This window comes from Agitococcus lubricus (assembly GCF_003051055.1).
Classification (GTDB): domain Bacteria; phylum Pseudomonadota; class Gammaproteobacteria; order Pseudomonadales; family Moraxellaceae; genus Agitococcus; species Agitococcus lubricus.
This window is the reverse complement of the sequence record NZ_QAON01000017.1, coordinates 1-57,671: the sequence shown is the minus strand read 5'-3', so window position 1 is coordinate 57,671 and position 57,671 is coordinate 1. Positions and strand designations below refer to the sequence as shown.

Sequence of the window (57,671 nt, the reverse complement as noted above, 5' to 3'; positions counted from 1 at the left end):
AAAACAGGCATTCGTCGTCAATTAGTGTGTGAGTTGTGTGTGATGCCAGATGATAATAATCTAGGTCTCAATGGCAGTGGTTTATTGATTGTCAACCCACCTTATCAGTTTTCTGAACACGCCGACAAGGTGCTGCATTGGTTATTACCCCAGTTAAGTCAACATCCAATGGCCAAAGCCTCGGTAAAATGGTTGGTTGGTGAGTAAATCGTTGCATCTCATTTCTACGTCAGTTAGTCTTGGCCAAAACAACAATGAGTCTTTGTATTTGTCATCAGTGTTAAACATAGGTCGATAAAGATAAAGGCTCTTAGAACGTGGATAATAAAAGATGTTACTAGCCCCAGAAATCACCCCCAATGCCTATACCACTCCTTTACGCCGTTTATTAGGGCCAGGCCCCTCAGATATTTCAACACGCGTATTGCAAGCATTAGCCAAGCCGACCATCGGTTACTTAGACCCCAGTTTTGTTGGGATGATGGAAGAGCTAAAAGCCTTATTACGTTATGCCTTTCAAACCAAAAATGCCTTAACGTTTCCCGTTTCGGGGCCAGGTTCGGCGGGTATGGAAATGTGTTTTGTGAATATGGTTGACCGTGGCGATAAAGTGATTGTTTGTCGTAATGGTGTGTTTGGCAATCGTATGGTCGAAAATGTCGAGCGTTGCGGCGGTCAAGCGATTATTGTCGATGATGTGTGGGGGCAGGCTGTTGACTTAAACAAAGTCGAAGAAGCATTTAAGCAATACCCTGATGCTAAGGTATTAGCCTTTGTTCATGCCGAAACCTCAACAGGCGCATTATCGGATGCCCGTGCTTTGTGCGCGCTTGCCCAGCGTTATGGGGCATTAACGATTGTGGATGCCGTGACCTCTTTGGGAGGAGTGCCCGTTTTAGCAGATGAGTGGGGGGCAGATGCCATTTATTCAGGCAGTCAAAAATGCTTGTCGTGTACACCAGGGTTGTCACCCATTACCTTTAGTGACCGTGTGGTGGCTAAAGTGCAAGCACGCCCGCAAAAGAGCCAAAGTTGGTTTTTGGACTTAAATTTGTTGTTAGGTTATTGGGGCGAAACGACCCGTACCTATCATCATACCGCGCCGACTAATAGCTTATATGCTTTACATGAAGCCTTGTTGGCATTGCAGCAAGAGGGTTTAGAGCAAGCATGGGCGCGTCATAAAAGCAACCATGAAGCACTAAAGGCGGGTTTAGCTGTTCTAGATATCCGTTATGTGGTCGAAGAAACGTCGCGTTTGCCGCAATTGAACTCTATTTATATTCCTCAAGGGTTAGATGATAAACTCGTGCGTACGGCCATGTTACAAGAACATGGCATTGAAATTGGTGCAGGTTTGGGCGCATTAGCAGGGAAAATATGGCGTATTGGTTTGATGGGCTATTCGAGTCGTGTCGAAAATGTTGTTGCCTGTTTAGCCGCCTTGGAGTCTGTACTCATCAGTCAGGGCTATGCTTGTCAAGCAGGGCAGGCCGTAGCAGCCGCTTATCAATCCTACGCTCAGCAGTCGCTGAGTTAAGGCCACTCAACATACCGTCTGTATGCTGAGCGACAGACGGTAAGAGAAAATCGATGGCTAACAATAAAATATTCACCAAGCTCTGTAGCGATATTGAGCAATTCGGTTGGCATGTTTTGTATGTTTGCCCTGAGCAAGATGAAGAAGGGGCTTGTTTTGCCTATACCGTTGGCTTAACAGCAACCTTCTCGCATCCCGAAATCATGATATTTGGTTTGAGCCAGCAAACTGCCCACAGCTTGCTACAAGTGTGTGTCGATAAAATTAAGGCAGGGCAACACTTTCAGGCGCATCAAGGCTATGATGATATTATTGCCAATAATTATCAGGTCATGTTTAAACCCGTCAATCCCGCCTATGTTGCGGATTATATGGGTTTAGCGCTTCGCTATTATCAACAAACATCTTTTAACGCCCTGATTTTGTGTTGGCCAGATAAACATCATGCCTTTCCTTGGCAAGCAGCGCATGCAGGAGGGCAAACGGAGGTGTTAATGCTAATGCAACCAACGACTTAAACGTGCGCATAAATACGAAAACAGTTTTTGCCTTCATGTTTGGCTTGATACAGTGCTAAGTCGGCTTGTTTTAAGCCAACATCAAAGTGCTGTTGTCCGAGTTGGAGTTGGGTAATTCCCATGCTGACAGTGACGTTAAACGGTGTAGTCGCATCGTGCTGATGAGTAGCAATAGCGGTACAGGTTTTTTGTCCCATGACAAAGGCATTATCTACTTGGTCACTACACCAACAGACAATAAATTCTTCACCTCCCCAACGTGCGACTAAATCCAGTGGCCGCTTAAATAAGGTTTGCAGTTGTTGAGCGACTTGGGTAATCACTTTATCGCCCATATCGTGTCCTAAGCTATCGTTAATTTGTTTGAAATTATCAATATCCAAAATCGCTAAATAAATTGCTTTGTGTTCGCGTGTCGCGATTTTAGCCAGTTGCTGATAATGTTGCGTAAAGCCTTTGCGGTTATATAGCTGCGTCAAACTATCGGTAATCGCCTGTTCTTCGCTTTCTTTGAGTAACGTAAATAAATGATATTCATTCGCCCCATTGACTAAGGAATAAAATACGCCAATCGCAAAAGCCATGCCCAAAAAAAGTAATTCTAGGATATGGGTATAATTCAGCTCGGCATGTGCGCTTAAAAAGATAAGGCAATAGACGCCTAGCACAAACAGAGGGGTATTGATAATCCAGCGATAGGGATAATTAAATACCCACAAAAAGACAAGGATACTGAGCTCGATGATTTGGTAGGGATAATAAATATGATTAGCAACCGTAAATGCATATAAGATATTACAGCTAAATAAAGCCATAGAGGCCAAAGCAAACATCTTTTGATAATAGTATTGGTCAGGTGTGGTCGTTTTTAGACTGATCACTAACAAGGCAATTAAGCTGGCATCAGTGCATAAAAAGTTAATCATCAGCACACCCAATAATTGGGTACCTGATAACACACTAAAATATAAAGACACTTTAATAATAATGAGTAGGGTCACAATCGGCGCACTGAGCATAATCCGATGATGTAATTTTTGACCTAAGTAGCATAAGTATTGCTCATGGTCAGTCGGCGTGGGCGTTTTGAATAAATCGAGCCACATACTTAAAAACGAGTGTTTATAGTGCTTGATTAGGTCAGATAATGAAGGCTCAGACATCACTAACAACACTCCGTATGATGAGGCTTTGTTTGGCGCATCGCTATTTTTTATAGTAAAAATTGGCATTTCATACAGGCACATAGGCGGTTATTGCAATGCCTAAGGTTTAGCAAGAGTGGTACGGCAGCGAAGTGGTGGCCTCTGCGTGTTTATTGACACGTATCACACGCTAAACTTGTTGTATAAATGTACAGTATTGCAAATTTAACATGAATACTAGTGGTAGGGATAGTGTAATGCGTTATCAAGGTTTGGGGAGGCAGGTTGCCCAACACACGCTCACAAGGGTGAGTTGGGCATGTATAATACGTTAAGGTCTTATGATAAGGTCTCTAATTCGTCAAGCGCATCTTCGAGATAGCCTAACAGGCGTTGCATGCTCGGTAAGGCTTTTCGGCAAGCAATTAAACCAAATTCTAAGCGGTCTACATAACTGGTCAGGGTAATATTCAGCGCCATGCCATCTAACACGATAGAGACTGGATAAAAACCATCGAGCTGAGCGCCGTTCCAGTACATGGGTTCTTTAGGGCCTGGCACATTAGAAATGACAATATTGAATGCCTGTAGCTTAGGCGCGATACCTGTCATCAAATTGAGTCCTGAGATACTAAATACTAAAGCACTATAGGCCATGATTTCACTTTGACTCATACGGCTAAAACGATTTTTAGCATTTTGTACCGAGCGATGAATAATATCCACACGGTCTTGTGCATTCTCTAGATGTGTCCCAAGATTGGCCAAAATCATGGTAATTTGATTGCCACCATCGCTGTCATCTTTGCGTAATGACATGGGAACCATGGCAATGAGGGGCTTTTTGGGTAAGGCATTTAATTCCAATAAATAGGTGCGTAATGCGCCCGCACACATCGCCATGACGATATCGTTAATCGTGACGCCGAGTTTTTTACTAATCGCTTTGATGCGGGGTAAGTCATAAGATTGCGCAGCAAAACGACGTGAGCCGCTAACACGTTGATTTAATATGCTACGTGGTGCTTGAAATACAGACACATAATCAGGGTCTTTGTCATAAGAGGCTTTAATGGCGTCATACAGCTCTTTGCCTACGCGCGGAATACTCGCTGCTTGATGACGTAAACGAGTTAGTGTATCAGCAAAAGTCGATAAAACGGTGGTTTCTTCTTTAGGACGGCGGTCGCGTTTTACCGCCCAAAGCGGGGTTAAGGCTTTTTCGTTGGGGTCGGTAGATAGCGATTTTTGGGCAATACGCATGCCTGCAATTCCATCAACGACGGCATGGTGCATTTTGAAATATAAGGCAAAACGGTTGCCTTCAATGCCTTCGATAAGATGACATTCCCACAAAGGTTTAGCGCGGTCTAATAACGCACTGTGTTCTTGAGAAACATAGGCCAATAATTCACGAATACGGCCTGGTTCGGGTAGGGCAATATGGCGAAAATGATGTTCTAAATCAAACTCATCATCTTCTTCCCAAAACATGCCTTCTAAGCGTTGATTAAAGGGACGCACAGGTGGCGTGACCGCCTTAAAGCGTGCGCCAACTTCTTGCACAAAACGATGGTCTGCACCCTCAGGAATTTTGAATAATAATAAACCTCCCACATGCATGGGTTGTTGCCGACGTTCTAACCATAAAAAGACTTGGTCAATTGGGCCAAGAGCGCGCATGTGAATCTCCTTTCTAATAAATTTTATCACTATCGGTTTTATTGAGTGCTAGCCTAGAGCGTTTGGACGAGTGTGTCTAACACTTTTCAAGCTGCTTTCTACTATTCAAGTTTTGTTCCAACAAGGCAAGGCGTAGCCCGACACCAGTAGGGTTGTATCTACGAATAGCTTGTCTATGCTTTAGGCCATAACACCTCATCATTATTTTAAGGAAAATGGATATGACAGCTCAACGCCAGCCCAAAATAATCGCCAGCATGACCTTGTCGTTATGTTTAATAGCGTGTAATGGCAATGACCATGATACCCCCAAAACAACATCCGCTGGGGCAATGAAGACACTAACGGTGACCCCATCGCTAGGAAAAATAACTAATGCTCGGGTCATTTTACGCAATGCTGCTACCAATACGGTCATTGGCGAGCAAAATACGGGCACTTCAGGCAAAGTGACATTTAATGTGCCTGCTTCAGTCAATGCGGTCATCACCGAGGTACAAGGTGGCAATGGTGCGCAATATTTTGATGAGGCGACAGGCCAAATGACGGCTTTGCCTACCGGTGTCAGTTTGCGTGCGGGTGCAAGTTTGGTGTCGGCAAATAGTGAGTTGGCTATCACCGTCTTAACCGAAGCGGCCTTGCAGTATGCCCAAACCTTAGCGGCTGGAGGCGATATCATGCCTTTTTTACAGACAGCTAAACAGCGTATTGAGCAGGTATTTGGCGTGACCAATATTTCGCAAGCCCCTACATTAGTGGCTAATTCATCGCAATTAGCCGCATTAGGAAGCTCTTTAGCAGAGCGTTATGCCTTAGTCTTAGCCTCGCTCGCAAAGGTGGCGCATCAACAGTTGGGTGCGACAGAGACCGCCCCTGCACTGAAAATGGCACAAGCCTTAAGCCTTGATTTACAAGACGGCGATATTGATGGCTCAGGCAATACAGGCACATTACCCTATGATGTGACGACATTTGCCAGTCAATATCAAACACAAGTCATTAATTTAGTACAAGATTTTATTGGCTCAGTCAGTGAGACGGGTTTTGATTTACAAAAACTACAAGCCTTATTGGCGTATTTACAAAACAATCCCTTAATCTTAGATACGACACCTGTGATACCGCCAATGACATTGGTCGGTTTATTACCCATGACGGCTAAAGTAGGAGACACAATAAAAATATCAGGCGTAGGATTTGCAGCCGACCCAACCCAAATGAAAGTCACCTTTGCGAATAATGTCATTGCACAAATTAGTCATGCGACCGACATAAGTCTGCATGTGATTGTGCCGCAAGGCGCGGTATCAGGCACGATTACGGTAAGCAATTTACAAAATAATACCTCGGCGACTCAACAAGGATTCATTGTTTCTACCTCGGGTGGCGGTGTGGATAAAGTGACTTTTGGTGAGCTTGAATATCATAAAGTGAGCAAACCTATTAACGCCACATACGCGCCAGACCAACTAGTCTGGGATGGTAGTAAATTTGTTGGTTTAGAACGAAGCCGAGATTTTCACAGTGATACGGCTAAACTCACAGTTTGGTTATCGAGTAACGGCATAGATTGGACAACACAAACGACCAATCTAAAAAATCAGTTTCCTGCGATGGCAGCTATGAATAATCGGGTATTTCAGGTGGCTTCGGCATGGCAAGGGAATGTGAGTGACTTAAGCAAAGGTGTGCGTATTGCTAGCAGTGCCGATGGCATCACATGGCAAAGTACGGATGTCAGTGTCGATGGCTTTTCGACTTCCGTCTTAGCGGGAGGCAAATATCTCAATAATCGTTACTTTTTAAGTACAGATACCGACTGTATGCTGATGACATCAAGTGATGCACTGACGTGGACAGCGATAGACCTCAAAACCATTGATACTAGCACCGTTTCTGTTGCATCCCCCTCCAGCTATTGCAGCTTGCCTAGCTATAAAAACGGTAAATATTTAGTTTATCGTGGCATTGTCCCCGTGGGAGGGACATTTAATAATCCAGACCATTATGAAGGCGCGTATTATCAGTCCACCGATGGTCTAAGTTGGTCATTTGCGACGTATAGCTTGCCCGCAGGTTTTAATATCATGGCACAAGGTGGTCGTAGCTTTGAGATTGCCGACCTTGATGGGACGTTAGTGATTCGTTCGCTGTCTAAAGTAGAGTATGTGCGCGACCCTGTGTTGGGTTTCTTATCGGCAGTCACAAAAGAGCAAAAGCTCGCAACTAGCCAAGATGGGGTTAACTGGACATTTGCCGACGCGACAGGAGTGACTTATGCGGCAACGGAGGTGGGTAAGCCTGCACCCATTGGCTTCTTTGGAGTAAAAACAGATACAGGGTATTTGACCTATCATCAGGTATTTAGTGCGGGCGTACCGACACCAAGCGTGACTTACTATACGACAACGGATGGGGTCAGCTATCAAACAGCACCCAATTATGGCTTATTAGCGAGTGGTTTTCCCACGCAGTCGTATAAGCCAATTTATGCCTATTCTCCGACATTAAAACGTTTAGTCGTGATAGACGGTGGTGCACAGGGAAATACTATTCGTATAGGGACTCTGGATTTTTAACCGATGATTGCAAACCCCTAGATAAAGCCTAGACGCTTAGAAGTCTATCTTCTAAGCGTCGTTTTGGCTCACTTACACTTCATGCACAAACAGTTTTCTATCAAACCGCACTTGTGGCCAAAACACGCCATCATCCGCACGTTCGCCTGCACCAATCACCATAATCGGAAACGCACCGTCTTTGAGATGTAATAATTTACTCACGCGTGCTGCATCAAACCCTTCCATCATACAGGTGTCAAAGCCATGCGCTCTAAAGGCTAAAACCAAATTTTCACAGGCAAGGGCGGTACTTTTGGCTGCCCATAATTCGACTTCGCTTTTGGTGTAAGGGCCTCTAGGTACGGCTGCTACTAAGCCGCCCAAGGCAAAAGCGGCTTTTTTGGCATAAGCAAAACTGTTTAAGGGACCTGATGAATAGTTATAAGGAATGAGTTGATAATAACGCTTGACTAAAGGCGGGACATCAGGCATTGGCCATTCACGCAACATTTGTTTGGCAAAGTCATCGATACGGTCGGTACGCGCGACACAGACAATTAATTCCGCAGCCGTTTTGGCGGCCAATTGGCTCATGCAGGCTTTGACTAATTTGGCTTTTTTGTCCGCCGAACGTACCACATAAAACTCCCATTGTTGCAAGCCCGATGAACACGGTGCAAGCAATGCCATGTCTAAACAATCATCTAATACCGCTTGAGGGATGGGTTTCTGGGTGAACTTACGTACGGAACGGCGGCTGGTAATGACTTTACGGAAATTTTCAACGTCAATATCGTGGGGGGCGGGTTCGTAATAACGCTCTTTACCGTTGATAGTGATGGTATTTGTTGACATGGTATAACCCTCATAGATTTATAGTTTGAAATATATCGAACTGTTCGACAGGTGTCAAATTATTATGGTTATGCCCCTAAGACTTTGCTCAGGGGCATCTCAATGTGGCTTGAGTGGAGTCGGATAGCTGAGCGGAGTCGAAGTCTAGGCTTGCGTTAACAAAGGCTTCAAAAAACGACCTGTATGCGATTTTTCGTCTGCAGCGACTTGTTCGGGTGTGCCGATTGCAATCACTTCACCGCCGCCATCACCGCCTTCATAACCCATATCAATCAACCAGTCTGCGGTTTTAATCACATCTAAATTGTGTTCAATAATGACGATGGTGTTTCCATGTTCACGGAGTTGCTGTAGTACAGATAACAACTGTGCAATGTCGTGGAAGTGCAGACCTGTGGTTGGCTCGTCTAAAATATAGAGTGTTTTGCCCGTATCACGTTTTGCTAGTTCACGTGCCAATTTCACTCGCTGTGCTTCACCGCCCGATAAGGTCGTGGCCGATTGACCCAGTGTGATATAGCTCAAGCCAACCGCCATTAAGGTGTGTAGTTTACGGGCAAGGCTAGGCACACTTTCAAAAAAGTGATGTGCATCTTCAACCGTCATATTCAATATTTGCGAGATATTTTTGCCCTTATAACGAATCTCTAGGGTTTCGCGGTTATAACGCTGACCGTGGCACACATCACAGGGGACATACACATCGGGTAAAAAGTGCATGGCGACTTTAATCACGCCATCGCCTTCACAAGCCTCACAACGACCGCCTTTGACATTAAACGAAAAACGACCCGCTGTGTAGCCACGTGAACGGGCTTCTTGGGTGGCGGCAAATAACTCACGAATCGGGGTAAATAAGCCCGTATAAGTGGCAGGATTGGAGCGGGGTGTACGACCAATAGGGCTTTGGTCAATATCAACCACTTTATCTAAATGCTCTAAGCCATGAATACTCTCATAAGGCTCAGGACTTAAGGTGAGAGCACCATTCAGCGCCTTAGCGGTAATGGGATACAGTGTGCCGTTAATGAGGGTTGATTTACCAGAGCCTGATACACCAGTAATACAGGTCATCAGCCCCAAGGGTAGGGTAATACTGACGTTTTTCAGGTTGTTACCTGACGCACCTTTGAGGGTTAATACTTTGTCAGGGTTAAATGCCAAACGCTCGCTCGGGACAGCAATTTTGCTATAACCTGATAAATATTGCCCCGTCAGCGACTCTTTGACTTGCGCGATTTGTGCGGCAGTGCCTTGGGCAATCACGTGACCACCGTGTACCCCCGCTTTAGGGCCAATATCAATGATATGGTCAGCCGCCCGAATGGCATCTTCATCATGTTCAACGACTAAAACCGTATTGCCGAGGTCACGCAGCTTTAGGAGTGTTTGTAATAGACGTTCATTATCACGTTGATGTAAGCCAATGGATGGTTCATCTAACACGTACATCACCCCCATCAACCCTGCACCAATTTGTGACGCTAAGCGAATACGTTGCGCTTCACCGCCTGAGAGTGTCTCGGCTGAGCGTTCTAGAGACAGATAATCTAAGCCCACACTCACCAAAAAGAATAAGCGTTCTCGAATTTCTTTGAGAATTTTTTCGGCGATATCGGCTTTAATCCCACTCAGTTGTAATTGCTCAAAATAATGATGGGCTTGTTTAATAGGTAGTTTAGTCAAACTGGGTAATGATTTGTCGGCGACTAAGACACTACGCGCTTCGGGACGTAAACGCGAACCCTGACAACTTTGACAGGTACTACTCACCAAATATTGTGCTAAGTCTTCACGCACAGCAGGCGATTCGGTTTCCCGATAGCGTCGCTCTAAATGGGGGAGTACCCCTTCAAAGGGCTGTTCTTTGAGTCGCTTATGGCCACGCTCATCGACATAAACAAAAGCAATTTTTTCTTTGCCTGAGCCGTGTAAAAAGAGCTGTTGTATCTTGCTATCTAAGGTTTGCCATGGTGTTTCTAAGCTGATGCCGTAATGTTTGGCAACGGCGGTAATCAGGGCAAAATAGTAGGGGTGTTGTTTGTCCCAACCGCGAATCACGCCTTCATTCAAACTGAGTTCGGGGTGTAAAATTAAATGTGTTGCTGAAAAATGGGAGGTAATCCCTAAACCATCACAACTGGGACACGCTCCCGCAGGATTATTAAAAGAAAATAAACGCGGTTCGAGTTCACTGACCGCATAACCACAATGGGGGCAACTGTGTCGTGAAGAAAATAATAACGGTGCGCCACTGTCGTCCATATAAGCAATCACGGCAATACCATCCGCTAAACGTAAGGCGGTCTCAAACGACTCGGCCAAACGTAATTGCAAATCGGCACGTACCTTAAAGCGGTCAACCACCACTTCAATGCTATGTTTTTTATTTTTTTCTAAAGCGGGACTGTCATCAAGGTCAACCACCAAACCATCAATACGCGCACGGACAAAACCCTGCGATTTTAAGCCTTCAAGCACATGTAAATGTTCCCCTTTACGGTCGCGTACAACGGGGGCAAGCAACATGAGGGCAGTGCCTTCGGGTAGGGCGAGCACCGTGTCCACCATTTGGCTAATGGTTTGTGCTTCTAAAGGAATGTTATGGTCTAAACAATAAGGCGTTCCTACCCGCGCATACAATAAACGTAGGTAGTCGTAAATCTCGGTAATCGTTCCTACCGTTGAGCGCGGATTATGTGATGTTGATTTTTGTTCAATGGCAATCGCAGGCGACAGGCCATCAATGCTGTCGACATCGGGCTTTTGCATCAAGGATAAAAATTGTCGTGCATAAGCAGATAACGACTCTACATAACGGCGCTGACCTTCGGCATATAGGGTGTCAAAGGCTAATGAGGATTTTCCTGAGCCAGATAAGCCCGTAATCACCACCAATTTATCGCGGGGAATATCTAAAGAGATATTTTTTAGATTGTGCGTGCGAGCACCACGAATACGAATAAGATGATTGTTCATAACAAAATAGCTCAAGCAAAAAAGAGAAAATCGTGGCTCGCAAAACAACAGATAGCCTCAATAGAACGACGGAGTATAAGCAAACTTTAGATTAAACGGCAGTCAACAGAAGACAAACAAGGACAATAATTGTCGTGTGTATCGCTGAGGTTTGCTTTTGTGGATGTCAACAAGCGTATAATAGCGCGCCGCTTTTTAGCGAGGATGCATCGAGATGCGTAGTCATCATCGTATTGCGTGTGAAAAAAGCGATTTTGTACCCGCGCCCATATAGACATAGGTAAACTGCATGAAAGGTATGACTCAAGGTGAACGTAAAGCCACACTGGCACTGTCGAGTATTTTTGCCTTAAGAATGCTAGGTTTATTTATGATTATGCCCGTCTTTGCGTTATACGGGCATCAACTACGTGATGCCACGCCCGCATTAATTGGTTTAGCCATCGGGGTTTATGGTCTAGCACAGGCCGTATTACAAATTCCTATTGGTTTATTAGCTGACCGTATGAATCGTAAAGTGTTAATTGTTCAAGGGCTGATGTTGTTTGCGGTGGGCGGAGCAGTGGCCGCTCTGTCAGACTCCATTTGGGGCGTGATTATTGGTCGCACGATTCAAGGGGCAGGTGCAATTTCGGCAGTGGTGATGGCTTTATTAGCCGATTTAACCCGCGAAGAGCAGCGAACCAAAGCCATGTCCACGATTGGCATGAGCATCGGTTTATCGTTTGCCGTTGCTTTTGTGATTGGCCCATTTGTCGCCGCACACTTTGGTTTAAGTGGTTTGTTTTGGGCAACATCTCTGTTAGCAGTCATGGGTTTAGGCTTAATGATGACCGTTCCTACACCAACCATCACCCTCAAACAAACACATCAAACGTATGGGCAACAATTAAGGCAGAGTGTGGTTCATGGCGAATTAAGCCGACTAAATATAGGGATTTTTGTCTTGCATCTCGTGATGACGGCAAGTTTTGTATTACTCCCGCATTTATTAACCGATTATGCCCATTTGCCTGCGAGTCAACATGGTTGGGTTTATCTACCTATTGTACTTGGTGGCTTTGTGGCGGCGGTACCCGCGATTATTATTGCCGAAAAGAAACGTAAAATTAAGCAGGTTTTTGTGGCAGGTATTGCGTTACTAACGGTTAGTTTAGTGTTGCTTGCACAAGGATACCCGCAAAAATATACCTTACTTATGGGTATCAGTGTATTTTTTATCGCCTTTAATTTACTAGAAGCCTTATTACCTTCTTTACTCAGTAAAATCGCACCCGCAGGGACAAAAGCCACGGCCATGGGGATTTATGCCAGTAGCCAATTTTTAGGGGCATTTTGTGGCGGGGTATTGGGTGGAATATTATATGGTTTACACAGCATTAGTCTCGCCTATATTATTTTGGCATTATGCAGCATATTGTGGTTAGTTGTTGCCCTCACGATGCAGTCTCCTCGTTTCTTACACAGTATGATGCTCAATATTAATCCATGTACTCAGGCAGAAGCAGCCGTATTGCTGGCTAAATTGCAACCTGTCGTCGGGGTAGAAGAAGTTGTCGTATTGGCGCAAGAAGGCGTGGTTTACCTCAAAGTAGACAAAGAACGACTCGATGAGCCTTCTCTGAAAAACCTTGTACTCGCGTAGACATTTGTCGTTCTGATGTTCTGTGCTGTTGAAAAAATACTTGACTAAGATAATAATGCCTATTGCGCCAAACCTTCAGGCTGTTTACTGCTTGCCTACGTCATGCGTATGTGCTTCTTAGACGCCCAGAGCCAATTGGTGCGATATCGTAATTCACTGAAGTGACATGCAAGTCTGGCGTAGTGAGCATTCATCTTGTGTATAAACAGGCTACGTCGAACAACCAATTGTATACAAATAGCTTTGTGATAGAACATCTTAACCGTTTGATATTTTGAACATAGTATTACCATAGAGGGTTGAACATATTATGCGTGGTGTAAATAAAGTTGTGTTATTAGGAACTGTGGGTCGAGATCCAGAAGTGCGTAGTTTAGGGGCATCAGGCAGTACAGTGACCACTGTTTCTGTTGCCACCAGTGAAGCGTGGAAAGATAAAAACACAGGGCAATTAACCGAACAAACCGAATGGCATCGAGTGGTATTTTATGGCCGTCTGGCTGAAATTTCGGGTGAATATTTGCGTAAAGGGAGTAAAGTCTATGTCGAAGGCTCATTACATACCCGTAAATGGCAGGATAAAACCACAGGCCAAGACCGATATTCCACCGAGATTAAAGCCTCCGTTATGCAGTTGATTGATGGACGTTCGTCCAATAATAATCAAAATATGGGTGGCTATGACAACGACTATGGCTATAACAACAATAATAATTATAGCCAGCAAGACGATTATCAATCTTCAGCGCGTAATACAGCGAATAAATCGCCCAGTCGTCCAGCCCCAGCAATGCATAATGACTTAGACGACGATTTGCCGTTCTAAAGACTTTTCTAGGATTATCTATACCTCGTATATAGATAATCCTTTTGCCAGTCTTGTATATTTTTTGCAAAATTAGCCACGTTCTTTATTAAAAATATAAAAAAGTTATTTTCATTATCCTTTTTTTGCTTTATCTTTGGCCTCCATTATTATTGCGTACTTAAGCATATTATATGTTGATTTATTGCGGCATGTTTGTTGTCCCGTAATCAACCAAATTCGTGTGATATACCGTTTGTATAACGACAGATAATCCCTTGTAGTTTTGTGTTGAAACTACAATACCCCTTATATTTGAGATTATTAAACAGAGGAACCGATATGACTATCGACTTAAGCTCATTAAGTGTAGAAGAGTTAAATGCTGTTATTGTTGAGGCACAACAGTTAATTAAAGCAAAAAGAAAATCATCTATCAAACAAGCTCGCGCTAAAGTAGAGCAAATGGCTGCTGAGTTAGGGATTACAGTAGAAGAGTTAATGGCCGTGAAAACCGAAGTCGCTGCTGTTAAAAAAGTAGAACCTCGTTATCGAAATCCTGCAAATGCAGACGAAACATGGACTGGTCGTGGGAAGCAACCTCGTTGGTTAGCAACCGAACTTGCCGCAGGTAAGTCCTTAGACCAATTTTTAATCTAAGACTCGCCTTGACAAAAAAGCCTCTCAAATAGAGGCTTTTTTATTTGACAAATCGCTTCACTGTGCATTAAGAATAGAAAAGCGACGCATCGCTAATAGATATAAAAAAACAACCTTATAGCGTCTAAAAGCAGCGTATGATGTGCTGACTGTCTGAGTTCGCTGATAAATAGAAAAACGACATCATACGTATTGTTAATGACCTCAACGATTTATTATTTGTCATATTCGATAGGTATTCTTAGCGGCTGTTGACGTTTTGGTTGCGGCTCACACCTAAAACATCAACAGAGTCCCTAAGACCCTGATGCTGAACTTGGCAATTTTTGCACCTTTATACAGAAGCCTGTCTTCGGCTTGTTGCGGTGTATGACGCTGGCATGTGAATAAGTTATTGATATATGTTTAAAAAAATTGACCATAGTGACAAAGAAGCACGTGCGTATAATTGGGCATTATTTGCAACCATTTTGTTGCTGTTGGCGTTAATTATCCAAACTCCTGCCCGTGTCGCCGCTAAACTGCTGCCCTTGGCTGTACGTAATATGGTGACTGACTGGGGGGGAAGTGTGTGGCGAGGTCAGGCGAATATTGTTTATCAAGGCTTTGCCGGCCAACTTCGATGGTCTTTATTGCCTGCCAAGTTATTAACCTTAAAATTGGCGGCAGATATTGAGTGGTTGAGCCCGCATAGTCGATTAAAAACACAGGCACAGTGGGGCATGGGACAATGGCAGTTGCTGCAGTTGCAAGGTGATGTGTCGCCGCTTGAACTACAGGCCATATTACCCGATTGGCGATTACCACCCCAGCCTTTAGCCTTAGAGCAAATCACGCTCAAGTATCAACAACACGCATGGACACAGGGTCAGGGGCAGATACAGTGGCAAGGTGGGGCTGTTGATTATGTCTTGAATGGTCAACAACAAAAAATAAATCTCCCTGCCATCACGATGGATGTGACTCATCAAAATAATAATTTAGTATTAACGATGGTAGAGCAACAAACTCGAGCCAAATTAGCCTTATTTACGGTAACAAAAGACCGTTTACAAAGTCAGTTAAGTCAGCGTTTATTGGCGTATTCTCCCAATTATCGTGGGGTCGCTGAGCCTGATGCGATTGTGGTGACGACTTCACAGCCTTGGAATAGTTTCTAAGGTCATTTGTTTATCAGCATGGCTCTATTATCCATGAGTAGATTAGGAGTGGGTGTGAAAACGCCATCTTTGACATCAATCACACAATATAATCGTCAGATTGCACGGCTGATTATGTTGGTAGCGACCTTATACTTTGCTTGGCGTATGTCGAGTTTATTATGGTTATTAGCAGGTCAGGATAAAATGCCCTTAAATCCACCAGCTCAATCCCAGCAAACCAGTACTTCGGCTATGGTTGATAGCAGCCGTTTGGCGAGCTTTACGTTGTTTAAGAGTGCACCTATAGAGTCAAGCCCGAATGCGGCTGCTAATGCACCAGAAACGGCCTTACAACTCAAATTAGATGGTGTATTTGTGAGTGTCGAGAAAACACGTTCCAGTGCAATTATCAGTGAGCAAGGTCAAACCGTCGGTAAATTATACAAAGTAGGGCAGCAAGTCGCAGGTGGTGCAACGTTATCGGCTGTGTTTGTCGATAAGGTGTTACTGCAACGTAATGGGAATGATGAGGTGCTACGCTTTGTCAAAACCAATTTACTCGGTGGCGATGCGCCTGTTACGACGCCCAATGCGCCCGCAAACACAGGTGCGCAGGCGCGGCAAATGTTAGGTCAAGCCATCAATCGCTTAAATACAGACCCCAGTGGCTATTTGGCAGAAATGGGGTTATTGGCGAAAGGCCAAGGTTACGAAATCAGTGATAATGCCCCTGCGCATTTACGTCGCAGTATTGGTTTGCGTACAGGTGATAAAATTTTGAAGTTAAACGGTCAAGTTTTGGGAAATCCTCAAGCAGACAAAGATTTATTACAGCAAGTACAACAGTCAGGGCATGCCCGTATAGAAATTCTGCGTGGCAGCCAAACATTAACTATTGAGCAAACTTTTTAATATGAATCTACGTCAATCTTTTATTGCCTTGTCATTGTTGATGGCGTTAACAGGCACAGCGTCGGCTAAAACATGGAAAGTGAACTTAAAAGAGGCCGATATTTCTGCGCTAGTCACCGAAGTGTCCGAGATTACAGGTAAAAACTTTATTGTCGACCCGCGCGTCAAGGGCAATATCACAGTCATTTCCAGCAAACCCTTATCTTCTGATGCCGTCTATGAATTATTTTTAGGGGTATTGAGTGTGAATGGTTTTGCGGCAGTCCCCGCAGGCGATGCCATTAAATTAGTACCAGATGTTAATGCCAAGCAAAACGCGGTACCCTTTGATTTACGCAATAAAGCCAAAGGTGAGGCGCTAATTACCCGCGTGATTATGCTCGAAAACACCAATGCTAACGAACTCGTGCCTGTCATTAGACCCTTGTTGCCACAATTTGCACATTTGGCGGCAGTCAATGGTTCAAATGCTTTAGTCATCTCCGACCATGCCAATAATATCAGTGAAATCGAAAGTTTAATTAAAACCCTCGACACAGGTGAAGGTGACGAGTTAGAAATTATTTTGCTGAAAGAGGTCCGTGTCGATGACGTCTTGTCGATGTTAGATAGTCTGACCTCCACGACGGCTAACAAAGACATGCGTGGCTCGCGTATTCGTTTAGTGGCGGATAATCGCGGTAATCGGTTATTACTCAAAGGTGATGCGCGTGCGCGCAAACGTATTCGTGATGTGATTGCGCAATTAGATAAACCTGCGGCTGACCGATTAGCAGGCGTGCGTGTCATTCGTTTGCAACATGCCAGCGCAAAACAGGTTGCCGAAGTGTTGCGTTCGTTGGTTGCAGACAGTGGCAGCAGCAGTAAACCTGCGACTGGCTCAGGCACTAATAATAACAATACGAGTAGTGCCGCGAGTGGTAATGGCGTCAATTTAATTGCCGATGAGAGTCAAAACGCGCTCGTGATTAAAGCAGACCCGTCGTTAATGCGAGAGTTAGAGTCTGTCGTACAACAATTAGACCAACGACGTTCTCAAGTATTAATCCAAGCGGCTATTTTAGAAATCTCTGGCGAAAATGCAGCGCAATTGGGTGTGCAATGGGCAGCGGGCGACCCTAACAAAGGCGTAGGCTTAGTCAATTTTAATAATGCGGGTAATAGTTTAACCAGTTTGGCAGCCTTAGCGACACAGACTAATGTCACCAGTTTGCCGACGGTCAACGGTGCATCTTTTGCTTTTGGTCAACAAAATACGGACAGTAATGGAAATAAAAGTTTTTATGGGGCGTTAATTCAAGCGGTTAACACCATGAGTAATGCCAACTTATTATCAACACCCAGTATTATGACGATTGATAATCAAGAAGCAAAAATTGTCGTCGGTCAAAATGTGCCCTTTATTACGGGCTCGAGTACCTCTAGTAGCTCAGGAACGAGTAACCCATTTACGACCATTGAACGGCAAGATGTGGGTATTACCCTAAAAGTTGTCCCGCATATTGGAGAAGGTGGCACCGTCAAGCTAGAAGTAGAACAAGAAGTGTCTTCTGTGGTACCGAGTGTTGCAGGAGTTGATTCGGCGGACTTGATTACTAACAAGCGTTCGATTAAAACTACTATTCTAGCGGATGATGGTCAGACCATCGTACTAGGGGGATTAATTCAGGAGGATAATAGTCAATCTGTGAGCGAAGTCCCACTTTTGAGTAAAATCCCCTTATTAGGGCACTTATTTCGTTCAAAGAGTGATAGCAAAACGAAGCGAAATTTATTAGTGTTTCTACAACCATTAATTTTGCGCGACAGCGCGGGTGCGGCTAAGTTAACATCACAACAATATCAACAAATTCGTGTGTTACAGCTTGATGTTGGTGTAAAGGGGCAGTTAAACCGTTTACCCGAACAAATTAACCAAATTTACCAAGGTGCCACTAAGGTCGCACCTAAATCGCAATAGGGAAGAGAAATAGTCATGTTAAAGTTACAGTTTGTTGATCGGCGCCAGCCTGCATTTTGGTTGGTCGACCCTCGTTTAACGATTGGCCGTGATAAGACCAATAATCTTGTTATCAACGATGAAGGCGTCAGCGTTTTTCATGCTGAGTTACAACAAGAAGAGGGCAAATTGTATTTACGTGATACGGGTAGTGTAAACGGTACCTTCTTAAATGGAGAGCCTGTTTCCAAACGGGTTGAAGTGAAGGTGGGTGACGTCATTCGTTTACATTTAGTTGAATTACAAATCATTGACCCGACTAAAGCCCCTCCAGAGCCTCCACCACAAGCCCTTAAACGGGACTTGCCTAAACCCCCCCCTTTATGGCAAGTCAAAGCCATGACGGGTGTTATTTCGGGGCGTATGTTCCCAATTGAGGGTACTAACGTCATTGGTCGTGACCCACATTGTGATATTGTGGTTGGCGGTGCGCATGTATCTCGTCGTCATGCCGAGTTTTCCATTCGTGCAGGTCAGTTATGGGTGAAAGATTTAGGTTCATCAAACGGTACCTTCGTCAATGGTAAGCGTTCTGACGAAACGACACTGCAAAACGGTGACGAAGTTAAATTTGATGCGATGATTTTTAAAATTATTGGCCCAGCAGAGACCACCCCGCACACTGACTTTGAGGAAGAGGCCGAGCGTACACAGTTCCGTCCTGTCGTGAATATCCCTGCAGCAAAACCTGCGGTCGCGCCTAAACAACCGTCACCCGCCCCTGTGAATCACGCACCTAAGCCAGCCGCTTCGGTATCGCCCATCCCAGCCGCACGCCCAGCGCCAGCGCCTGTGGAGTCAACACCTAGTCAAGTGCCCGCGCCCGCAGAAAGCAAAAATGGCATGGGTATGATTGTGATTATTATCTTGATTGCGATTGCCTTATTTGCGATTTATCAGATGGCCTAGGGGGTGTTGACGTTTTGATTGTGGTTGCGAAAGAGACTATTTTTTAGAGGATATGAGGCGTGAAGCCGATAGTTTGGTTATTCCAACTAAGCGATGAACAACAAAGTAGCCTCAAAAAATAGTTCTTTCCCTGTAGGTTGCGTTAAAAATAGACTCATTTTATGTTACAAAACTTGCCAATAGAACGACTATTAACTGCGTTTTGTGCCTTGCCTGAGTCAATTTTTATCAGCCGCACACCAAACCTCAACAGACCCTAATCTGCTTCGCAAATTGCTTAGCACTAAAAAGCCTCAAGACTCAGACTTGGGGCTTTTTGTTTGAGCGCCGACTAAGGGGTGTTTGTAACTTCTCAATCAGGGTAGCCAAAAATTTAGCAGCCTCACCACCTGTTAGTGCCCGATGGTCAAAGCTGAATGATAAGGGAATCACAAGTCGCGTTTTGATATCACCTTTATTTGTGAGTGTATTGTGGCGATACAGCCGACCTATCCCCAAAATGGCCACTTGTGGTGGCATGACCATGGGCGTTGCAAAACGGCCAGCAAACACCCCAAAATTAGAAACCGTGATTGTCGCACCTTGTAATTGCTCTGCGCGTAATTGGTGTGCCTGTGTTTGTTGTTTGAGCTCTTTTATTTTTTCGCTAATTTGACGCTCAGATAGCGTATCCACCTTAGGAATGACAGGAACAAATAAACCGTGTGGGCTATCTATGGCGATACCTAAATGGATATGTTCATGCACAATGAGACTATTGTCGATAAGCCACGCATTCGTTAATGGCGACTGTCGGCAACTGGCTATTAATCCGTTGATTACCTGCGTTAAGATGCCTTGTGGCGAGGACTGTTTGACATATACCTCATCAAAAATAGTCACTAAGGCCACGGTTTGCTGTGCGTGTGTCATATGTTGCGACATACTGAGGCGTGCGCCCGTTAATTGCTGGGGCTGACGGTCTGACGATATAGAGAGCAGGCGTGTAGAAGCCGACAAATTTTGTTGTGCTTGTCTTTGTTCGTCTGTGTTAAAGCGGTCTTTGCCGAGTATAAAATGCTGTGTACTAGCGGTTGTGTTGGCTTCTACTAATGAACCGACCACACTGACGCTCGTTGTTGCGGATGGAGGATGTCGCTCTATCTTGTCTTCTGTGGTGCGATACGTAAACAGCGCTGCGCCGACTTTGACTAAGGCGTTTGTGGGGCATAAGGCTTCGATAAAAAATAAATCTTCGGGGGCTGGAATGTCAACAATGGCTTTAGCCGTTTCTACAGCCATAATCACTGTACCTTGAGATACGGCCTGTGCGTTGGTAATGTACCATTCAACAACCGTCGCTTCGTGTAGGCCTTCGCCTAAATCGGGTAGGCTAAAGGTTTTCATCTCTTTGCCTCCATGAGTTGTTGCGCAGTGCGGACAATATCCTCAACTTGTGGCAAATACACGGCTTCTAATTTGAAGTAGGGCACAATCACATCGGGAGGACTTAAAATCTTAATGGGGGCGCGTAAGGCATAAAACGCATGTTCGGCAAGTCGTGCGGCAATATCGCTCCCTAGTCCACCCGATTTAACCGCTTCTTGCACAATTAAGCAGCGACCAGTCAGTGCTACTGACTGAATAATGGTTTCCATGTCTAAGGGTTTAAGACAGGCCACATCAATCACTTCGCACGCTATCCCCTGTGTGGCCAAACTATCTGCCGCACGCAAACAGTCCTGTACCCATGAACCCCAACATACGAGCGTCAAGTCATGGCCTTTGCGCCACACCAAACATTGCTCTAAGGGCAGGGCTATACCATTATCGTCAAGTTCTTCTTTGAAGCTGCGATAAATCCGTTCAGGCTCTAAAAAAATCACAGGGTCAGGACTACGAATGGCTGCCAGTAATAAACCATAAGCTGTCCGAGGTGAGGAAGGGGCAACAACGCTTAGCCCTGCACAATGGGTCAGTATGGCTTCTGTACTTTCGGAATGATGCTCGGGCGCATGAATGCCACCCCCAAAAGGGACTCGAATCGTTAATGGGCAGGATAGTCGACCACGCGTACGGTTACGTAAACGTGCGGCATGTGAAATTAAATGCTCCAACGCGGCATAAATAAAGCCCATAAATTGTATTTCTGCAACAGGACGTAAGCCTTGACTACTCATACCTACGGCAAGCCCTGCAATCAAGGTTTCAGCTAATGGGGTATCTAATACCCGTTTGGCACCAAAACGCTCGCGTAAGCCAACTGTTGCTCTAAATACTCCCCCATTTTTGCCGACATCTTCGCCCAAAATAATCACCCGCTCATCTTCACTCATGGCGCGTGCTAGGGCTAAATCGACCGCTTCGACTAAATTGGCTAACATGCTCTTTGTCTCCTCATTGCCAGCAGCAAGCGGTATTAGTGAGATAGACCTTTCAACCGTAAAAAGGCTTGCTGTTGTTGGGCTAGGTCGGTGGGTAAATGACTATAAACATGCGTAAACATATCGCTAATGGCAGGTGAGGCTAACTGTAAATAAGCCGTCACAGCCTCCTCAATCTCATGTTTGAGCCGTGTTTCTAACGCTTGTTGTTGTGCATCTTGCCAATGGCGGGTGTGTTCTAAAAATAGCCTAAACCGTTTTAGAGGCTCTTGTTCTTCTGCGTGTTGCCGTTGTTCTAGACTGGCATAACGGCTCATGTCATCGGCTGTGGTATGGTCGCATAAGCGATAAGTCACCGCTTCAATCAGTGTCGCACCTTTGCCCGAACGCGCCCGTTCTAAGGCTTCTTCTAAGGCCATCATCAAGGCAAAAAAATCGTTACCATCAACACGACAAGCTACAATACCTGCGGCTACGGCTTTTTGTGCAAGTGTCGCACAAGCGGTTTGTTGGCTGAGTGGCACAGAAATTGCCCATTGATTATTGTTGATGACGACGACTAAGGGTAAATGCCATACCCCTGCTAAATTCAAGGCTTCGTAAAAGTCTCCTCGGGAACTGGCACCATCTCCACAAGTGCTAACGACGGCTTGTTTTTTTTGTTGAAGTTTTAGTGCGGTGGCGACGCCTGCTGCATGGGTAATTTGTGTGGCAATCGGAATACACGCGGGTAAATCTTGATTATTGGTATGGTATGAGCCCCATTCGTCACCGCCCCAGAATTGTAGAATAGACGCCATTTTCATGCCGCGACATAATTGTGCCGCTTGGTCACGGTAGTAAGGCACAAAAACATCGTTGGCTTGGAGACTAAAACCAATGGCCGTACTAATGGCTTCCTGACCTAAACAACTGGCGTAAGTGCCGAGCTGGCCTGTCCGTTGTAGGGCAACGGCACGTTGGTCAAATAAACGGGTGCGCCATAAGTGCTCATAAGCGGCTAAGTGGCATTGTGTGTCATTTAATGTGTCCGATAATGGCTGTCCAAGCCTGCCATTGGGTAGTAATACCTGATAGATAGGATAGTTCGGTGCGGCTAGTGAGGCTATATTCATGGCTAATACCGCCATAAAGAAAGTGTTATTTATTTGAGTGTAGAACAAATTAAGCAAAAGATATGAAGCAAAAAGTTTATAATTTTGTGATATAAATCAATAATTGTCGTATTTTGTAGCATTGTAATTTAGATTTTCGTTTTATAGATAAGTGGTAGCTAATTACCGTCAAAAAAGTTTGCACGATTTTTTCAATAGCACACACTTGAATAGTCTAAAAATGAATGAAACATAATCTATGTAGTGGGTTAGTTTAGTGTGTATTTTGTACATAAATATTGTGCAAAAAATAACGGCATACTACTATGGTTAACCTAAAAAGAGTGTATCGGAGAGATGTATGACGATGGCTATTCCAATAGAAAATACGAATCCTTATGGTTTTGGTGCAAATACCCTTGAGCAATTGCAGCGCTATTTACAACGCACCGTGAATAATATCTGCTTTGCTTCAGAAGAAGATTTATATGCAGCCATGGTGATTGAATCCTTGCAGCAACAAATAGAAGCCTTGCAACAAGAAATCAGTACACTTAAACAACAACAAGTGAATATGTCGCAAGTAGTGGATATTCAGCTCTTAAAAGCAAAATATGAGTACGAAAAGGCCTTAGATAGCCAACGCTTAGAATATTGCATGACGCATGAAGTGTTATATGCCGATGGTCAAATATACGCGAATCTTGAAACGGAAGAAGTCATCGATGGGGATTACCGTGCGGCATTAGATAAAATTATGGGTGCACTCAATTTTAGTTAAGTGATGTCAGTCGCTCTCAACACAGATACATGCCGATAAAATCATGCCGCCTCAATGAGTTTGGTGGCTAATATAGGGGGAGTAGATACGCCCCCCCTTGAGCGCAGTTATGCTTGGCTGAGATACCCCATGAGTGGTTTGTTAAGATTGATATTCACGCCTAAATTGACAAAATTCCAATAATGCCCCCCAATCGCCCGATTCACCATCATTGTTTCGGCACTGGGTTGAAAACTATCCCAATATTTCATCAATGATTTAATTTTAGCTAACACTTGGTCATGTACATGGCTATGGGCAAAATCAAACTGTGGGTTTTTGAGTGGCGCAAGTAGAATTTCAATCCATTCTAAATAATATTCAGGCGGGACTTCTCCAATCTGGGTGCGAATACCTAAATCACGTAGTACAACCTCCACCGTTGCATAATCATTAGCCAGTGCAGCCCTGACCAGCCGTTTCATGTCGTTGACTAACAAAGGATTTAAGCGTTTTATACAGCCAAAATCATAAATAATCAGGCTACCATCTGCTCTAAAGGCAAAGTTACCAGGATGCGAATCACAGTGTAGGGCATGTAAGTGATACATCTGCTCACACAACACATGAAATAAACGCTCACCAATTTCGTTGCGTATTGCCGTTGGATAGTGTTTGGCTTGGCTTAAACTATCGCCTGCCTCATAGCTGAGTGTTAATACACGTCGACTTGAATAGTCTGTATAGACTTGCGGAATAATGACTTTGTCATCGTGTACGTGAAAGGCACGAAACTCTGTTAAGTTCGCTGCTTCTTGTACATAATCCAGTTCGGCATGTAAGGAGCTACGGATTTCATCAAACAATTTTTCTTGAAGCTCTTTACTGAGTTTAATCACCCCTGCAAGTTTTAAGGCCATACGCAGATGTTTTAAGTCAGACTCACAGCACTCATCAACGCCAGGGTATTGGATTTTGACAATAACCTGCTCGCCTGTGACGAGTTTTGCTTTGTGCACTTGGCCAATAGAGGCAGCAGCAAAAGGCGTTTCCTCAAATTCAGCAAATTTTTCGTGTGGTTTAGCGCCTAGCTCATGCAAAATTTGTTGCTCGATGATGCTAAATGGCATCGGCGGGGCTTCTTTTTGTAGTTTAGTCATTGCCGCAGCAATTTCGGGCGGAAAGATGTCTTGATATTGGGAGGCTATTTGACCCACCTTCATGACAGCACCTTTCATTTCACCCAAGGTATTGGCTATTTGTTTGCCAATTTCTTGATACATTTCGCTGCGTGCTTCGGCTTTTTGTTCGGCGCTCCCCACAAGGCTTTTGACCGAATTGCTCATGACTTTGCCTGTAATACTGGCCGTCATGCCTGCCAAGCGCATAAACCGTTTGGTCGGGGTGTTGGCATGTTTATTATTATCACTCATTCTCTGAATCCTATGTAATGCCTGACAGGATGGCAACACTATACGGGGCTATTTGTGTATTGTAGAGTTATCTATCGTCTACCGTTGTGTCAATGTGATATCTGTCATTATTTATTCATATTAGCCTTGTAAGCTAGGTTTTAATCAATACAACAAAAGCGCTAAATGCTAAAAGAGTGAGCATTAGCAAGGAGAATAATAATGACGATTGTTCTAATAGCTATCATAGTCTTGGTTTTTTATATAGGTCTTCGCCGTCAACGGTTGAGACATAGACAAGACTTTATTCTAAGCTATGTGTTTGACCCTTCGATAGACCGCCAATTACAACACACATACCCACACTTAAGCCCTCAGCAACGACAACAGGTGCTGGCTACACTCAAAGATTACTTTTTGTTTTGTGTTATGGCGGAATATAAAGGATTGGGCATGTTAAGTATGCCATCGCAGGCGGTCGATGAAGCATGGCATGCCTTTATTTTATCAACCAAAGCCTACGATAGATTTTGTCGGCGTGCCTTTGGTTATTTTTTACATCATCATCCCGCAGAAACCATGTTAAGTCCCACGCAAGCGACTAAGGGGATTAAACGGACATGGAATTTAGCGTGTCAGCACGAAGTGATTAACCCTGATACACCCAATAGGTTACCCAGAATTTTTGCCTTAGACGCACAATTAGCGATTGCGAATGGTTTTATCTATCATCTGGATTGCATGAAAGCCAATCATCAAGAGTCGTACTGTGGTAGTCATATTGGTAGTGGTTGTGGTGGCGGCAGTTGTAGTGGCGATAGCAGTGCAGACAGTGGTTGTAGCGGCGGTTGCGGTGGTGGGGATTAGCTGGGCTTATCATAGATAAGCCCAGCTCTGCGTTAGATAATTTGAGCAGCGTATTCAAACGCTAAACGTGGATGACGTTCATGCAGTTTACGGGCATCGCCATACCCTAAATTGATTAAGAAATTAGATTTAATGGCTGTACCTGCAAAAAAGGTCTCATCAAGTAGGGTGTTATTAAACCCAGACATTGCGCCTGTATCTAAGCCTAATGCCCGAGCAGCCATGATTAAATACGCACCTTGTAAGGAACTATTTCTAAAGGCGGTAGTGTGAATTAAAGCTTCGTTGCCTACAAACCATGCACGCGCATCCGTATGAGGAAACAGTTGGGGCAGTTGCTCATAAAAGGTATAGTCTGCTGCCACAATCACGGTCACAGGTGCGGTCATGGTTTTATCAATATTGCCTTCAGCGAGTGCAGGTTTGAGTTTTGCTTTTGCTTCTGGACTATGAATAAAAACAAAGCGTGCAGGCGAACTATTAGCGGACGTGGGGGCATATTTAGTCAGTTCATACAATTGATGTAAGAGTTCGACGGGCACAGCACGGTCTTGCCACGTTGAAAAGGTTCGGGCTTGCGTAAACAGTTGTGCTAAAGCAGAAGGGTCTAAGGGCTGGTGCATGTTTATCTCCTAACTTAAATCAAACCACAAGGCTTCACCGTCGGCTAAGGCATGAAATACTAAAGAGGCTTCATGCTGTTCAACCTTCAAGGCATCACCTGTAGCTAATTGCCATTGATTCACTGAGCCACCCCCTTGAATAAGGTGTAGGTAGCCGTTGATGTACTGACGAGGCAGTATGATTTGCTGGTCTTGCTTGAATTTTAATCGATAAATGGCCGCATCTTGTTGAATGTGCATAGCATTCGCCATAGGCTCTGGTGCGGCAATTTGCTGTAAAGGCTCATCATTTGTTAAGTGAATTTGTTGATAGCGCGGAGTCGTATTTTTACTATGGGGATATAACCAAATTTGCAGCATGTGTAAGGTGCTACTTTCTCTGTTCATTTCGCTATGACTAATGCCTGTGCCAGCGCTCATCAACTGACATTCGCCTGCGCGGATAGTGGTCTGATTGCCCATACTATCTTCGTGACTGACTGCCCCCGCTAGGACATAGGTTAGAATTTCCATATTATCGTGACTATGCCGCGCGAAGCCTGAATGAGGCTTGACTTTATCTTCGTTAAGTACACGTAAATGGCTAATGCCCATGTGTCTACAGTCGTGCCACGCGGCAAAAGAAAAACTATAGCGGGCGTTGAGCCAGCCATAATGTGCATGACCGCGTTCGTCATGTCGATGTACGCTTAACATGATATTGCTCCAACCAAAACGTTTATCAGCCTCAGACTTAGAGTAGAACGAGACAGTTCAGAGAGCATAAGTAGATTTTTAAGTTGCTGATAGAGTCACTTTGGTGGAATCTTTGTTGCTTATTTGGAAACGTAGCGTATGAGCGATGGGGGTGGTTTGATGATTAAGGTGCGTAGTTGGGGGTAATTTATCATGGCCGTCAACTACGCGGATAACTTAACCTTGATTTTCGTAGACAAGATTTTCGGAGGGGGGCTGTAGATAATAACCTTGTAGATAACGTACCCCCATTGTCCATAATTTAGAGACCGTAGCGGCATTTTCAACGTACGATACAATCAATTGCTTATTGAGCGCATTGATTTCGGTTGCCATTTGTTTGGTCGTATCAAGGTTTTCTTCTTGGCTTAAATCTTGGGTAAATGAGCGGTCGAGCTTAATGTAGTCGGCATCAACGTGTTTGAGTGTATTTAAGGGATTCAGTGTGCAGCCAAAGTTGGTGATTGACACAGAGCAACCCCCTTGTTTGAGTGCAGCAACATGCTCTTTCGCTTGTTTTAAGTAAGTGACGACATCATTTTCGGCAAATTGAATGACTAAGGGCTGACCTTTAGGGTCAATCGCTTTGGTGAGCTTAGTAATTAAATCTGGCAAGCTAGGGTCTTGTAGTGACTCTGCGGTGAGATTTAATAATAAGCGGCTACCTGCATGGCGTGTCAGATGGTCTTTTAAGCGTTTAGAGGCATTAATTAACACCCAACGGTCAATTTTACTCCCCAAGTTATAGCGTTGCGCGACGGTTAAAAACTCATCGGGCGCCATCACTTTCCCATCGGCCAAAGGCAGGCGGACAAACACTTCATAAAACTGCGCGTTTTCATCTTCGACGTCAAACAAGGGTTGGAACAAAATCTTAAATTTATTTTGTTCTAAGGCTTCAACCAATAGCTCACGCAAGGCGGAGTCATTAGCGGCAGCGTTTTCGGCAGGATTATAAATATTAACGCCGTTACCGACTCCTTTATTGAGTAGTTTGACTTTTTCGGCTGCATTGACAGCGCGTGATAATAATTCTTGTGAGTCGGGCGCGGTTTCGCCAATCATCGCCACACCAATACTGAGTGAGGTTTGAATTGTACGGCCATTCGGAATATCAAATAAACGGTCATGTACCATCGGGCAGATTTTTTCTGCTTGAGTGCGGGCTTGTTCGGTGTTGACATCATTAATAATGGCGGTGAATACCGTATCACTAAAGCGGGCAATGGCTGCATTAGGCATCAATTCGCCTAGGAATTTGGCCAAATCAACAATCACAGCATCGGTACCCACAATCCCTGCGCTGGCATTGATTTGCGGTACATTGTCCATACTCATATAAAATAAGGTGCTTTGGATTTTTTCACGGCGAGCTTGAATCAGTGTTTCTTCGAGTTTTTCTTCAAATTGTTGACGGTTAGCTAAGCCTGTTAATTGGTCGATAGACGTCACGGCCTTGAGCTGTTGGGCTAACAATAAGGCTTTACCGCCATCACCTTCATCACGACGAATGATAATCTGGGTACACGGTTCGCCATCGTAACTAGCAGCCGATAATTGCATCATCGCATCAATTTGGTCGCCGTCCGCTTTCATGCCATGAAATTTTAATTCGCTAGAGATTTTTTCGCCTTTACTGTACGAACGTAAAAACTCTTTGAAGCTACTTAAATCTTGTTTAGAGACTAAGTCAATGACGGGCATCCCTTCTAAGTCCTCACCCGATTCATAACCAAACAATTCGACATAGGCTTTGTTGGCATAAATATGCATGCCATCATGGACGTAAGCAATGGCATCTCGTGAGTTTTCGAGTAACAGTTGACAACGCTTTTCGGTTTCTTTTAGGAACGACTCGGCTTTACGCTGCGCACGACGGTGATATAAATTATTTAACTCGCGACGGATACAAAAGACGAGGTGTTGATGTTGATTAAACACAATTGCGTCAACTGCACCTAATTCTAGGGCTTCTACAATAATTTCTTCATCGTAGGTATTCAGTAAGACAATCAGGGGGATATCTTTATCGAGGTTACGAATTGTTTGCAAGGCGTCACTGTAGCCGCCATCCGATAAGGTCTCTGCCGATAAAACTAAATCCCAAGCCTGACTATTGATACTATCTTCAAAATCTTCGATATTAGCGACTAATTGCGGACGGGTGGGTGTGCCTGCGTTTTTGAGAGCCTTGATAATTTCTTCAGTATTATCAGCAGATTGATGCAATACCAATAAACGCAATGTTTCACTTTTGGCGGCCATATTGTCATAAGTCCTAAATGGGATCGGTATACCTTGCTACACGTAAAATTACAGATTAATCCATAAAGAATCAAAGTCATCTTTATTATCAGCTTTCAGCGCTGTGGCAGTAGGTTTACCAGCAACGATGCTTTGAGGTTTATCTTGGGATTGTAACAAGGCAAATTCAAATTGACTAAAACTTTGTGTGGTCAACATCTCTGTGGTTAATTGTACTTTAACTTCTTCATTTCCTAAACGGATTAATACACGATAACCACTACGGAATGAGACATTCGGTGTGATGAGGGTGGCAGGTCGGTGTAACGACTTCATCTCTGGCAGTAATAAGGTACGCATGTATTCGGTACTGTCGCCTGTCTTTTTAATGACGCGTGCTCCACAAGGTTTGGCGCGAGCAGATAAAATTTCTATGCCTGCTTCGGCTCCTTCCGTTGGGAGTTGTTTGACCCAACGAATGACACCAATATTCCAACTGGAGTCGTCGGGTTCGCGCAACGCTAAAATTTCGCCTGTACGCAAGCTAATCGGTGGCTCGCCTTGCCAACGAATACAGTAACCTCCAGGACTAATATTGACGATAGAAACCGCAGTAGGAGGGTATAGGTCGGGCGTACCTTGTTTTTTACGATTATTAGCGACAATTTCGCTTTCGATAGAGTCAACAGAAGATAAGCTAAAGTGCCAAATATCGGGCTGTCCACCTTCTTCGCTTAAACCATTACGCAAAAAGAGATTCGCTTCTTCTTCGGTAAACGTTTGACGGATATTGATAACGCTTTCAAAGTCCAATTCATCCGCTAAATGATAGTGTGTCGCGGTTAAACCTAAACACAAAAATAATTGGCCTTCGTAAGAGCGACGAGCGAATGTACGTTCGGTTGGTGCACTCCAAATCGTAATCAGGTGTTGATATAAGCTCGAGGCTAGGACTTCGCCTTTGGTTAACTGAGCGGGTGGGGTGCTTTGAATCGTTTGTAAATGTTGTACCAGTTTTTGCGCATCAATATACAGTGGATGCGGGACATCAACAGATTTTGACACATAAGACGGTGGAAAATCATTGTCGGTATCAATCAGTAACAGGTCACTGACGCTAAATTTTGTTTTAATTTTTAGGTGGTTAGTCCATAACTCGCTGGCATCATAAATTTGTTTGATTTCGGTTTGGCGTAATTTGTTGGTATGGCTGGCTGCCAAAATCAAACAGCGTAAGTACGACTCGGTGACCGTGAGTGATTGGCTAAAAGGGGCATGCACATCGGGTATTTTGGTTTGTGCCACGCCATAAGCGACGGCAGCACGGTATAAGGTGTGTAAATCTAACCAAAGGCCAACAGGCGAGGGTAAATATAACAAGTGGATTTCTAACAGCAGACCACCCAGTTCACTGATAGCACGTTGAAAACTTTGGGCAGCCAGTTGTTGTTGTTGACGTCGACCAATACCAATAATACTGAGTTTGGTTTGTAGTTTTTCCACACAATCAAAGGCAACGATTTTATAGCCTGTTGCCAGATAGCTGCGTAGCGCCTGTGCCAGTGATGCCACACGGTTAGCGCGGTCTGGTAATAAAATAGACTGATTGAGATAATGTTTGGCAAGCGCTTGTAAAATGAGCTGTACACTGGGGCGCAACACTTCTAAGAGTTCATAACGGTTTTCTTCGGTCGTTTTTAAGCGAGTGAGTTCTTGTAGCGTTTGATATAAACGTTTAGCGGTTTCACCGACATTCATAATCGGCAAGCTGTCTACCCATCCTTGCATCTCAGCTTTAGAATGGCCTACTAGGCTCAGTTGATTCAGGCTTTTTTCAGGCAAACTTTGGCCAATCAGGCTAGTAATTGGTGTTGTCATGGTGTAGACCCATATTTTCCATTATATTGCGTTGATACACGCTTTGTTATGATTACAACTCGCATTGATTATACTAATTACTGGCTGGCGTTCTGCACGTTTGTAGAAAGTCAGTCGTAACAATATTTATTACCTATACTAGGGTAGTTGACATGTTGGCTGCACGCTGAGTCATGGCTTTGAAAGAACAGCACTATAAATGTCAACTGGCCGTATGGTGACGGTTTGCTTCTAAACCGAAGATTTCCGAATGTTAGATGCTATAGTCGAACGCTTGGGTTCAATCATACATCAACAATCCCTAGTATCGTATATATTATGGCTAGCTATTATGCAATATGTAGTTTACATGCTTATATAGCAGAGTGCCTATGCAGATTTTTGTTGAAGCGTATAAAAAGCGCAAGTTAAATCATCGGTTTTAGCTATTTTCTCTACATTTAGAGCAAGAAGCTATCCTTCTTATTAGGCGATTTATGGCATCTACCTTAGCTCCCTTAGAGATTATTCGTTTAAGGGCATACCTATTAGCCCGTATTCGGTCGTTTTTTCAGCAGCGCACTGTGTTAGAAGTGGACAGCATGACCTTGAGCCGATTGCCGTCGGCGCTCAAGGTCGGTGTAGGGCATATCGATGCGTACTTACCCGAGTCTATCGATGCGATTATGCGTGAGCTGGCCAATTTAACGGGGCAATCGGTGTATCAAGTCGGGCATCTCTATAGAGACGAGCCTAAAAGTCGTAAGCATTTAGCCGAGTTTTGTCTAGTAAGCTGGTGGCAACAAGGTAGCTTTACAGCATTAAAACAGCAACTCAGTGAGTTAGTTGCCTACTTGTGTGGCAGTAGTGAGCTGGTATGGCAAGAGCGGCCTTATGTCGACGCGTTTCAACAGCGTCTCAATTTGGATATTCGTCAGGCGTCATTAAAAACATGTAAAGAAGCTGCAAACAGTTTGGGCGTACGGCAGCAGGGCGGTGACCAAGTACAAGCATGGATATCTTTGCTGTATCGTCATTTTATCGAACCTACATTAGGCTACGAGCAGGCCTTGTTATTAACAGAGATTCCTCAGACCTTCATGCCGATGGCACAAATTAAGCAAGAATATGTCGCATTGACCACTACAGAGTCAGCCTATTTGTATATTGATGGCCTCAAATTGGCAACCATTCAGCAGTGTGGCGAGTATGGTGGCGTAAGTTTAGGCTTTGAGCGTTTGGCGATGTTATTAGCCGAACAAATGCGTATTGACCATGTGTGTTGGCAGCCCGCTCATGCGCAAACGAAGGTTGAGCTTAACCCTTGAAAGCAATGTGCCATAAATTGTTCTAAGCCATAAGTGCGGTATTTTTGTCGATGAATCAGGGCAAAAAATTGTCTATTTAAGTTCCAAAATGGGGTTTCTAAGGCGGTGAGTGTGCCGCTAGCAATGGCTTCATCTAAAGATAAACGCGAGGCACAACCAATACCTAAACCACTGGCAACAACCCGTTGTATGGCTTCGGTATGGCCTAGCTCTAATAATACGTGTACATGGGATAAACGACCAATCACCGCATTATCAAAAATCTCTCGTGTACCTGAGCCTGACTCGCGCAAAATCCAGTGTGCCTCTTGAAAGTCCTGCTCTTGTAAGTCCGATTTTTGTGCAAGGGGATGACTGGGTGCAGCAAACACAACTAATTCATCTTTATGCCAAGGAATGACTTCTAGATGTGGTGCATGACAAAAACCTTCAATAAAACCAATATCTAATTCAAATTGTTCTAAGGCATGAATAATGTGACTGGTATTGGCAATATCGAGACTCAACTGGCACTGAGGATAGGTGCGCATAAAACTCGCAATCAACGGGGGCATCATATAGTTACCCACCGTCAGGCTGGCACCAATTTTGAGACTACCTACTTTGTCACCATGACCCCGCGCGATACTTTCTAATTCGTTCGCATGAGCCACAGTGTTGATGGCATGAGGCAGTAATTTACGCCCTAAGTCATTGAGTTGTAAGCGTTTGCCGATACGGTCGAAGAGCACACAATCTAACTGCGTTTCAAAATCCGATAAGGCCATACTCGCAGCACTTTGGGTGAGGTTTAGCTCTTGCGCCGCGCGAGTGACAGTACCGTGTTTGGCCACGGTAACAAATACAGCGAGTTGTTTGAGTGTAATTCGCATATCAGTAAGCCTTATTATGGCCTAGCAATTGATTAGCTAAGCCAATAAATGCTAACAGATATTTTTGATATCGAATAGAGTGTGGATAAAGGACTCAGCCTTATAATGTCACGCCCATTGCTTCGCCCATACGGACAGGGCTAGTGGCTACCAGACGCTTATCCCATGCCATCACATCGGCACCAAACAAGACAATAGCCGTAGAACCTAAATAAAAACGACCGAGCTCATCACCTTTGTTTAAGTGAATCGGCTGTTGGCTGTAATCGGTGCTTATAATTTGTTTACCTTGCGCTTGAATATTGCCAGCCCATGCGGTGGCAATACCCGCTACAATCATCGCCCCGACTAAAACAACCGCCATTGGCCCAAGTGCGGTGTCAAACAGACACACTAAACGCTCATTACGGGCAAACAAATTAGGTACATTTTCGGCTGTTTGTGTGTTCACCGAAAATAAATCGCCAGGTATATAAATCATTTTTTTGAGTTGACCTGTAAACGGCATGTGTACACGGTGATAATCACGCGGCGATAAATATACGGTTGCAAACTGACCCCCAATAAAGGGTTTGGCTAAGGCCTCATCGCCCCCTAACAAGGTGCTCACACGATAATCATGCCCTTTAGCTTGAAAGATTTTGTCTTCGCTAATCTCGCCAATTTGTGAGATGGCACCATCGGCAGGACTGATAATAGCGTTATCGGCGGCAGCAATGGGGCGGGCATTTGCTTTGAGTGCGCGAGTAAAAAAGTCATTAAAACTGGCATAAGCGAGCGGATTTTCTTCTAAGGCTTCGCTCATGTTGATATCGTATTGTGCCGTGAATTGTTTGATAAAGGTATTTTTAATAAACGTATTTTGACTGGCAGCTAAATAACCGACACCACGCGATAAGAGGTGTTGTGGTACGATATGTTGAAAAGCAATAAAGAATGACATAGTAACATCTCGGCAAAAGAAAAAGTGAGCACTGATGTGATTGGTGCAATAGTGGCGAATACGGTTTAATCAAGCGCGATAGGGGTATCTGTTCGGTTGGCCCATTCACTCCATGAGCCAGCGTAGGCTTTGATGTTAAAACCTAACAGTTTGCCCAGCAAATAACTAAACCCCGAACGATGATGTGTTTGACAATAAGTAATAATGGTTTTATCGGTGTTGAGACCGAGTACGGCTAACTCGTCACGAATCACATCAAGCGGGCGTATTTTGAGGGCGTTTTCTTTATCAATCCCTTGAGTCCACTCATAATTAACCGCATGGGGAATGTGCCCACCCCGCATCGCTAAGCGTTGTCGACCCGTATACTCTTCGGGAGAACGTGCATCCCATAACGCATAGTTTGGTGACTGATAGTGGGCGAGTACAAAAGCTAAATCGACTTCGGGAGTGGTTTGCCAATCAAACTGACGCGCGATGAGATTGGCTTTGGCGCTATGCCGTTGATTATCAATCGGTAGACCTGCCGCCAACCAAGCGTGTAAGCCCCCGTTAAGATACGCGTAAGCTGTATGACCGATTAAATCTAACGTCCAAATAAAACGTCCTGCCCACGCCCCCCCTTCGTCATCATAAACAATGACCTGTGTCGTTTCTTGGATACCTAAGTCATTAAAAAGTTGTTCTAACTGGGCGCGGGGTGGTAGCTTACCTGCTGCAGGTAAGTCGCCGCTGACTAATTGTCGTGGATTTACCCAAATGGCATTGGGAATATGCGCTTGTTGATAAACAGATTCTTTGCCTAAATGTACAATTAAATAAGCGGGGTCAGCACAAAGCGGGGCAAACTGTTCTGCTTCAAGTAATAGCGGGAGGGTAGCCATAAGGGACTCAATCAGCAAAATAACAGCGTGATTATACCTAAACTTACACTTGAGTCGATGCTTTGCCCATCAAATCCAACGGTAGAGATGGAAACAATAGCTCATAACGGAGACTGCGACATGCTTGGTTTATATCCAGATATTCAACCCTATCATCAGTTTCATCTACAAGTTGATGATACACATTGTTTATATATTGAAGAAAGTGGTAATCCACAGGGCATTCCTGTGGTCTTTTTGCATGGTGGGCCAGGTGCAGGGACACAGCCTTGGCATCGTCGCTTTTTTGACCCAGCCGTTTATAGAATCGTGTTGTTTGACCAACGTGGTGCAGGACAATCTACGCCACATGCCAGTTTGGAAAATAATACAACCCCCCATTTAATCGCAGATATGGAACAAATTCGCGAGCACTTAGCGATTAGACAATGGTTGATTTTTGGTGGTTCATGGGGTTCAACCTTAGCGATTGCCTATGCAGAGACCTATCCTCAGCGTGTTTTAGGGTTAATTTTGCGTGGTATCTTTTTGTGCCGACGGGAAGACTTATTATGGTTTTATCAGGAGGGCGCAAGCCGTATTTTTCCTGATGCGTGGGAAGATTATCAAAAAGTCATTCCGTTGGAGGAACGGCACGATTTTATGGCAGCCTACCATAAACGACTCACAGGTGATGATGAAATTGCGCAAATGGCAGCGGCAAAAGCATGGTCTGTTTGGGAAGGGATGTGTTCAACGCTGAAGCCCAATCCAAATGTCGTGCATCATTTTGCCGACCCACATACCGCCTTATCACTCGCCCGTATAGAAAGTCACTATTTTGCCCATGACATTTTTTTAGCGCCCAATCAATTGCTGGCACAAGCGCATCGACTCAAACAGATACCAGGTGTCATTGTGCATGGTCGTTACGATGTGGTTTGCCCCTTAGACGGTGCGTTTGCGCTACACAAAGTATGGCCCAGTAGTGAGTTGCATATTATTCGTGATGCAGGGCATTCCGCTGCCGAAATCGGAATTATTGACGCGTTGGTCAGGGCAACGAATGACTTTGCGCGTCGTTTGGGGTAGGACAGTATGAAGGCATTGATTCAACGCGTCTCTGAAGCGAGTGTGACGGTAGATAATCTTTGTATTGGCGCGATTGAGCAAGGCTTATTGGTATTGTTAGGTGTGGAAAAGCACGATACACCTGTCGAAGCCGATAAGCTGTTGCATAAATTGCTCAACTATCGGGTTTTTGCCGATAGCCAAGGCAAAATGAATTTAAGCCTTAAGGATGTTAAAGGTGGTTTGTTATTGGTGTCGCAGTTTACGTTGGCGGCAGAAACACAAAAAGGCTTAAGGCCGAGTTTTTCCTCGGCGGCGGCGCCAATACAAGCACAGGAGTTATATGCCTATATTGTTGCGCAAGCCCGCATACAACACCCGCAGGTGGCAACAGGTCAGTTTGCGGCTGATATGAAAGTGGCGTTAGTCAATGATGGGCCTGTGACGTTTTTATTAGAGACCTAAACGGTAGGGGCTTAGCGCGACAGAGTTTCTCTAAGCCCAGTATGACAAGGAGGGATGTCGTCGACTCAAACGATTAAAAATTGAAGCAAAATCAACGACCTAAAAATAGCGTGAATAACACAAAATAAGCGAATGAATTATTTTTAAGATGATGTTAAAGTAAATAATTAGTTACATTGTTTAAGTGATTGTTTTGTATAGTAAAATTATTTTGTTGCATTTGGTGTTATTGACGAAAAGATAGAAGGCTGCTTAACTAAAAAACAGCATAAATAGCGTAATCAAGACTTAAAACTTGTACAAAAGTTGTCAAGTAAAAGGCAAACCCAATGGGGGGTAAGCTAACACTAAGTCTTAGCAATGATAGAAGGTATAATAATGAAAAACTCGTCTATTTCTTCCAACATACCTGTAATTGAGTTGCCCATCGAGTTATCGAGTAAAAATTTAGAATTGAGATTGCTGCCCTATTGGCAGGGCGTCAAACATTATCGTGCTCAGGCCTTAGAACAATATATCTGCCCGCAAGATTATTATTGGAATATTGTCGCAAGCAGCCACTATCCTACTGTGGCGAATGGCAAAGTGGTGGGCTTACACAGCCGTGCAGATATCTACTTTTCTCGTTTACCCGTAGAAGTAAAAAATAAAATTTGGCGTAATTTTGGTTTGACACAATTACAAATTAAGCGACCGTCATAATGAAATTTAGCTACATAACCTGAGTTCGGGATAAAAAATGTTAATTTCTTGAGTTTTATATAGAAAATATTTAAAGCCTTTATGACAGCCGCCTTCCGCGGGACTGACTTTGGTTTCGGCCAACGTCAGCAAAACCATTTCGTGGTGCAAAACTCGTTGCTTAACAGCAATCCAGCCTTCGCCCTGCATGGCTCAGGCGTTCAGCGGGCAAGCAAGGGTGTTGCTTGAAAGCCCCGCTTCACCCTTGGCTCAAACAGTTGCACCACAACGTCCCAACAGTGCCTTTGACGTTATAAACAGTCATATTTCAACTAAAAAGTCGTAGGCTTATCCCGAACTTAAGTGACATATACAACCCCCAATAACAAAAGACCGCCAATCGGCGGTTTTTATAGTCTTTTATTCAATGGGAGGTGAAAAAACGATGGTTAGCGAATGCCGCTTAGACACAAACCAGACTACTCTTCATTAACGCTTGGTTTTTTCTCAATTAAACGGCCTAAAAGCAAGCCGACTTCAAACAGCATCCACATCAATGTTGCTAAAACGGTCATGGATAGCGCGTCGGGTGGGGTAATAAACATCGAAATAGCAAAACAACCCACAATAATATAGCGGCGTTTATCGGCTAAACTTTCGGTAGAAATGATGCCTGCCATAATTAAAATCAAGACAAAGACAGGAATTTCAAAGGTAAAACCAAATACCAAAAAAAACTTAATACAAAAGTCTAAGTAGGCATTGATGTCAGTCATAAAGTTGACGTGTTCGGGGGCGACACTGACAAAAAATTTGAGTACAGGACCGAGTGTGACAAAATAGGCAAAAGATACACCAATATAAAACAACAGTACACTCGATAGCAGTAGGGGAATGGCTAGCCGCTTTTCGTGTTTATAGAGCGCAGGCGCAATAAAAAGCCAAATTTGATACAGCACATAAGGGATAGCGACAAAAAAAGCGACAAAAAAGGTCAGCTTAAATGGCGCAACAAACGAAGAAGTGATATCGGTTGCGACCATGCTGCTACCCGCAGGCAACAAATGCCGTAATGGGCTAGAGAGCAGGGTATACAGCTCATTTCTAAAAGCCACTAAGGCAAAAAATAATATTAATGTCGACCCAATAATGTGCATGAGTCGGGTTCTTAGCTCAATTAAATGGCCAACAAGTGGCATTTCATCTTGCGGGCTGTCAGGTGGTAGCTCACTACTCATGGCGTTGGGCTTTATCTAAATTGACTTTAGGGGAAGGTGTATCATCAGTAACGGGTGCAGATAATAACAGTTCCTGTTGTACAGGCGGGACTTCAACATAGTCCTGTTTGGCGATATCGGCAAGTGTTTCTGCGGGTATGAGTGTTGACTCACTACGGGCTGCATGGTGGTTGCTGCTGATGCTGTTTTCAAGGTCGCTTAATTCTTGAGTAATAGGTTCTGTGTGACTTTTTAAGCGTTCAATTTCCTTATTCATGCGCTCTTTTAATTCAGCCGCTGCGACTTCTTTTTCAATTTCAATCTGAATGCTCGTGACCGCACGACGAATACGGCCAAGCCATGCGCCTGTCATGCGGGCGGCATGCGGCAGTTTTTCGGGCCCAAGTACCACCAGTGCAATGACAGCTAATAATATAAGCTCGCTAAAACCAACATCAAACATTAGACATTATCTTTTTTGACAGTGTTGACGGGAGTCGCTGTACTATCTATGGTTTGATTTTGACTAATTTGTTGCGTCGTCGGTGGCGGTGTATTAGCCGTGGGTTGCTCGGCATCTTTCATGGAATCTTTGAAACCTTTGATAGCACCACCGAGGTCTTTACCTAAATTTTTCAGTTTAGAAGTACCAAATAATAGTACGACGACAACTAACATAATCAGTAAGTGAGAAAGGGATAAACCTGCCATGATAAAGTACCTCTTAGTGGGGCGTGTGTTGACGAGCTGCTTTTTCGGCGTGGCCAGACGTATGCAAGCGACGAGCCAATTCCTCTAAAACGGCTTGGGAGGGCACATTAAAATGCCCCAACATGACAAGGGTATGAAACCATAGGTCTGCTGTTTCATAAATCACGTCATGCATATCACCTGACTGGGCGGCATCTTTGGCAGCAATAATGGTTTCAGTGGCTTCTTCACCGATTTTCTCTAAAATTTTGTTGATGCCTTTATGGTAGAGACTGGCAACATAAGAGGAATCGGCAGTCGCGTTTTTACGCTCTGCTAAAATTTTATCAAGTTCGGCTAAAATATCAGTGCTCATGTTTTGGCTGCTCATAAATGGCATGTGGGTCTTTTAAGATAGGTTCAACAATTTGCCATTGTTGCTTAGCGTCTAGTTTACGATAAAAGCACGACTGACGTCCTGTATGACAGGCGATGCCACCTAATTGTTCAATTTGTAAAATGATAACATCACCATCACAATCGAGTTGAATTTCTTTGACCAATTGGACATGACCAGACTCTTCGCCTTTATGCCACAGTTTTTGCCGCGAGCGTGACCAGTATACACCGCGTTGGGTGTCGGCAGTTAATTGTAAGGCTTCACGGTTCATCCATGCGACCATCAGCACTCGGCCTGTATGTGCATCTTGTGCAATGGCGGGAATCAGGCCATCGGCATCAAATTTGATGGTATCTAAAAAGCTCGTCATTTACGCTAACCTGTTATAGATAGGAGATAGGCGCGGCATTAAACCAAAATCCGCCATGTAACCGCAAGAATAATTAATGCAATACCGAGTAAGCTCCACAAGCCGTCCGCATTGATGCCTGCACAACCTAATACAACGGCTATCAAGGCCAACCAATCGTAACGACGACTTTGTGCCAGTTCATAGTGCAAGGTTTGTAGCTCGCGCCATTGTTTTTCTTGCCATGCATTATGTTGACGCAGACCCCGTAAACTATCATAGACCAATGCGGGGAGTTCTGCTAAGCCTAACACCATCGCAGGGGTTTGTTGCATTAAAGTCTTAAACGATTCAGCAGGATTTAGGCGGCTGCTCAACCATTGGCCAAGTAAAGGTTTACCTAATGACCAAATATCTAACGCAGGGTAGAGGTCACGGCCTAAGCCTTCAACATGAACTAGCGTTTTGAGTAATAAGACGAGCTGTGGCGGAATTTCTAAATGGTAACGACGAGCAACGTCTAAAATACCGACTAAAATAGGAGCAAAGTCCAGCTCATCAATCGACTTTTGCAGCATGGGCGTTAATAAACGGCGAATTTCACGCGTCAAGGCTTGGGTGTCGGTTGCAGGCGCAATCCAACCCGCTTGTGCCGCAATTTGAATCAGTTGTGTAAAGTCATGTTGCATGACCGCCATCATCAGTCGAGCAACGGTGAGGTGGTCGCTGTCGCTGAGTTCGCCCATAATCGCGCAATCTAAGGCAATATAACGCGGTTGTTCGGGCTTAGACACATCGACATAAATGTTACCAGGGTGCATGTCTGCATGAAAAAAATTGTGATTAAACACCTGTGTAAAAAAGATAGTGAGGCCTTTTTCGGCCAATACTTTGGGGTCAACGCCTAAACGCTGAAAACTCGCTTTATCGGAAATAGGCACACCATAAATACGCTCTGCAATCATCACTTGGCTAGTGCATAAAGCGTGATGTACCTCAGGGACATAAATTAATGGCGAGTTTGGGAAATTGTTACGCATGCGTGTGGTATTCGCTGCTTCTTGTAATAAATCAATTTCACCTAACAAGACTTGTTCGTAGTCGCAAACTATTTGTAATAAATGAAAAGCGGCTAAATCCGCAGAGCGTGACTCTAACCAGCGGGCAGCCATTTTTAGCAGACCAAAGTCTTGTTCAATCGCTGTTTGTAAGTGGGGTCTGACCACTTTAACAATGACTTCCCGACCATCGGGTAAGGCCGCCGTATGTACCTGTGCAATCGACGCGGCGGCTAATGGTTCATCATCAAAGCGGCTAAACAGTTGACTAATATCGCCTTGTAACTCGTTACTGACAATCGCTTTTAATTCCTGACTGGCAAACGGAGGCACACGGTCTTGTAGTTTGCTGAGTTCGGCAATAACATGAGGCGGTAAAAGGTCGGCGCGTGTCGATAAAAGCTGACCCAGTTTGATAAACAATACCCCTAAGTCTTGTAAGGCTAAACGTAAACGCTCACCATCATCATAGGTGCTTAAGACAGGCGTAGACCACCATGCGGGATGAATACGTAATAGCAAGAGTGCTGCACGTATAGGCATCGGAATAGGGGCATCGCGTGGAATCAGGGTGTCTAAACGATAGCTGGCGCAAATACGCCAAATGACTAATAAACGAGGTAGATGTTTGAGCATCATAAATCCTTAGTCGGAGGTGGCGGCAGGCGGTGTACTCAGATACTGTTGCTTAAATAAGGCAATCCGTGCCTCTAAGCGCTCAATGTCAGTTCGTAGCTCTTGCACTTCTTCAATGAAATCGTCAATTTGCCAGCGTGCAGGTAAGAGTTGTGCCTCTTCGCGTAAATACTCACCGCCATTTTGTAAAAAAACAGCGGCTGTTTTTTGAGCAAAATTGAATAAACTGCGTAGGCCTTGTCCGATTTGATGCGCCGTGACATCGCCAAAAATTTGGCTTAATCCCATTTCCCAATCAATATCTAATTGCAAGCCAATGCGTTGTAATTCTTGTAGAAAAAAAACATCACCTTCTAACACTAAGCCACTTTGCATAATTGGCGTGTCGCGCTGTAAGGCTTGTTTAATTAAATCAAAACTGGTGGCGCTGACAGAGGCATCTGCACCTTGTGGTTGTTCGGAAGGTGTTAAACGAACACGGTCTTGGTCAAAATAAACCAGTATGCTGATGTGAGGATATTGAACATTGACGTTTAATGTACGACCTTGTTTTTGATTGAGCTGAAGTCGTGTTGCAGGGTCGAGGTCTAAGGCCTTATTGAGCATATCTTCAAAGGCGGACACAGCCAGTACGGTAGGCAATAACATTATTTATAGCCCCTATGTAGCGCAACAATACCACCCGTCAGATTATGATAATCACATTGATAGAAGCCAGCATTTTCCATCATCTGTTTGAGTGTCTGTTGGTCGGGGTGCATGCGGATAGATTCGGCTAAATAGCGGTAACTATCGGCATCTTGCGTTACTAATTGCCCCATCGCAGGTAAGACACTAAAAGAATAAGCATCATAGACTTTGGCTAAGGGGTCAAAAATGGGTTTGGAAAACTCTAAAATCAACAAACGACCATTGGGTTTTAAGACTCTATACATGGAGCGTAGGGCAGCGTCTTTATCGGTGACATTACGTAGGCCAAAAGCGATGGTAATAATGTCAAAGGTGTTATCAGGAAAGGGCAAACATTCGGCATTAGCTTGCACGTATTCGACAAGGGTATAACCGCCGTCAATGAGTTTGTCACGTCCAACCTTGAGCATCGAGTCATTGATATCGGCCAGTACGACGCGCCCTGTCGCTCCAACTTCACGTGCAAAAACACGTGCTAAATCACCTGTCCCGCCTGCGATATCTAAAACCTGCTGACCTCGGCGTACCCCTGAGAGGGTAATCGTAAAGCGTTTCCATAAACGATGAATGCCCATCGACATTAAATCATTCATCAAATCGTATTTGGCGGCTACGGAGTGAAAAACTTCAGCCACTTTACCCGCTTTTTCTTCTTTTTTAACGGTTTGATAACCAAAATGGGTCGTAGAATCGTCTTTAGATGGGGACATAACACGGCTTCAATCGGCAAGTTAAGGTGTGCAGATTGTCAACTGTTGTGCACAGATAAGCAAGTATGCAGGTACGCTTTTTGCCCAAACGTTGAGGCGTACACATCATCACCATGACATCCTGTCACGTCTACTCATCGCCGTTGGCTTGTGAAGAACGCGTAGCCTCATAGTTTTTCTAGGCTAACAGGCACATATTTATGGTAAGGCGTACGAGAAAACGGGTCGCAAGCTGTACTAGCGGTTAGTAAATTGAGCGCAGGGCCAAGGGCCTCACTGTGACGAAAGCGCAGACCATAACCATGTGGCAGACTCACACAGCCCTGACGCATCCCCTCATCAAATTCGGTCATGACACGGAGTTCACCTTGAGCAGAACGACAACGTATTTGTTCGCCTTCTTGTATGTTGAGGCGTGCGGCATCGGCAGGGTGAATACGTAGCGCACCCTCTTTATCGACTTTACGCCATGCAGGGTCGCGATAAATTTGATTAGCATTATAACTTCGGCGCTCACCTGCCGCTAAAATGAATGGAAACTCAGAAGGGTGCGGCTGTTGTTGTGCCAGCGCATTAAGCTCGGCCAACATTTCTGGAATGGCTAAATAAATACGGCGGTCTTTATTTTTAATCAATGACCATACATCGCTATAACGGTGTTCACTAAACACAACTCCTGAACGCTGCTCAAGAATGGCATTAAATAAGGCCGCACCTAAGGTGATGCGATTACCCTTAAATCCTGCCCGCTGCATGGCCTCGTGGTGCTCTTGGGCAAATTGAATAGCTAAGGGGAGAATAAATGCCGCCGCCGCCGCGTTATGCGCTAAGTTAGCCCCCAAGGTTCTATATAAAATTGAAACCGCATAAGGCTGCCAGTGTTTTTTGTGTGCCAGCGTCGCAAATAGGGCAGTGGTATAGGCTAAATAATGACTTTGTTTAGGCTCATAACGGGCGATACGGCTGAGTAGTGGGAAAGTACGCGGTATGATGCGCATTTTTTCCAGTAGACGGGTGTAAATTTCGGGTTCGGGCAGACTTTCCCCTAACGCGGGTAAAATGGGGTGTCTGAGATGAAAGGCATTACGCGGAAACTCTAAGTTAAAGCCTGTGCACTCCCATTTTTCAAATTGAGAGGCCGCAGGTAGGACATAATGCGCAAGCCGTGCGGTTTCGGTCAGTGCGACATCGACCACGACTAACAACTCTAACTGACGAAAGGCGTTATCAAAGGCGGCGGTATCAGGCCATGTCAGTAATGGATTACAGCTATCCACAATCACAGCGCGAATGCGTTGCTCGCCTGCTAATAAAATTTCATCAGGCATAATACTGGGGGGAAGAATGCCTGAAATCGGAAACATATCATGATAGACGCTATGCGTGAGCTTTTTTTTGCGTTCGTCCGTGTTGCTTAAAATAGGTAATAAAAAGGCATGTAAATTATTACCCCCTTTAATACCAAAATTGCCTGTTATTAAATAAAGTAGTTTTTCCAGATAGCCGTTTAAGGTGGTATTTAAGCTGTGCTGTATGCCTAAATCAATGCGCACGCAGGCACGTTTGGCTTTGGCAAAACCATAAGCAACCCGTTCAACATCGGCTAGAGGCACATCGGCACGCGCGACATACTCTTCAATGGGAATGGTTAATAATGCCTTTTCGACGTCTTCATAACCTGTACAATGCTGTGCAATAAAATCGCGGTCATGTAAATTGGCGCGAATAATCAGCGCTAAAATGGCGCTCATTAAAAACGCATCAGTCGATGGTTTGAGTTGTAAATGAATATCGGCTTGTTTGGCGGTTTCGGTACGTCTGGGGTCAATCACCACCATCGTACGATGTGGGTTTTTGCGAATCTCTTTGAGTGTGTCGCGGGCGTTTGGAATCCCATGTGCTTGAAAGGGATTACAACCAATGAATAATACAAAGTCAGCATGCTCAACATCTTCGGTGGTATGGCAAGTTTGGCTACCGAATAAACGACCATTTACCCAAAAGTCACCCGTTTTTTCTTGTCCCAAGGAGTTGTAGTTAAAGCGACTTTTCATGGCCGCGCGTAGTTGGCTTAAATAGGCACCCCCCAAATGATTGCCTTGGCCACCACCACCCGCCGTTGCGAATGCATTGCCACCGTGTTGCTCTCGAATTTGGATTAAGCGGTGTGCTATATCATCTAGAGCCTCATCCCAACTGACCCGTACAAAACTGCCATCATCTAAGCGTTTGAGAGGGTATTGTAAGCGGTCTTCATGGTGCTGATAGTATTCGAGACGGGCGGCCTTTTGGCAGATATAGCCTTTAGAGATGGGATGGTCTTCGTCACCACGAATTTTACTAAAGTGACCATTGTCCGCGATGTCGATGGTTAAACCACAATTTCGTGAACACAGAATACACGCTGTTTTTTCGCTACGCATGACAAAACCCCCTAACACAAGCTATAGAATAACGATTGTTATAATAACGGACGTTATTCTATAATGGCGACACTGTCAATCACCAGACAAAACGGATTAAATTCTTGTGTTGCTCACATCGTTTATTAAGTTGCACATTCCTAAGCACAGAGTACTAAAACATGCGTTATCCTCCCGAGCATAAAGCTGCTGCGCGAGCCAAACTGTTGGCGGCAAGTGCTGCCGTTGCCAAAAAAGAGGGCTTTAGTCATACAGGTATGGATGCGTTGACGGCTGCCGCAGGGATGACCACGGGCGCTTTTTATAGTCAATTTAGCTCTAAGCAAGAGTTATTAAGCGCTATTGTTGAGCAAGAGTTGACAAAGACCCTCGCGCTTTTTTCGCAAAAAACGCCTGAGCAGTTACTGGTAGCTTTGGGACGTTATTTAAGTCTGTCACACGTTGAGCATCCTGAAGCAGGGTGTGCGATTCCCAGTTTAGGCGCAGAAATCGCACGTGCAGATTTAGCGACTAAACAATGTTTTGAACAGCACCTATGCCAATTAGTATACGTGATTACGCAAACGATAGGCGATGAAAAACGGGCATGGGCTATCATTTGTCAAGCGATTGGTGGGGTGGTGGTGGCTAGGGCGATGGCATCGTCAGAGTTGCAACAAACGGTATTACAGGCGGTGCAAGAGAGTGGTCGACAAGTATTACAGTTAGAGCCACTGTCTGACGTATAGAGATGACTAGCTGATAATGGCTATAAATTAGCCTGTTATATCTAAAGTCATCCATATGCAAATATATCAATACTCGGATAGGCTCAGCATCATTGAGATGAAGCAGCGTTTATAGGACGTTCGTCCCAGTCCAATGATGTGAATTGTTACATCTTGCCAGTGTAAAAATGTTGACCAATCAGCCACAAAAAGTTGCCAAAAATGCTGGCGAGTGGCATACACTTAGCCCACTTTTGCTTAAGAGAGCTTTTTGTCTGCTCATCATACAAAAAGTTCAAAAGAACAAAGTAAATAATAGGCTTACGATGTCTTAATCGTCATGAGCGTAAATTTGCTTTTATTTGTCCTAGGATAGCTAACCCTCTCATGGATTATATGCTGAGGGTTAACAGTCCTAATTGATAAAACCAGTCAATTAGACCTTATCAATGTAAACCACCACGATGGAGATTTAGGCATGATTTATTCAGGAGCTGCCATCAGTGTACAAGCCTTAGCAGGCGGTATCGCTGAGTTCAAGTTCGATCTCGCCAATGAATCGGTTAATAAGTTTAACCGTGTGACTCTCGAAGATTTTAAGAATGCAATTGATGCTGTTAAAGCAGATAGTAGTATTAAAGGTTTAGTTGTCACTAGCGCGAAGTCTGTATTTATTGTTGGTGCAGACATTACCGAGTTTGTCGGTAGTTTTGCTCAAGGTGAAGCAGCCATTGTTGAATGGACCTTAAGTGGAAACCAAATTTTTAATGCGTTTGAAGATTTGCCATTCCCAACCGTTGCGGCCATTAATGGTATCGCTTTAGGTGGCGGTTTTGAAATGTGTTTAGTGTGTGACTATCGTGTGATGTCCACGGCTGCAAAAGTAGGTTTGCCCGAAGTTAAATTGGGTATTTTCCCTGGTTTTGGTGGCACAGTGCGCTTACCGCGTGTCATTGGTATCGACAATGCCGTTGAATGGATTGCCGCAGGTGCAGAAAAGCGTCCAGATGCCGCCTTAAAAGACGGGGCTGTAGATGCTGTTGTTGCGCCAGACCAATTACACGCTGCCGCAGTAGCCTTAGTTCAACAGTGTATCGACGGTAAAATCGATTGGAAAGCTAAACGTGCTGAAAAATTAAATCCTGTCAAGCTCAATATGATGGAGCAAATGATGGCATTTAATACCGCGATGGCGGTTGTTGTGGGTAAAGCAGGGCCTAACTACCCAGCCCCTAAATTAGCCTTACAAGCCATTCAGGCACATGCCAGTTTAGGTCGTGATGAAGCGCTTAAAATTGAAGGCAAAAATTTCGCGAAAGCGGCTGTTACGCCACAAGCGAATGCTTTAATTGGTTTATTTATGGCTGACCAAGCCGTTAAAAAAGCCTCTAAAAAGCATGAAGGCAAAGGCAGTAAAGAGATTAGTCAAGCGGCGGTATTGGGTGCAGGCATCATGGGTGGCGGTATTGCCTACCAAGCAGCCAGCAAAGGCACACCCATCATTATGAAGGACATTCGCACCGAAGCCCTTGATTTGGGTATGGGCGAAGCCTCTAAATTATTAGGTAAGCAAGTCGAAAAAGGCCGTTTAACTCCTGCCGATATGGGTAAGACCTTATCGCGTATTCGTCCAACCTTAAACTACGGTGATTTTAATAGCGTTGATATCATTATCGAAGCGGTTGTTGAGAATCCCAAAGTTAAAACAGCCGTATTAAGCGAAGTTGAAGGTTTAGTCAAAGAAGACACGATTTTAGCGTCTAATACGTCTACTATTTCGATTACTTACTTAGCTAAGTCGTTAAAGCGTCCAGAAAACTTTGTCGGTATGCATTTCTTCAACCCAGTACACATGATGCCATTGGTTGAAGTTATTCGTGGCGAAAAGTCTTCTGATGAAGCGGTTGCTGCAACAGTTAAGTTAGCACAAAAAATGGGTAAAACACCTATCGTTGTTAACGATTGCCCAGGCTTCTTGGTAAACCGCGTATTATTCCCATACTTTGGTGGCTTTGATATGTTAGTCCGTGATGGTGCTGACTTCCAAGCTGTTGATAAAGTGATGGAAAAATTTGGTTGGCCAATGGGTCCAGCCTACTTGTTAGACGTTGTTGGTATTGATACGGGCGTTCATGCTGCCAAAATTATGGCTGAAGGATTCCCAGATCGTATGCAACCTAACTACAAGTCTGGCACAGAAATCATGTTCGAAAATAACCGTTATGGCCAAAAGAATGGCAAAGGTTATTATGTTTACGAACAAGACAAAAAAGGCAAGCCAAAGAAAGTGGTTGACCAAACAACTTATGAGTTGTTAACACCAATCGCTGCAGCACGTAAAGAGTTTGACGCTCAAGAAATCATTGATCGTTGTATGATTCCAATGGTTAACGAAGTGGCTCGTTGTTTGGAAGAAGGTATTGTTGCTAGCGCAGCAGAAGCGGATATGGCCTTAATTATGGGTATCGGTTTCCCACCATTCCGTGGCGGTGCTTGCCGTTACGTTGACCAAATTGGTGTCGCTAACTACGTTGCATTGTGTGAAAAATATGCTCACTTAGGCAAAGCCTATGAAGCCCCACAATTGTTACGTGACATGGCCGCCGCTAACAAGAAATTCTTTGGTTAATTAGGAGCGAAAAATGAGTCTTAATCCTCGTGATGTAGTCATCGTTGATGGTGTACGTAGTGCAATGGGTCGCTCCAGAAACGGTATGTTCCGTAATGTGCGTGCCGACTCTTTATCTGCTGAGTTAGTAAAAGCCTTATTGGTGCGTAACCCAGCGGTTGACCCCAATGAAATCGAAGATGTGATTTGGGGTTGTGTTAACCAAACCTTAGAACAAGGTATGAACGTTGCGCGTAACATTGCCATGTTAGCTGAGTTGCCACGTACGGTTGCAGGTCAAACGGTTAACCGTTTGTGTGGCTCTTCGATGCAAGCCTTACATACAGCGGCTGCTCAAATCATGACTGGCCAAGGTGATGTGTTTATTATTGGTGGCGTTGAGCACATGGGGCATGTGCAAATGACGCACGGTGTAGACCTCAACCCCAGTGCCTCTAAGCATTATGCCAAAGCCTCTAATATGATGGGTTTGACTGCAGAAATGTTGGGCATGATGCATGGTATCAGCCGTCAGCAACAAGATGAGTTTGCCTTGCGCTCTCACAAAAAAGCATGGGAGGCGACCTTAGAAGGGCGTTTCAAAAATGAAATTATTGGCATTGAAGGTCATGATGCGAATGGCTTTAAAGTGTTATGTGAGATTGATGAAGTGATTCGTCAAGATGCATCGTTAGAGCAATTGGCTTCTTTGAAACCTGCCTTTAATCCTAAAGGCGGTACAGTGACAGCAGGTTCTTCTTCAGCATTGTCTGATGGCGCTTCTGCCATGTTATTAATGTCGGCTGAACGTGCACAAGCCTTAGGCTTAAAACCACGCGCAAAAATCCGTAGCATGGCGGTTGCAGGTTGTGATGCGGCAATCATGGGTTATGGCCCAGTTCCAGCCACACAAAAAGCCTTAAAGCGTGCAGGTTTAAGCATTGCCGATATCGGTATTGCAGAATTAAACGAAGCCTTTGCTGCGCAGTCTTTACCCGTCTTAAAAGACTTGGGTTTAATGGGTGTAGTGGAAGATAAAGTCAACTTGAACGGTGGTGCGATTGCGTTAGGCCATCCACTGGGCTGTTCGGGTGCACGTATTACCACTACCTTATTAAATGTGATGGAGTGGAAAGACGTACAATTTGGTTTGGCGACCATGTGTATTGGTTTAGGCCAAGGCATTGCAACGATTATTGAGCGTGTATAACGAGCCGCTCTATGCCCATTCTCTCGTATGGAGAGGATGGGGTAAGTAGCATAACGTCGTCTTTATCCAAGACCTGTTAAACCCTCTATTTTATCCAAGTAGAGGGTTTTTTATTTACATCAAATCATCGTCATAGGGTATAAAAGGCATCGTATCGCCGACATAATTGCCGTGTGGTTCTACGGATAACGCCATAATGTGTGTTGCACAATAGCCTTTATCGTTACGCCCTAAAATATAGCTGACTCTATCACCTAAGCGTAAAGCAGCAAAATTACGATTTTTGACTTCACTAAAGTGAAAAAAGATATTTTCCATGTCTTCATCGGGTGTGATAAAGCCGAACCCACCTTCTTTAAGACTTTGAATCACGCCTTCGCTACGTTGCTCTAGGGGGGGAGTAGGAATGGGGGCAATCACAGGTGTGCTTAAATTGAGTGCACTCAAAATAGCTTGTTCTTCTTTAGGATATAAGAAGAGGTTATTAATTTGTTGGTCGTTACGTAACGACCTGTCATCAATAATTTGATGCATCAAGACAGGGTAAGTGGCTTCATCCAATAGAACTTGTGCTGTCCGTGTCAGCTTTTGCACATTGTGGCGGTCGGTGTATTCAAAATCCCATGCTAATAACATCACACGCGTGCCGACGGTGTTGAGTTTACGCAACAAGGGACGAAAGTCGCCATCACACGCTACCAATACCAAGACATCAAATTGTTTATAAATAGCTAACTCATACGCCTCTAAGGCAAGCCAGACATCAATGCCTTTTTCGCCATCAGGCCCCAACGGCAAGTAGTGTGTGGTCACACCTTCACGCATTAAAACTTCGTCAAATAAACGCTCTTTGAGTAACAGGTCACGTTGCTCTGCATCTTGTGCGCGTAAACGGCCTCTAAAATAATGGGCATCGACAATGTGACAATAACGCACATCGGTATCTTCTTCGTTTGCTACCCGATGACGAATGTATTCGTGTAGCCCAGAAATGCTGATGCGGGATTTGCGTTGATGATAGTATTGATAATAATTACTGACATGAAGAAAAAAATTGCCATCATAAAAAATACCAATTTTGGTAAAACTTTTTGCATTATTCGCCATAAGAGGCTCCTATTGTTATTTTATCAACTCAGTCGATACAAGGTCATAGCAGATTTATTAAGCAAAGACTTAGCCAAGATGGGCATTAACGCGACTATTTTGAAGAATAAATTTGCTAATGTCTGTGGTAGTGAGTCTTTCTTTTATCATCGAGAGTACTGATTTAGCGTACGACAATAGTTTTATATTCACAAAACTGTGTTGAATAAGTTAAATACATCTATTTTAAGAACTTATTACGCTAGGCATGTTGCTTTTTAGTGCTTTATAAAAGGGATGTATCTCCTCTAGTTAGAAAGTATATTCCTAACATTTCATTAAAGGGGTTTTGAAAAAAACGATTTTAACACTTTTAGCACGGTTTTCGTGCTGAAAGTTTAAGCAAATGTTAAAAATAGGGCTTAAAAACCTTGAGGTCTTGACTATTTGCGACAAAATTTGATTTTTATTGAAGTGCTAATTTAATAAAACGAGAAAGCCAATCCTTGGCACGTGACACTTAGAGTTCGATTTGTGTTCCCAACTCGACTACTCGGTTAGTCGGAATATGAAAAAAATCGGTGGCTGATGCAGCATTACGGGACATCGCGACAAAGAGTAGCTCACGCCATGGTGCAATTTTCCCTTCTAAGCGGGGAATCAGCCGTTCACGTGATAAGAAGAAACTCGTATCCATCATATCAAACTCAAGCTGATGGGGTTTGCATAATGCTAATAGCTCGGGTACATCGGGTTGTTCTTTGAAACCATAAAAACCTGTAATGAGCCAAAAACTTGGAGATATTTGTTCTATTTTTAGTCGGTCTTGGGCATCAACAACAGGAATATCTTTAGTATGTAAGGTCAGCAAAATATTACGTTCATGCAAAATTTTATTATGCTTAATATTATGTAATAAGGCATGTGGTACAGACGCATGTGTGCCTGTCATAAACACTGCCGTGCCTTCGATGGTTTGAATAGAGCCTGCACCAATACTATTTACAAATAAATTGAGCGGCATCGTTTCGCTATTCAGTTTAGCAAATAATATTTCACGGCCTTGTTTCCATGTCAGCATGATGGTAAACACACTGATACCGATTAACACAGGAAACCAACCCCCTTGTAAAAACTTTAAGGAGGTTGCCCCAAAAAAGGCTAAATCCGTCAATAACAACGGAACCGCGACCAATAAAGTAAGTTTTTTAGACCAACCCCAAATCGTAATGGCCACAAAAGCGGCTAAAAAGGTATCGCAAATCATGGTCATGGTGACAGCAATGCCATAAGCTGAGGCCAAGTTACTAGATGACTTAAACATCAATACCAAAATAATAATGGAGGCTAATAAAATCCAATTTAAGACAGGAATATAAATTTGTCCGATTTCTTTAGCAGAGGTATGTAATACCTCAAAACGTGGTAAATAACCGAGTTGCATGGCTTGCCGAGCAATAGAAAACACACCAGAGATGACGGCTTGTGAGGCAATGACAGTGGCCAACGTGGCTAAAATAATTAGCGGTAAAATAAACCAACTGGGTGCTAGTTGATAAAATGGATTTTCTACGGCTTCGGGGTGTGTCAGTAGCAACGCGCCTTGGCCACAATAGTTAAGTACTAAGGCAGGCAATACCAAACCAAACCATGCGTAATTGATAGGTTTACGACCAAAGTGCCCCATATCCGCATATAATGCTTCGCCACCTGTAATAGTCAGTACCACAGCGCCTAGTGTGACAAACGCAATAAAGGTATGGTTGCTAATAAACTCGATTGCCCATAAGGGATTGATGAGCTGTAAGACGGCAGGATACTGGGAAATATTGCTAATACCTAAAACGGCTAAGGTACTAAACCAAACTAACATCACAGGGCCAAATAACTTACCTACCGAACTCGTGCCATGACGCTGAATGACAAATAATGTCACTAAGACGGCAATCGTAATTGGAATCACATAAGGCTCAAAAACGGGGGTTACTAACTTCAAGCCTTCTACGGCAGAAAGCACCGAAATAGCAGGGGTAATGATACCATCGCCAAAAAAGAGAGCAGCACCAAAAAGGCCAACACTCACTAATAATAAATTTTGTAGTGGTGTGACTTGTTTGTTACGTAGACTCAAGGCTAATAACGCCATAATCCCACCTTCGCCATTGTTATCAGCACGCATAATAAAGGCGACATATTTAATAGACACCACCAGCGTGATAGACCAGAAAATCAGCGACAAAATGCCTAAAACATTATCATGCGTAATAGCAAGGCCGTGACTCGCATGAAAGCATTCCTTGAGTGCATATAAAGGACTCGTCCCAATATCACCAAAAACGACACCTAAAGCTCCTAAAGTTAGGGCGGTCATGGGCGTATGTTGCTTATTTTCACTGTGCATATTAAAGCTCTCCAAACAGAGACCAAACACAGTCTCAATTTGGTTGATATCAGGCAAAACTAAGGGTCATAAGACAAAATATGTCTGTAGGCTAAACAACGGAACGAGTGTCAGCGTATGTGCTTACAGGATGATGAATTTTGGCTGTGACTCTGTGACGGCAGAAAAGGGTACTCGTTATTCTGCAATAGTAATGCCTTAGTGTAACATTCATCGAGTAAGCTCACCAAACAACTCCCACAATAAAAATAAGATTGCCTGCTAAAAAATGGCTATCTGCCTGTTTTTGCTCAAAATATACCCATTTTTAGGGTGAGCTATCCAAAAATAGAAAAAACATTCGGTAAACGCTCAAAAAGATTTTGCCTTTTGGGAAAAGTTACGATAATCTTACGCGCCTTGTTAATAGACAAGCAATTTGGTGAGATGGCCGAGTGGTTGAAGGCGCACGCCTGGAAAGCGTGTATACGTTAATAGCGTATCGAGGGTTCGAATCCCTCTCTCACCGCCAGTTTAAGCCCTTGATTTACAAGGGCTTTTTCGTTTCTAAGGGAACGTAAAACGGGCAAATGGGATGGTTTATGGGAAAAATATAAAAAAACGGACTTTTAGAATGGGCAAAACGACCTTGTGTTTTTTAGAAACCTAATGCCTTTTCTACTTTTTTAATGAGGCTGCCACTGTCATCTCGAATCCATTTTGCATAATAACGAAATGTGGTTGTCGGATTAGTATGCCCCAACTGTTGTGATATCCATGCCACAGGAATAGCCCCTGTGCTGAGCAATTGGCAGGCGAATGTGTGTCTACATTGCCCTGGCCCTCTATATCTCACCCCAGCTTTTTTTAGATGTGCTTTGAAAAAGCGATCACGAATACAAAAATCAGTTTCATGGGCAAGGCCTGTATTGCTGTTCAGGAAAACTGGACGCAGTAGTTCTTTTTTGACAGTGCGATTATCGCGCTGAACCACATCAAATGACTTTTTCTTGGCAATGTAGCTGTATGACATCATCGCAATGAGTGCATCCATTGCGGGCTTGAGTAGTTCTACCTCTCTGTTTGAGCGTTTGGTTTTTGTGACTCGATAGAGACCATTCACTTTTGAGCGACGAAAATTTACGGTACCACGTTCTATATCAACATCCTCCCATGCCAATGCGATGGCTTCAGACACACGACATCCTGTCCAGAGCATAAATTGAATCAGCAAAAGTTCCATCTTTCGGTCTGTGGGTGTATTAAGAATCGTCTCTATTTCTTGTCGGGTAAACGGGTCAGGGTCATCTTCATCGCACATGCGAATCGTAATACCTTCTGTAGGGTCATAGCTGAGTTTGTTTCTGGTGCGATACAGTACAAATATTTGTCGCATGATGCTGATGATTTCTTTGATGGTTTTGTTTTTCAGGGTCAAAGAAAGTTCTTTTTTAATCCAAATTTGTATATCGATATGGTCGATTTCTTGAGGGAAGCAGTTACCCCATTTGGGCTTGATGTGTGCTTTTATTTTGTCTTGGTATCCTTTGAATGTGGATGCCGCTACTTCTGTTTTCTTGAAGTCAGACCATAAGTCAATGTAGTAGTTAAAGAGTCCTTCTTTGGCTTTTTTCGAGTTGGGGAAGTGTCTGGCATACTTAAATGTATCTTGCGATAGTTCAAAATGGATGACCTGTATTAATTTTGAGGCATATTCTAAATTGGCTTCTGTGGCTGGGAGACCAAGTGTTTCTCTACACAATTCGCCGTTATACCAAAAATAGACTCTGATTGAGTTGCCTCGAACTTCTACGCCTTTTTGCATGATGAGTAATATCGTTAAAAATGAGGAATAACTATTCGATACCGTAATGAAGTGACATAGCAGGCACAAAAGAGTGCCTGAAACCTCTGAGTGCAACGGATTAGTTTTTAGGTGCGTGAAATATCCAGCAGCGCATTGAATAGGGGGCTTGAGTTCTTTCGGTTGATGAAAAGACAACACGGCTTTTTTCAACAAATTTATAGCGAGTGGAGGAGGGTAATATATTTTTTAGGTCGGTTAACGGTGGGAGCTGTTGTCTTGCTTCTGTGGCTAGTTCGACAAACTGATTCATGTGAATGGCAATCAATTTTTCATCTTTGCTGTGATTGATAATTTTAGTGAAATGTAGTGAGTTTTTCAGGTACTCATAGACTTCAAAGAATTGTTCAACCACTGGGTGGTCTTGATTGATACGTTTTTGTCTTTCTATAGCAAGTGACACAATCATCTGATGTACAGCTTCTTTACACTGTCTAGGTAAAGCGACAAGAAAATCTAGTGCATCGACCAATGCCATCAGCTGCGCATGGTTTAATACAATCCGTACATTTTTTATTTCAGGGTGTTGGCTGAGCTGTTGTTCGTAGCACTTAGTCTTTTCAAAAATAATTTTCAGTAGTTCCTTTTCTTGGGTCGTTGCTTTGACAATAAAGCCACTGACATATTTGACGTCAGTTTTGGCCAGCTCGTCTGCAATCGGTTTTTTACTGAGTTGAGCGGCTCTAAAATGCAGATGCACAATACGCTGGATGATGGCTTCACTGGCATTGACCGTCGCATTTTGTGCGATGATAATCGCCCCTTTGAAGGGTGGCTCATAGGTTTCATTACCTGCCGTTGCCATCCCGCGCGTGCGTATTGAGCGGCCATTAAATAGGGGCTTGAGTTCGTCGTAGTCAAATTTCTTGGCATGACTTTGCGAATCTCTATCGCCTTCCATCAGGACTACGGGCAGATTGGAGACTTGTAATAGGCTACGTGCCACACCTGCTGCGGTGCCTTTAGAGGGGTCTATCCCTTCATGGCCTGTTCTGCCTGCCAGTTTCCATAGGAATTCAATCAGGGTACTTTTACCTGCACCTGCATCCCCAACGATTTCTAAAAACGGGTAGCTTTGCTGTTCGCGTCTGATTTGTTCGGCAAAGAAGCTGCCTAGCCAATAGGCTAAGGCAATGATGCCTTTCTCCGCAAAGCAGCTATAAATTTTTTCTACAAAGCTCAGGTTGAGCTGTTTTAAGTCTGGGTTAATTTCTAAGTTGGGTGATTGGCTCAGTGATTTGATATCGGTTTTGCCAATTTCATAGTAATCATCAGGGTTCATTTTGTAGACTTTGCCATTATGAACAGCCATTTTATTGAATATCCACGTTTGGTATTGCTGGCTATAGCCAATGTAATCAATGGTTTTTACATGCCTAATTCGGTCTAACTTATAACGAATGAATTCATCTAGTTGATGTCCATTCCCTGTAAACAAGCAACCAGGTGCAATACTGAGTAGACGTTTTTTGAACTCGGATGCGCTGGCTAACTGAGTACCTGTGAAGGTGTTTTTGATGGTTTCTCGGTGTTGAGATGAAATACGAAAGTAATACCAAGACTCTCCTGTGATGTCGTTTGCCTGAAAATATAGGGGGATGGGGTAGCAATTGGCTAAGTTTTGAATATTGCCTGACGAGGCTAAGGCTTCGTCTCGGAGTTCTGCATCTGACTTCGATACGTTGCTGTTCTCACGTAGCTCAGACATACGTTTGTTATATGCGTCTATATCTAGCTTGAACCAGTATAAGTTGCTACGAAACTCATAGGTAAAACCACTACGTTCCGTGTGTTTGTATATTAGCAACGCTTTCTCGGTCGGTGTTTGTGCGATGAGTAATGCCCCATAATAGCGATAGCTTTCGATATCCTTTTCTGAGTAGTTATTTTTGAGGTGTAAGTCATTCCAGTCCTGAGTTTTACCATCAAAACGGTAAGGGGGTTGAGCTGCACTACATTCCCAGCCTGATTCTTTGAGTTGGCTGATAATCTTTTCGGTGGCTTTATGACCCGCAGGTGTAATGGTTTAATAGAACAGGACACTTTGATAGGTAGTATTTATACTGCAAGTAGAGGTGTTTATGAAAGCAACGAAGTCAATGAAAAAGCCGA

45 protein-coding genes, 1 tRNA gene and 2 pseudogenes (1 of these 48 running past the window's edge) are annotated in these 57,671 nt (G+C 44.0%); 21 read left to right on the top strand and 27 right to left on the bottom strand.

The window, feature by feature from the left end; all coding sequences use genetic code 11:
- The 3 genes from C8N29_RS14130 to C8N29_RS14120 form a co-directional block, all read left to right on the top strand.
- On the top strand, window positions 1-207 hold the end of the coding sequence (locus C8N29_RS14130; RefSeq protein WP_107866720.1) for a 23S rRNA (adenine(2030)-N(6))-methyltransferase RlmJ. The gene continues 639 nt to the left of window position 1, outside the view; only the last 207 of its 846 coding nucleotides appear in the window; its start codon lies off the left edge, out of view; the stop codon is at window positions 205-207.
- A 124-nt stretch (window positions 208-331) separates the two neighbouring features.
- Window positions 332-1,540, top strand: coding sequence for a pyridoxal-phosphate-dependent aminotransferase family protein (locus C8N29_RS14125; RefSeq protein WP_204509366.1), 1,209 nt, complete (start codon window positions 332-334; stop codon window positions 1,538-1,540).
- Window positions 1,541-1,593: 53 nt separating this feature from the next.
- Entirely contained in the window at window positions 1,594-2,058 is a 465-nt protein-coding gene (locus C8N29_RS14120; protein WP_107866719.1) for a DUF4262 domain-containing protein, read from the top strand.
- On the opposite strand, the gene C8N29_RS14115 is transcribed toward C8N29_RS14120, so the two are convergent.
- Window positions 2,055-3,221: a GGDEF domain-containing protein gene (locus C8N29_RS14115; RefSeq protein ID WP_170107000.1), complete on the bottom strand. Its 1,167-nt coding sequence runs from the start codon at window positions 3,219-3,221 to the stop codon at window positions 2,055-2,057. The two genes, C8N29_RS14120 and C8N29_RS14115, sit on opposite strands and share 4 nt — an antisense overlap.
- Window positions 3,222-3,542: 321 nt before the next feature.
- Window positions 3,543-4,886: a WS/DGAT/MGAT family O-acyltransferase gene (locus tag C8N29_RS14110; protein WP_107866717.1), complete on the bottom strand. Its 1,344-nt coding sequence runs from the start codon at window positions 4,884-4,886 to the stop codon at window positions 3,543-3,545.
- Between the two features lie 221 nt (window positions 4,887-5,107).
- On the opposite strand from C8N29_RS14110, the gene C8N29_RS14105 reads away from it, so the two are divergent.
- Window positions 5,108-7,465, top strand: coding sequence for a hypothetical protein (locus C8N29_RS14105; RefSeq protein ID WP_107866716.1), 2,358 nt, complete (start codon window positions 5,108-5,110; stop codon window positions 7,463-7,465).
- 72 nt (window positions 7,466-7,537) lie between these two features.
- Here C8N29_RS14105 and C8N29_RS14100 read toward each other — a convergent pair whose 3' ends face one another.
- Both C8N29_RS14100 and uvrA read right to left on the bottom strand, forming a co-directional pair.
- Window positions 7,538-8,302: a nitroreductase family protein gene (locus tag C8N29_RS14100; protein WP_107866715.1), complete on the bottom strand. Its 765-nt coding sequence runs from the start codon at window positions 8,300-8,302 to the stop codon at window positions 7,538-7,540.
- A gap of 144 nt (window positions 8,303-8,446) precedes the next feature.
- Entirely contained in the window at window positions 8,447-11,281 is a 2,835-nt protein-coding gene (uvrA, locus tag C8N29_RS14095; protein ID WP_107866714.1) for an excinuclease ABC subunit UvrA, read from the bottom strand.
- A gap of 298 nt (window positions 11,282-11,579) precedes the next feature.
- Between uvrA and C8N29_RS14090 the strand changes: the two genes are divergently transcribed.
- The 7 genes from C8N29_RS14090 to C8N29_RS17335 all read left to right on the top strand — a co-directional run bounded on the left by C8N29_RS14090 (window position 11,580) and on the right by C8N29_RS17335 (window position 19,353).
- Window positions 11,580-12,926, top strand: coding sequence for an MFS transporter (locus C8N29_RS14090; protein WP_107866723.1), 1,347 nt, complete (start codon window positions 11,580-11,582; stop codon window positions 12,924-12,926).
- Window positions 12,927-13,236: 310 nt separating this feature from the next.
- Window positions 13,237-13,752 (top strand): single-stranded DNA-binding protein, encoded by a 516-nt coding sequence (gene ssb / locus C8N29_RS14085; RefSeq protein ID WP_107866713.1) that lies wholly within the window; start codon window positions 13,237-13,239, stop codon window positions 13,750-13,752.
- Between the two features lie 321 nt (window positions 13,753-14,073).
- Window positions 14,074-14,391 (top strand): H-NS histone family protein, encoded by a 318-nt coding sequence (locus C8N29_RS14080; RefSeq protein ID WP_107866712.1) that lies wholly within the window; start codon window positions 14,074-14,076, stop codon window positions 14,389-14,391.
- A 401-nt stretch (window positions 14,392-14,792) separates the two neighbouring features.
- Window positions 14,793-15,551: a type II secretion system protein N gene (gspN, locus tag C8N29_RS14075; RefSeq protein ID WP_107866711.1), complete on the top strand. Its 759-nt coding sequence runs from the start codon at window positions 14,793-14,795 to the stop codon at window positions 15,549-15,551.
- A 54-nt stretch (window positions 15,552-15,605) separates the two neighbouring features.
- A complete protein-coding gene (locus tag C8N29_RS14070) occupies window positions 15,606-16,445 on the top strand; it encodes a type II secretion system protein N (protein WP_170106999.1) in 840 nt (279 codons plus the stop codon).
- Between the two features lies 1 nt (window position 16,446).
- Entirely contained in the window at window positions 16,447-18,405 is a 1,959-nt protein-coding gene (gene gspD / locus C8N29_RS14065; protein WP_107866709.1) for a type II secretion system secretin GspD, read from the top strand.
- A gap of 15 nt (window positions 18,406-18,420) precedes the next feature.
- Entirely contained in the window at window positions 18,421-19,353 is a 933-nt protein-coding gene (locus C8N29_RS17335; protein WP_107866708.1) for an FHA domain-containing protein, read from the top strand.
- A 300-nt stretch (window positions 19,354-19,653) separates the two neighbouring features.
- Here C8N29_RS17335 and C8N29_RS14055 read toward each other — a convergent pair whose 3' ends face one another.
- Genes C8N29_RS14055 through pdhA form a run of 3 tightly spaced genes read right to left on the bottom strand, consistent with a single transcriptional unit; the run spans window position 19,654 to window position 22,831 of the window.
- Window positions 19,654-20,739 (bottom strand): dihydrolipoamide acetyltransferase family protein, encoded by a 1,086-nt coding sequence (locus C8N29_RS14055; protein ID WP_107866707.1) that lies wholly within the window; start codon window positions 20,737-20,739, stop codon window positions 19,654-19,656.
- Window positions 20,736-21,716, bottom strand: a complete 981-nt coding sequence (locus C8N29_RS14050; RefSeq protein WP_107866706.1) for an alpha-ketoacid dehydrogenase subunit beta — start codon at window positions 21,714-21,716, stop codon at window positions 20,736-20,738. Before C8N29_RS14050 ends, C8N29_RS14055 begins: the two co-directional genes overlap by 4 nt.
- A gap of 35 nt (window positions 21,717-21,751) precedes the next feature.
- Complete coding sequence (gene pdhA / locus C8N29_RS14045) at window positions 21,752-22,831, bottom strand: pyruvate dehydrogenase (acetyl-transferring) E1 component subunit alpha (RefSeq protein ID WP_107866705.1); 1,080 nt, start codon at window positions 22,829-22,831, stop codon at window positions 21,752-21,754.
- A 340-nt stretch (window positions 22,832-23,171) separates the two neighbouring features.
- On the opposite strand from pdhA, the gene C8N29_RS14040 reads away from it, so the two are divergent.
- A complete protein-coding gene (locus C8N29_RS14040; RefSeq protein ID WP_107866704.1) occupies window positions 23,172-23,591 on the top strand; it encodes a hypothetical protein in 420 nt (139 codons plus the stop codon).
- A 107-nt stretch (window positions 23,592-23,698) separates the two neighbouring features.
- On the opposite strand, the gene C8N29_RS14035 is transcribed toward C8N29_RS14040, so the two are convergent.
- On the bottom strand, window positions 23,699-25,003 hold the full coding sequence (locus C8N29_RS14035) for an ABC1 kinase family protein (RefSeq protein ID WP_107866703.1): 1,305 nt from the start codon (window positions 25,001-25,003) through the stop codon (window positions 23,699-23,701).
- Window positions 25,004-25,204: 201 nt separating this feature from the next.
- Between C8N29_RS14035 and C8N29_RS14030 the strand changes: the two genes are divergently transcribed.
- A complete protein-coding gene (locus C8N29_RS14030) occupies window positions 25,205-25,849 on the top strand; it encodes a glycine-rich domain-containing protein (protein ID WP_107866702.1) in 645 nt (214 codons plus the stop codon).
- A 32-nt stretch (window positions 25,850-25,881) separates the two neighbouring features.
- Here C8N29_RS14030 and C8N29_RS14025 read toward each other — a convergent pair whose 3' ends face one another.
- From C8N29_RS14025 to C8N29_RS14010, 4 genes are all read right to left on the bottom strand, one after another.
- Complete coding sequence (locus C8N29_RS14025; protein ID WP_107866701.1) at window positions 25,882-26,472, bottom strand: malonic semialdehyde reductase; 591 nt, start codon at window positions 26,470-26,472, stop codon at window positions 25,882-25,884.
- A gap of 9 nt (window positions 26,473-26,481) precedes the next feature.
- Entirely contained in the window at window positions 26,482-27,168 is a 687-nt protein-coding gene (locus tag C8N29_RS14020; RefSeq protein ID WP_107866700.1) for a pirin family protein, read from the bottom strand.
- A gap of 216 nt (window positions 27,169-27,384) precedes the next feature.
- Window positions 27,385-29,472 carry a GGDEF/EAL domain-containing response regulator gene (locus tag C8N29_RS14015; RefSeq protein WP_107866699.1) on the bottom strand — a complete coding sequence of 696 codons (2,088 nt, stop codon included), beginning with the start codon at window positions 29,470-29,472 and terminating at the stop codon, window positions 27,385-27,387.
- Between the two features lie 48 nt (window positions 29,473-29,520).
- Window positions 29,521-31,329 carry a hypothetical protein gene (locus C8N29_RS14010; protein ID WP_107866698.1) on the bottom strand — a complete coding sequence of 603 codons (1,809 nt, stop codon included), beginning with the start codon at window positions 31,327-31,329 and terminating at the stop codon, window positions 29,521-29,523.
- 476 nt (window positions 31,330-31,805) lie between these two features.
- Here C8N29_RS14010 and C8N29_RS14005 point away from each other — a divergent pair, with 476 nt between their 5' ends.
- Window positions 31,806-32,636, top strand: coding sequence for a hypothetical protein (locus tag C8N29_RS14005; protein WP_107866697.1), 831 nt, complete (start codon window positions 31,806-31,808; stop codon window positions 32,634-32,636).
- On the opposite strand, the gene C8N29_RS14000 is transcribed toward C8N29_RS14005, so the two are convergent.
- The 3 genes from C8N29_RS14000 to C8N29_RS13990 form a co-directional block, all read right to left on the bottom strand.
- Window positions 32,603-33,508 (bottom strand): LysR family transcriptional regulator, encoded by a 906-nt coding sequence (locus C8N29_RS14000; RefSeq protein WP_107866696.1) that lies wholly within the window; start codon window positions 33,506-33,508, stop codon window positions 32,603-32,605. The two genes, C8N29_RS14005 and C8N29_RS14000, sit on opposite strands and share 34 nt — an antisense overlap.
- Before the next feature lie 100 nt (window positions 33,509-33,608).
- A complete protein-coding gene (asd, locus tag C8N29_RS13995; protein WP_107866695.1) occupies window positions 33,609-34,451 on the bottom strand; it encodes an archaetidylserine decarboxylase in 843 nt (280 codons plus the stop codon).
- A gap of 65 nt (window positions 34,452-34,516) precedes the next feature.
- Window positions 34,517-35,335 (bottom strand): sulfurtransferase, encoded by an 819-nt coding sequence (locus C8N29_RS13990; RefSeq protein WP_107866694.1) that lies wholly within the window; start codon window positions 35,333-35,335, stop codon window positions 34,517-34,519.
- A 120-nt stretch (window positions 35,336-35,455) separates the two neighbouring features.
- On the opposite strand from C8N29_RS13990, the gene pip reads away from it, so the two are divergent.
- From pip to C8N29_RS13975, 3 genes are all read left to right on the top strand, one after another.
- On the top strand, window positions 35,456-36,406 hold the full coding sequence (gene pip / locus C8N29_RS13985; protein ID WP_107866693.1) for a prolyl aminopeptidase: 951 nt from the start codon (window positions 35,456-35,458) through the stop codon (window positions 36,404-36,406).
- 6 nt (window positions 36,407-36,412) lie between these two features.
- Window positions 36,413-36,850, top strand: coding sequence for a D-aminoacyl-tRNA deacylase (gene dtd, locus C8N29_RS13980; RefSeq protein ID WP_107866692.1), 438 nt, complete (start codon window positions 36,413-36,415; stop codon window positions 36,848-36,850).
- A gap of 378 nt (window positions 36,851-37,228) precedes the next feature.
- Entirely contained in the window at window positions 37,229-37,552 is a 324-nt protein-coding gene (locus C8N29_RS13975; protein WP_107866691.1) for a hypothetical protein, read from the top strand.
- A gap of 458 nt (window positions 37,553-38,010) precedes the next feature.
- On the opposite strand, the gene tatC is transcribed toward C8N29_RS13975, so the two are convergent.
- The 8 genes and pseudogenes from tatC to C8N29_RS13925 all read right to left on the bottom strand — a co-directional run bounded on the left by tatC (window position 38,011) and on the right by C8N29_RS13925 (window position 45,704).
- Complete coding sequence (gene tatC, locus C8N29_RS13965; protein ID WP_107866689.1) at window positions 38,011-38,769, bottom strand: twin-arginine translocase subunit TatC; 759 nt, start codon at window positions 38,767-38,769, stop codon at window positions 38,011-38,013.
- Window positions 38,762-39,211 (bottom strand): Sec-independent protein translocase protein TatB, encoded by a 450-nt coding sequence (gene tatB, locus C8N29_RS13960; protein ID WP_107866688.1) that lies wholly within the window; start codon window positions 39,209-39,211, stop codon window positions 38,762-38,764. The genes tatC and tatB overlap by 8 nt, the downstream gene beginning before the upstream one ends.
- On the bottom strand, window positions 39,211-39,459 hold the full coding sequence (tatA, locus tag C8N29_RS13955) for a Sec-independent protein translocase subunit TatA (RefSeq protein WP_107866687.1): 249 nt from the start codon (window positions 39,457-39,459) through the stop codon (window positions 39,211-39,213). Before tatA ends, tatB begins: the two co-directional genes overlap by 1 nt.
- 13 nt (window positions 39,460-39,472) lie before the next feature.
- Window positions 39,473-40,208: pseudogene (gene hisIE, locus C8N29_RS17480) on the bottom strand (bifunctional phosphoribosyl-AMP cyclohydrolase/phosphoribosyl-ATP diphosphatase HisIE).
- Between the two features lie 38 nt (window positions 40,209-40,246).
- Window positions 40,247-41,881: an AarF/UbiB family protein gene (locus C8N29_RS13940; protein ID WP_107866684.1), complete on the bottom strand. Its 1,635-nt coding sequence runs from the start codon at window positions 41,879-41,881 to the stop codon at window positions 40,247-40,249.
- Window positions 41,882-41,890: 9 nt separating this feature from the next.
- The gene (locus C8N29_RS13935) at window positions 41,891-42,529 is read right to left on the bottom strand and encodes a ubiquinone biosynthesis accessory factor UbiJ (protein WP_107866683.1); all 639 of its coding nucleotides are present in this window, start codon (window positions 42,527-42,529) and stop codon (window positions 41,891-41,893) included.
- Window positions 42,529-43,257 (bottom strand): annotated as a pseudogene (ubiE, locus tag C8N29_RS13930) (bifunctional demethylmenaquinone methyltransferase/2-methoxy-6-polyprenyl-1,4-benzoquinol methylase UbiE); the annotation flags it as partial. The gene C8N29_RS13935 and the pseudogene ubiE, both read right to left, overlap by 1 nt.
- A 191-nt stretch (window positions 43,258-43,448) precedes the next feature.
- The gene (locus C8N29_RS13925) at window positions 43,449-45,704 is read right to left on the bottom strand and encodes a molybdopterin-dependent oxidoreductase (RefSeq protein ID WP_107866681.1); all 2,256 of its coding nucleotides are present in this window, start codon (window positions 45,702-45,704) and stop codon (window positions 43,449-43,451) included.
- 161 nt (window positions 45,705-45,865) lie between these two features.
- On the opposite strand from C8N29_RS13925, the gene C8N29_RS13920 reads away from it, so the two are divergent.
- From C8N29_RS13920 to fadA, 3 genes are all read left to right on the top strand, one after another.
- Window positions 45,866-46,432, top strand: coding sequence for a TetR/AcrR family transcriptional regulator (locus C8N29_RS13920; RefSeq protein WP_107866680.1), 567 nt, complete (start codon window positions 45,866-45,868; stop codon window positions 46,430-46,432).
- A gap of 457 nt (window positions 46,433-46,889) precedes the next feature.
- On the top strand, window positions 46,890-49,040 hold the full coding sequence (gene fadB / locus C8N29_RS13915) for a fatty acid oxidation complex subunit alpha FadB (protein ID WP_107866679.1): 2,151 nt from the start codon (window positions 46,890-46,892) through the stop codon (window positions 49,038-49,040).
- Between the two features lie 13 nt (window positions 49,041-49,053).
- Window positions 49,054-50,229 carry an acetyl-CoA C-acyltransferase FadA gene (gene fadA / locus C8N29_RS13910; RefSeq protein WP_107866678.1) on the top strand — a complete coding sequence of 392 codons (1,176 nt, stop codon included), beginning with the start codon at window positions 49,054-49,056 and terminating at the stop codon, window positions 50,227-50,229.
- Window positions 50,230-50,343: 114 nt separating this feature from the next.
- Here the strand turns inward: fadA and C8N29_RS13905 are convergent, their stop codons facing one another.
- Together C8N29_RS13905 and C8N29_RS13900 are read right to left on the bottom strand one after the other, a co-directional pair.
- Complete coding sequence (locus tag C8N29_RS13905; RefSeq protein ID WP_107866677.1) at window positions 50,344-51,336, bottom strand: cold shock domain-containing protein; 993 nt, start codon at window positions 51,334-51,336, stop codon at window positions 50,344-50,346.
- A 499-nt stretch (window positions 51,337-51,835) separates the two neighbouring features.
- Window positions 51,836-53,716 carry a potassium transporter Kup gene (locus tag C8N29_RS13900; RefSeq protein ID WP_107866676.1) on the bottom strand — a complete coding sequence of 627 codons (1,881 nt, stop codon included), beginning with the start codon at window positions 53,714-53,716 and terminating at the stop codon, window positions 51,836-51,838.
- A gap of 420 nt (window positions 53,717-54,136) precedes the next feature.
- Between C8N29_RS13900 and C8N29_RS13895 the strand changes: the two genes are divergently transcribed.
- Window positions 54,137-54,227, top strand: a tRNA-Ser gene (locus tag C8N29_RS13895).
- 126 nt (window positions 54,228-54,353) lie between these two features.
- On the opposite strand, the gene C8N29_RS13890 is transcribed toward C8N29_RS13895, so the two are convergent.
- Both C8N29_RS13890 and C8N29_RS13885 read right to left on the bottom strand, forming a co-directional pair.
- On the bottom strand, window positions 54,354-55,520 hold the full coding sequence (locus C8N29_RS13890; RefSeq protein WP_107866675.1) for an Arm DNA-binding domain-containing protein: 1,167 nt from the start codon (window positions 55,518-55,520) through the stop codon (window positions 54,354-54,356).
- A gap of 100 nt (window positions 55,521-55,620) precedes the next feature.
- Window positions 55,621-57,267, bottom strand: a complete 1,647-nt coding sequence (locus C8N29_RS13885) for a hypothetical protein (RefSeq protein WP_107866674.1) — start codon at window positions 57,265-57,267, stop codon at window positions 55,621-55,623.
- Window positions 57,268-57,671 lie beyond the last annotated feature (404 nt).

Bases quoted from the DNA above. Each gene is read 5' to 3' on its own strand.
- pip (WP_107866693.1), top strand. From the start codon at position 35,456: ATGCTTGGTTTATATCCAGATATTCAACCCTATCATCAGTTTCATCTA.
- pdhA (WP_107866705.1), bottom strand. From the start codon at position 22,831: ATGAATATAGCCTCACTAGCCGCACCGAACTATCCTATCTATCAGGTA.
- C8N29_RS13890 (WP_107866675.1), bottom strand. From the start codon at position 55,520: ATGCAAAAAGGCGTAGAAGTTCGAGGCAACTCAATCAGAGTCTATTTT.
- C8N29_RS14125 (WP_204509366.1), top strand. From the start codon at position 332: ATGTTACTAGCCCCAGAAATCACCCCCAATGCCTATACCACTCCTTTA.
- C8N29_RS13885 (WP_107866674.1), bottom strand. From the start codon at position 57,267: ATGTCTGAGCTACGTGAGAACAGCAACGTATCGAAGTCAGATGCAGAA.
- C8N29_RS13925 (WP_107866681.1), bottom strand. From the start codon at position 45,704: ATGCGTAGCGAAAAAACAGCGTGTATTCTGTGTTCACGAAATTGTGGT.
- gspD (WP_107866709.1), top strand. From the start codon at position 16,447: ATGAATCTACGTCAATCTTTTATTGCCTTGTCATTGTTGATGGCGTTA.
- C8N29_RS14105 (WP_107866716.1), top strand. From the start codon at position 5,108: ATGACAGCTCAACGCCAGCCCAAAATAATCGCCAGCATGACCTTGTCG.
- fadB (WP_107866679.1), top strand. From the start codon at position 46,890: ATGATTTATTCAGGAGCTGCCATCAGTGTACAAGCCTTAGCAGGCGGT.
- fadA (WP_107866678.1), top strand. From the start codon at position 49,054: ATGAGTCTTAATCCTCGTGATGTAGTCATCGTTGATGGTGTACGTAGT.
- C8N29_RS14005 (WP_107866697.1), top strand. From the start codon at position 31,806: ATGGCATCTACCTTAGCTCCCTTAGAGATTATTCGTTTAAGGGCATAC.
- C8N29_RS14115 (WP_170107000.1), bottom strand. From the start codon at position 3,221: ATGTCTGAGCCTTCATTATCTGACCTAATCAAGCACTATAAACACTCG.
- C8N29_RS17335 (WP_107866708.1), top strand. From the start codon at position 18,421: ATGTTAAAGTTACAGTTTGTTGATCGGCGCCAGCCTGCATTTTGGTTG.
- C8N29_RS13990 (WP_107866694.1), bottom strand. From the start codon at position 35,335: ATGGCTACCCTCCCGCTATTACTTGAAGCAGAACAGTTTGCCCCGCTT.
- C8N29_RS13935 (WP_107866683.1), bottom strand. From the start codon at position 42,529: ATGTTATTGCCTACCGTACTGGCTGTGTCCGCCTTTGAAGATATGCTC.
- dtd (WP_107866692.1), top strand. From the start codon at position 36,413: ATGAAGGCATTGATTCAACGCGTCTCTGAAGCGAGTGTGACGGTAGAT.
- C8N29_RS14025 (WP_107866701.1), bottom strand. From the start codon at position 26,472: ATGCACCAGCCCTTAGACCCTTCTGCTTTAGCACAACTGTTTACGCAA.
- C8N29_RS14050 (WP_107866706.1), bottom strand. From the start codon at position 21,716: ATGTTAGCCAATTTAGTCGAAGCGGTCGATTTAGCCCTAGCACGCGCC.
- C8N29_RS14100 (WP_107866715.1), bottom strand. From the start codon at position 8,302: ATGTCAACAAATACCATCACTATCAACGGTAAAGAGCGTTATTACGAA.
- C8N29_RS14020 (WP_107866700.1), bottom strand. From the start codon at position 27,168: ATGTTAAGCGTACATCGACATGACGAACGCGGTCATGCACATTATGGC.
- C8N29_RS14010 (WP_107866698.1), bottom strand. From the start codon at position 31,329: ATGACAACACCAATTACTAGCCTGATTGGCCAAAGTTTGCCTGAAAAA.
- C8N29_RS14000 (WP_107866696.1), bottom strand. From the start codon at position 33,508: ATGCGAATTACACTCAAACAACTCGCTGTATTTGTTACCGTGGCCAAA.
- C8N29_RS13920 (WP_107866680.1), top strand. From the start codon at position 45,866: ATGCGTTATCCTCCCGAGCATAAAGCTGCTGCGCGAGCCAAACTGTTG.
- C8N29_RS14035 (WP_107866703.1), bottom strand. From the start codon at position 25,003: ATGAGTGATAATAATAAACATGCCAACACCCCGACCAAACGGTTTATG.
- ssb (WP_107866713.1), top strand. From the start codon at position 13,237: ATGCGTGGTGTAAATAAAGTTGTGTTATTAGGAACTGTGGGTCGAGAT.
- tatB (WP_107866688.1), bottom strand. From the start codon at position 39,211: ATGTTTGATGTTGGTTTTAGCGAGCTTATATTATTAGCTGTCATTGCA.
- C8N29_RS14120 (WP_107866719.1), top strand. From the start codon at position 1,594: ATGGCTAACAATAAAATATTCACCAAGCTCTGTAGCGATATTGAGCAA.
- C8N29_RS14040 (WP_107866704.1), top strand. From the start codon at position 23,172: ATGACGATGGCTATTCCAATAGAAAATACGAATCCTTATGGTTTTGGT.
- C8N29_RS14055 (WP_107866707.1), bottom strand. From the start codon at position 20,739: ATGAAAACCTTTAGCCTACCCGATTTAGGCGAAGGCCTACACGAAGCG.
- gspN (WP_107866711.1), top strand. From the start codon at position 14,793: ATGTTTAAAAAAATTGACCATAGTGACAAAGAAGCACGTGCGTATAAT.
- C8N29_RS13900 (WP_107866676.1), bottom strand. From the start codon at position 53,716: ATGCACAGTGAAAATAAGCAACATACGCCCATGACCGCCCTAACTTTA.
- tatA (WP_107866687.1), bottom strand. From the start codon at position 39,459: ATGGCAGGTTTATCCCTTTCTCACTTACTGATTATGTTAGTTGTCGTC.
- C8N29_RS14030 (WP_107866702.1), top strand. From the start codon at position 25,205: ATGACGATTGTTCTAATAGCTATCATAGTCTTGGTTTTTTATATAGGT.
- uvrA (WP_107866714.1), bottom strand. From the start codon at position 11,281: ATGAACAATCATCTTATTCGTATTCGTGGTGCTCGCACGCACAATCTA.
- C8N29_RS13905 (WP_107866677.1), bottom strand. From the start codon at position 51,336: ATGGCGAATAATGCAAAAAGTTTTACCAAAATTGGTATTTTTTATGAT.
- tatC (WP_107866689.1), bottom strand. From the start codon at position 38,769: ATGAGTAGTGAGCTACCACCTGACAGCCCGCAAGATGAAATGCCACTT.
- C8N29_RS13975 (WP_107866691.1), top strand. From the start codon at position 37,229: ATGAAAAACTCGTCTATTTCTTCCAACATACCTGTAATTGAGTTGCCC.
- C8N29_RS14090 (WP_107866723.1), top strand. From the start codon at position 11,580: ATGACTCAAGGTGAACGTAAAGCCACACTGGCACTGTCGAGTATTTTT.
- C8N29_RS14110 (WP_107866717.1), bottom strand. From the start codon at position 4,886: ATGCGCGCTCTTGGCCCAATTGACCAAGTCTTTTTATGGTTAGAACGT.
- C8N29_RS13940 (WP_107866684.1), bottom strand. From the start codon at position 41,881: ATGCTCAAACATCTACCTCGTTTATTAGTCATTTGGCGTATTTGCGCC.
- C8N29_RS14080 (WP_107866712.1), top strand. From the start codon at position 14,074: ATGACTATCGACTTAAGCTCATTAAGTGTAGAAGAGTTAAATGCTGTT.
- asd (WP_107866695.1), bottom strand. From the start codon at position 34,451: ATGTCATTCTTTATTGCTTTTCAACATATCGTACCACAACACCTCTTA.
- C8N29_RS14015 (WP_107866699.1), bottom strand. From the start codon at position 29,472: ATGGCCGCCAAAAGTGAAACATTGCGTTTATTGGTATTGCATCAATCT.